Source organism: Kutzneria chonburiensis, from assembly GCF_028622115.1.
GTDB lineage: Bacteria > Actinomycetota > Actinomycetes > Mycobacteriales > Pseudonocardiaceae > Kutzneria > Kutzneria chonburiensis.
Window position 1 is genome coordinate 3,537,629 of sequence record NZ_CP097263.1, and the last position, 57,671, is coordinate 3,595,299.

48 protein-coding genes (2 of these 48 running past the window's edge) are annotated in these 57,671 nt (G+C 70.5%); 29 read left to right on the forward strand and 19 right to left on the reverse strand.

All coding sequences use genetic code 11. The features are described 5' to 3' along the window. On the forward strand, positions 1-112 hold the 3' portion of the coding sequence (locus tag M3Q35_RS15800; protein WP_273942537.1) for a winged helix-turn-helix transcriptional regulator. Its footprint begins 350 nt before the window's first position; the window shows 112 of its 462 coding nt (coding positions 351-462); the start codon falls outside the window, past its left edge; the stop codon is at positions 110-112. On the opposite strand, the gene M3Q35_RS15805 is transcribed toward M3Q35_RS15800, so the two are convergent. After that, entirely contained in the window at positions 92-3,481 is a 3,390-nt protein-coding gene (locus M3Q35_RS15805) for an ATP-binding protein (RefSeq protein ID WP_273942538.1), read from the reverse strand. The genes M3Q35_RS15800 and M3Q35_RS15805 overlap by 21 nt on opposite strands. Positions 3,482-3,577: 96 nt before the next feature. Here M3Q35_RS15805 and M3Q35_RS15810 point away from each other — a divergent pair, with 96 nt between their 5' ends. The 5 genes from M3Q35_RS15810 (at position 3,578) to M3Q35_RS15830 (ending at position 9,498) form a co-directional block, all read left to right on the forward strand. Beyond that, positions 3,578-4,195, forward strand: coding sequence for a DUF7019 family protein (locus tag M3Q35_RS15810; RefSeq protein ID WP_273942539.1), 618 nt, complete (start codon positions 3,578-3,580; stop codon positions 4,193-4,195). After that, positions 4,195-4,881 (forward strand): serine/threonine-protein kinase, encoded by a 687-nt coding sequence (locus M3Q35_RS15815; RefSeq protein WP_273942540.1) that lies wholly within the window; start codon positions 4,195-4,197, stop codon positions 4,879-4,881. Before M3Q35_RS15810 ends, M3Q35_RS15815 begins: the two co-directional genes overlap by 1 nt. Then, positions 4,827-7,565 (forward strand): WD40 repeat domain-containing protein, encoded by a 2,739-nt coding sequence (locus M3Q35_RS15820; RefSeq protein ID WP_273944360.1) that lies wholly within the window; start codon positions 4,827-4,829, stop codon positions 7,563-7,565. The genes M3Q35_RS15815 and M3Q35_RS15820 overlap by 55 nt, the downstream gene beginning before the upstream one ends. A gap of 29 nt (positions 7,566-7,594) precedes the next feature. Next, the gene (locus M3Q35_RS15825; RefSeq protein WP_273942541.1) at positions 7,595-8,626 is read left to right on the forward strand and encodes a protein kinase domain-containing protein; all 1,032 of its coding nucleotides are present in this window, start codon (positions 7,595-7,597) and stop codon (positions 8,624-8,626) included. A 158-nt stretch (positions 8,627-8,784) separates the two neighbouring features. After that, a complete protein-coding gene (locus M3Q35_RS15830) occupies positions 8,785-9,498 on the forward strand; it encodes an SDR family oxidoreductase (RefSeq protein WP_273942542.1) in 714 nt (237 codons plus the stop codon). On the opposite strand, the gene M3Q35_RS15835 is transcribed toward M3Q35_RS15830, so the two are convergent. Beyond that, positions 9,479-9,934, reverse strand: coding sequence for a winged helix-turn-helix transcriptional regulator (locus M3Q35_RS15835; RefSeq protein ID WP_273942544.1), 456 nt, complete (start codon positions 9,932-9,934; stop codon positions 9,479-9,481). The two genes, M3Q35_RS15830 and M3Q35_RS15835, sit on opposite strands and share 20 nt — an antisense overlap. Positions 9,935-10,137: 203 nt before the next feature. Here M3Q35_RS15835 and M3Q35_RS15840 point away from each other — a divergent pair, with 203 nt between their 5' ends. Both M3Q35_RS15840 and M3Q35_RS15845 read left to right on the forward strand, forming a co-directional pair. Then, complete coding sequence (locus M3Q35_RS15840; protein ID WP_273942545.1) at positions 10,138-11,682, forward strand: APC family permease; 1,545 nt, start codon at positions 10,138-10,140, stop codon at positions 11,680-11,682. A 53-nt stretch (positions 11,683-11,735) separates the two neighbouring features. Continuing rightward, entirely contained in the window at positions 11,736-12,497 is a 762-nt protein-coding gene (locus M3Q35_RS15845) for an alpha/beta fold hydrolase (RefSeq protein WP_273942546.1), read from the forward strand. 39 nt (positions 12,498-12,536) lie between these two features. Here the strand turns inward: M3Q35_RS15845 and M3Q35_RS15850 are convergent, their stop codons facing one another. Then, positions 12,537-14,060 (reverse strand): tachylectin-related carbohydrate-binding protein, encoded by a 1,524-nt coding sequence (locus M3Q35_RS15850; protein ID WP_273942548.1) that lies wholly within the window; start codon positions 14,058-14,060, stop codon positions 12,537-12,539. Next, positions 14,057-14,557 carry a hypothetical protein gene (locus M3Q35_RS15855; protein WP_273942549.1) on the reverse strand — a complete coding sequence of 167 codons (501 nt, stop codon included), beginning with the start codon at positions 14,555-14,557 and terminating at the stop codon, positions 14,057-14,059. The genes M3Q35_RS15850 and M3Q35_RS15855 overlap by 4 nt, the downstream gene beginning before the upstream one ends. 265 nt (positions 14,558-14,822) lie before the next feature. Between M3Q35_RS15855 and M3Q35_RS15860 the strand changes: the two genes are divergently transcribed. Together M3Q35_RS15860 and M3Q35_RS15865 are read left to right on the forward strand one after the other, a co-directional pair. Then, positions 14,823-18,533: an ALF repeat-containing protein gene (locus tag M3Q35_RS15860; protein WP_273942550.1), complete on the forward strand. Its 3,711-nt coding sequence runs from the start codon at positions 14,823-14,825 to the stop codon at positions 18,531-18,533. A gap of 92 nt (positions 18,534-18,625) precedes the next feature. Then, positions 18,626-19,288: a class I SAM-dependent methyltransferase gene (locus M3Q35_RS15865; protein WP_273942551.1), complete on the forward strand. Its 663-nt coding sequence runs from the start codon at positions 18,626-18,628 to the stop codon at positions 19,286-19,288. Here the strand turns inward: M3Q35_RS15865 and M3Q35_RS15870 are convergent. Next, a complete protein-coding gene (locus M3Q35_RS15870; RefSeq protein WP_273942552.1) occupies positions 19,215-20,198 on the reverse strand; it encodes a G1 family glutamic endopeptidase in 984 nt (327 codons plus the stop codon). The two genes, M3Q35_RS15865 and M3Q35_RS15870, sit on opposite strands and share 74 nt — an antisense overlap. A 90-nt stretch (positions 20,199-20,288) precedes the next feature. Here M3Q35_RS15870 and M3Q35_RS15875 point away from each other — a divergent pair, with 90 nt between their 5' ends. Beyond that, a complete protein-coding gene (locus M3Q35_RS15875; protein WP_273942553.1) occupies positions 20,289-23,177 on the forward strand; it encodes an AfsR/SARP family transcriptional regulator in 2,889 nt (962 codons plus the stop codon). On the opposite strand, the gene M3Q35_RS15880 is transcribed toward M3Q35_RS15875, so the two are convergent. Next, positions 23,128-23,541 (reverse strand): hypothetical protein, encoded by a 414-nt coding sequence (locus tag M3Q35_RS15880; RefSeq protein WP_273942554.1) that lies wholly within the window; start codon positions 23,539-23,541, stop codon positions 23,128-23,130. The genes M3Q35_RS15875 and M3Q35_RS15880 overlap by 50 nt on opposite strands. A 454-nt stretch (positions 23,542-23,995) precedes the next feature. Between M3Q35_RS15880 and M3Q35_RS15885 the strand changes: the two genes are divergently transcribed. The 5 genes from M3Q35_RS15885 to car all read left to right on the forward strand — a co-directional run bounded on the left by M3Q35_RS15885 (position 23,996) and on the right by car (position 31,068). Further along, a complete protein-coding gene (locus M3Q35_RS15885; RefSeq protein ID WP_273942555.1) occupies positions 23,996-24,703 on the forward strand; it encodes a helix-turn-helix transcriptional regulator in 708 nt (235 codons plus the stop codon). Positions 24,704-24,730: 27 nt separating this feature from the next. Next, the gene (locus tag M3Q35_RS15890) at positions 24,731-25,321 is read left to right on the forward strand and encodes a hypothetical protein (RefSeq protein ID WP_273942556.1); all 591 of its coding nucleotides are present in this window, start codon (positions 24,731-24,733) and stop codon (positions 25,319-25,321) included. Then, positions 25,318-26,601 carry an MAB_1171c family putative transporter gene (locus tag M3Q35_RS15895; RefSeq protein WP_273942558.1) on the forward strand — a complete coding sequence of 428 codons (1,284 nt, stop codon included), beginning with the start codon at positions 25,318-25,320 and terminating at the stop codon, positions 26,599-26,601. The genes M3Q35_RS15890 and M3Q35_RS15895 overlap by 4 nt, the downstream gene beginning before the upstream one ends. After that, positions 26,598-27,545, forward strand: coding sequence for an NAD-dependent epimerase/dehydratase family protein (locus tag M3Q35_RS15900; RefSeq protein ID WP_273942559.1), 948 nt, complete (start codon positions 26,598-26,600; stop codon positions 27,543-27,545). The genes M3Q35_RS15895 and M3Q35_RS15900 overlap by 4 nt, the downstream gene beginning before the upstream one ends. A 100-nt stretch (positions 27,546-27,645) precedes the next feature. Next, on the forward strand, positions 27,646-31,068 hold the full coding sequence (car, locus tag M3Q35_RS15905; protein ID WP_273942560.1) for a carboxylic acid reductase: 3,423 nt from the start codon (positions 27,646-27,648) through the stop codon (positions 31,066-31,068). Positions 31,069-31,128: 60 nt separating this feature from the next. Here car and M3Q35_RS15910 read toward each other — a convergent pair whose 3' ends face one another. After that, the gene (locus tag M3Q35_RS15910) at positions 31,129-31,557 is read right to left on the reverse strand and encodes a cupin domain-containing protein (RefSeq protein ID WP_273942561.1); all 429 of its coding nucleotides are present in this window, start codon (positions 31,555-31,557) and stop codon (positions 31,129-31,131) included. Positions 31,558-31,780: 223 nt separating this feature from the next. Here M3Q35_RS15910 and M3Q35_RS15915 point away from each other — a divergent pair, with 223 nt between their 5' ends. The 6 genes from M3Q35_RS15915 (at position 31,781) to M3Q35_RS15940 (ending at position 39,674) form a co-directional block, all read left to right on the forward strand. After that, entirely contained in the window at positions 31,781-32,533 is a 753-nt protein-coding gene (locus M3Q35_RS15915) for a FadR/GntR family transcriptional regulator (protein ID WP_273942563.1), read from the forward strand. A 76-nt stretch (positions 32,534-32,609) separates the two neighbouring features. Next, on the forward strand, positions 32,610-33,707 hold the full coding sequence (locus M3Q35_RS15920; RefSeq protein WP_273942564.1) for an enolase C-terminal domain-like protein: 1,098 nt from the start codon (positions 32,610-32,612) through the stop codon (positions 33,705-33,707). A 31-nt stretch (positions 33,708-33,738) separates the two neighbouring features. After that, on the forward strand, positions 33,739-35,097 hold the full coding sequence (locus tag M3Q35_RS15925; RefSeq protein ID WP_273942565.1) for an ABC transporter substrate-binding protein: 1,359 nt from the start codon (positions 33,739-33,741) through the stop codon (positions 35,095-35,097). Next, positions 35,094-36,020, forward strand: coding sequence for a carbohydrate ABC transporter permease (locus M3Q35_RS15930; RefSeq protein WP_273942566.1), 927 nt, complete (start codon positions 35,094-35,096; stop codon positions 36,018-36,020). The genes M3Q35_RS15925 and M3Q35_RS15930 overlap by 4 nt, the downstream gene beginning before the upstream one ends. Beyond that, positions 36,017-36,883 (forward strand): carbohydrate ABC transporter permease, encoded by an 867-nt coding sequence (locus M3Q35_RS15935; protein ID WP_273942567.1) that lies wholly within the window; start codon positions 36,017-36,019, stop codon positions 36,881-36,883. The genes M3Q35_RS15930 and M3Q35_RS15935 overlap by 4 nt, the downstream gene beginning before the upstream one ends. 28 nt (positions 36,884-36,911) lie before the next feature. After that, entirely contained in the window at positions 36,912-39,674 is a 2,763-nt protein-coding gene (locus M3Q35_RS15940) for a discoidin domain-containing protein (RefSeq protein ID WP_273942568.1), read from the forward strand. Between the two features lie 92 nt (positions 39,675-39,766). Here M3Q35_RS15940 and M3Q35_RS15945 read toward each other — a convergent pair whose 3' ends face one another. After that, positions 39,767-39,919: a fascin domain-containing protein gene (locus M3Q35_RS15945; protein WP_273942569.1), complete on the reverse strand. Its 153-nt coding sequence runs from the start codon at positions 39,917-39,919 to the stop codon at positions 39,767-39,769. 107 nt (positions 39,920-40,026) lie between these two features. Beyond that, positions 40,027-40,575, reverse strand: a complete 549-nt coding sequence (locus tag M3Q35_RS15950) for a TetR/AcrR family transcriptional regulator (RefSeq protein ID WP_273942570.1) — start codon at positions 40,573-40,575, stop codon at positions 40,027-40,029. Positions 40,576-40,630: 55 nt separating this feature from the next. Between M3Q35_RS15950 and M3Q35_RS15955 the strand changes: the two genes are divergently transcribed. Both M3Q35_RS15955 and M3Q35_RS15960 read left to right on the forward strand, forming a co-directional pair. Then, positions 40,631-41,407, forward strand: a complete 777-nt coding sequence (locus M3Q35_RS15955; RefSeq protein ID WP_273942571.1) for an SDR family NAD(P)-dependent oxidoreductase — start codon at positions 40,631-40,633, stop codon at positions 41,405-41,407. Between the two features lie 13 nt (positions 41,408-41,420). After that, on the forward strand, positions 41,421-42,428 hold the full coding sequence (locus tag M3Q35_RS15960; RefSeq protein WP_273942572.1) for a helix-turn-helix transcriptional regulator: 1,008 nt from the start codon (positions 41,421-41,423) through the stop codon (positions 42,426-42,428). Here the strand turns inward: M3Q35_RS15960 and M3Q35_RS15965 are convergent. Both M3Q35_RS15965 and M3Q35_RS15970 read right to left on the reverse strand, forming a co-directional pair. Beyond that, positions 42,407-42,820 (reverse strand): beta propeller repeat protein, encoded by a 414-nt coding sequence (locus tag M3Q35_RS15965; protein ID WP_273942573.1) that lies wholly within the window; start codon positions 42,818-42,820, stop codon positions 42,407-42,409. The two genes, M3Q35_RS15960 and M3Q35_RS15965, sit on opposite strands and share 22 nt — an antisense overlap. Then, positions 42,817-44,334: a WD40/YVTN/BNR-like repeat-containing protein gene (locus M3Q35_RS15970; protein ID WP_273942574.1), complete on the reverse strand. Its 1,518-nt coding sequence runs from the start codon at positions 44,332-44,334 to the stop codon at positions 42,817-42,819. The genes M3Q35_RS15965 and M3Q35_RS15970 overlap by 4 nt, the downstream gene beginning before the upstream one ends. Positions 44,335-44,382: 48 nt before the next feature. Between M3Q35_RS15970 and M3Q35_RS15975 the strand changes: the two genes are divergently transcribed. The 4 genes from M3Q35_RS15975 to M3Q35_RS15990 all read left to right on the forward strand — a co-directional run bounded on the left by M3Q35_RS15975 (position 44,383) and on the right by M3Q35_RS15990 (position 47,384). Then, complete coding sequence (locus M3Q35_RS15975; protein WP_273942575.1) at positions 44,383-45,120, forward strand: IclR family transcriptional regulator; 738 nt, start codon at positions 44,383-44,385, stop codon at positions 45,118-45,120. Positions 45,121-45,124: 4 nt separating this feature from the next. Next, positions 45,125-45,688: a cadmium resistance transporter gene (locus M3Q35_RS15980; protein ID WP_273942576.1), complete on the forward strand. Its 564-nt coding sequence runs from the start codon at positions 45,125-45,127 to the stop codon at positions 45,686-45,688. A 100-nt stretch (positions 45,689-45,788) separates the two neighbouring features. Continuing rightward, positions 45,789-46,370, forward strand: coding sequence for a hypothetical protein (locus M3Q35_RS15985; RefSeq protein WP_273942577.1), 582 nt, complete (start codon positions 45,789-45,791; stop codon positions 46,368-46,370). 30 nt (positions 46,371-46,400) lie between these two features. After that, positions 46,401-47,384, forward strand: a complete 984-nt coding sequence (locus tag M3Q35_RS15990) for an amidohydrolase family protein (protein WP_273942578.1) — start codon at positions 46,401-46,403, stop codon at positions 47,382-47,384. On the opposite strand, the gene M3Q35_RS15995 is transcribed toward M3Q35_RS15990, so the two are convergent. After that, the gene (locus M3Q35_RS15995; protein ID WP_273942579.1) at positions 47,335-48,738 is read right to left on the reverse strand and encodes an FAD-dependent oxidoreductase; all 1,404 of its coding nucleotides are present in this window, start codon (positions 48,736-48,738) and stop codon (positions 47,335-47,337) included. The two genes, M3Q35_RS15990 and M3Q35_RS15995, sit on opposite strands and share 50 nt — an antisense overlap. Before the next feature lie 123 nt (positions 48,739-48,861). Between M3Q35_RS15995 and M3Q35_RS16000 the strand changes: the two genes are divergently transcribed. Beyond that, positions 48,862-49,263 (forward strand): MmcQ/YjbR family DNA-binding protein, encoded by a 402-nt coding sequence (locus M3Q35_RS16000; protein ID WP_273942580.1) that lies wholly within the window; start codon positions 48,862-48,864, stop codon positions 49,261-49,263. A gap of 144 nt (positions 49,264-49,407) precedes the next feature. On the opposite strand, the gene M3Q35_RS16005 is transcribed toward M3Q35_RS16000, so the two are convergent. The 7 genes from M3Q35_RS16005 to M3Q35_RS16035 form a co-directional block, all read right to left on the reverse strand. After that, positions 49,408-50,061, reverse strand: a complete 654-nt coding sequence (locus M3Q35_RS16005) for a response regulator transcription factor (protein ID WP_273942581.1) — start codon at positions 50,059-50,061, stop codon at positions 49,408-49,410. After that, on the reverse strand, positions 50,049-51,137 hold the full coding sequence (locus M3Q35_RS16010; RefSeq protein WP_273942583.1) for a hypothetical protein: 1,089 nt from the start codon (positions 51,135-51,137) through the stop codon (positions 50,049-50,051). The genes M3Q35_RS16005 and M3Q35_RS16010 overlap by 13 nt, the downstream gene beginning before the upstream one ends. Further along, complete coding sequence (locus tag M3Q35_RS16015) at positions 51,130-52,257, reverse strand: sensor histidine kinase (protein WP_273942584.1); 1,128 nt, start codon at positions 52,255-52,257, stop codon at positions 51,130-51,132. Before M3Q35_RS16015 ends, M3Q35_RS16010 begins: the two co-directional genes overlap by 8 nt. Before the next feature lie 156 nt (positions 52,258-52,413). Then, positions 52,414-54,591 carry an RNA polymerase recycling motor ATPase HelR gene (gene helR / locus M3Q35_RS16020; RefSeq protein WP_273942585.1) on the reverse strand — a complete coding sequence of 726 codons (2,178 nt, stop codon included), beginning with the start codon at positions 54,589-54,591 and terminating at the stop codon, positions 52,414-52,416. A 91-nt stretch (positions 54,592-54,682) separates the two neighbouring features. Then, entirely contained in the window at positions 54,683-55,852 is a 1,170-nt protein-coding gene (locus M3Q35_RS16025) for a glycosyltransferase (RefSeq protein ID WP_273942586.1), read from the reverse strand. 112 nt (positions 55,853-55,964) lie between these two features. Beyond that, complete coding sequence (locus M3Q35_RS16030) at positions 55,965-56,771, reverse strand: alpha/beta fold hydrolase (RefSeq protein ID WP_273942587.1); 807 nt, start codon at positions 56,769-56,771, stop codon at positions 55,965-55,967. A 60-nt stretch (positions 56,772-56,831) separates the two neighbouring features. Further along, positions 56,832-57,671, reverse strand: partial view of an MFS transporter gene (locus M3Q35_RS16035; protein WP_273942588.1) — the 3' portion only. Its footprint extends 438 nt past the window's final position; the window shows 840 of its 1,278 coding nt (coding positions 439-1,278); the start codon falls outside the window, past its right edge — the gene reads right to left on this strand; it ends in the stop codon at positions 56,832-56,834.

The window sequence follows — 57,671 nt, forward strand, 5'->3', positions numbered from 1 at the left end:
CGGCCCGGTCGAGTTCGTGGCCGACGAGACCGAGGCCGAGGTCCGCGTGGATGTCCGTACGGACCAAGGTGATCGGGTCGGGCTGGACGGCCTACGGCTGCGCCGCCGCTGACCGGGCCCGCGCCCGCTGGATGTCCCATCGGGCGCCGAATTCCGAGTACACCTCGACTGCCTCGGCCAACGTCACGGCGGCGTCGGAATGCCCGCGGGTCGCGTGCAACACGGCCAGATCCTCCAGCGCCGCACCGAGTTCCACGGCCCGGCCGATCCGCCGGTAGTGCTCGACGGCCTCCAGCGCGAACGACGGATCCCCGGTGACCATGGCCTGGCAGCGCAACGCGGCGGTGTAGGCCCGGGCCGGGGTCTGCTCACGGGCGGCCTCGTCCTGGCATTGTTCCAAAGCCTCACGCGCGACCGCGGTATCCCCCACCTGCAAGGCCAATCGGGCGAGGTCGGGCAACCACTGATGCCGCAACGTCATCTGCGAGTAGTCGGCCCGCAGATTGGGCTTCAGCAGCGACGCGGCCTCGTCCAGCCGGCCGTCCCGTTCGGCCGCAACCGCTTGCGCGGCAACGAGGAAGTCACAGTTCTCCCGCTCGGCCGGGCTGGCCACCGGCAGCTCGGCGGCGGTCAGCAGATGGGCGTCCGCGGCGTCGTCGTTCCCGCGCCGCAACGCGATCAGCGCCGCGACACCGTGCAGCAGGAGCAGCGTGACGGTGCTCTCCCGCAGGCCGTAGAAGGTCATCTCCGGGCTGTCCTGCACGACGGCGTCCAGCTCGGCCAGCGCCTCGTCCCACCGCCCGGTCCAGTAGTGGTGCACGGCGGCCGGCAGGTGCAGCTCGGTCGGCACGGCGTGCTGGCGGCCGAGTTCCCGCGCGAACCGGATCGTGCCGTCGATCTCGCTCAGCCGGTCCAGGTTCTGCAACGTGAAGAGGCGGTTGTCCAACAGGCTCAGCCGCATGCCGACCAGTTCCGGCACGTCGGCCACCACGGTGATGGCCTCGTCCACGACCTCGATCGCCGCCGCGTGCTCACGCCGTACCGAGTGCACGACCCACAGCTCCTGCAACCCGTGCGCGGTGGCGAAGGCATCGTGGCATTCCTGCCCAAGCTTGACACCCCGCCGGGCGCTGACCGCGCACGCCGTCAGGTCCTGGTTGCCGGTGCGCTCGCCGATGGCGGTGAGGACCTCGTGCCGGGCCTTCCAGAAGTCCGGGATGTCCGGCCGCTCAAGGGATCCACGCAGCATCTCCACGGCGGCCGCGCCCTGCCCGCGTCGGCACAGGATGTGCGCGAGAATGGACCGCATCTCCGACAGCCGCTCGACGTCGCGAGTACGGCCGATCACGTACCGCACCTCGGATTCCGGCACGCCGCCGAGGGCGAACGACAGCCGGGCCAGCTCGGCGGTCAGCACCTCGCGGGCCAACGCCGTCAGCGTCGGCATGGCCAGGGCGCGGCCGATGAGCTCCATGGTGATCTGCGGGGCCAGCAGGCCGAGCCGGGAGGCGTTGTCCTGCAACCACGTCACAACCCACGCCTCGACCGCGCCGGGTACGGCCAGCAGCTGCTCGGCCACCTGCTCCAGCGGCGCGCCAGCCTTGGCCAGCGCCTGCGCGGCGTGGTTGTGCAGGGCCAGTCGGACAGCGCTGGGCGTGCCCTCGTACAGCGCCTGCCGGATCAGGCCGTGCCGGAACGCGAGGTACTCCCCCGTCGCCACCACCACGTTGCCGGCGATCGCCTCTTCCAGCAGGGTGATCAGCGTCGGCACCGGCCGGTCGCTGACCACGGACAGGTCGCTGACGGTGAACTGGCCGCCCAGCAGCGAGGCCCACTGGAGGACCTCCCGCACGGTGGGCGACAGGAAGCTCAGCCGCCGGGTCAAGACGGCCACCAGCGAACTCGGCGCGTCGGCGGCGGTGCCGTGCTGGATCTCCGCGCTGCCGTCGGCCACGGTGATGGCATTCTCACGGGACAACGCGTCCAGGAGTTCCCTGACGTACAAAGGGTTTCCGCCGGCCCGGGCGGTCAAGGTGCGCAGCTCCGGACCCGGCGGCGCACCCACCGACTGCCTAACGATGTCGACGACATCGTTGGCGCTCAACGGTTCCAGGTCGACGACGAACCCGCCTTCGGCGGCCAGCCGCACCTGCGCGACCTGTGGCCGGCGCGGCAGCGTCCGGGCACTGGCCACCAGCAGCAGCGGCAGCCGGGTCGTGGCCCGGGAAAGCCGGTGCCACACCAGCAAACTGGCTTCGTCAGCCCATTGCACGTCATCCAGCACGAGCAGCAGCGGTGCGTCCTCGCAGAGCGTCTCCACGAAGGACAGCAGCCGGTCGACCGCCGCCGCGATCGGGTCGCTGCCCGGTAACAAGCCATTGGCCGGGCCGTGCAGGCTCTCGGCCAGCTCGACCCGGCGCGGATCGACGGAACGCCCGTCCACCTCAAGGCAGTCGAGCACGGCCCGCAGCGGAAAGCGTTGTCCCAGCTCGTCGGCCACCGCCCAGCCGAGCTGGCAGCCGGCCTGCTCGGCCCCGGCCAGGCCGGCCGCGAGCAGCGAGGACTTGCCGATGCCGGGCTCGCCCTCCAACCAGACGACGCCGCCACGGCCGGTCACCAGGTCGGCCAGCATGGCCTGCATGCGGGCGACTTCGCGGGCCCGGCTGACGAAGCCTTCGGGCACGCGGGCGTGATGGCCGGCTCGCGCCGACACCACCGGCTTGACCTCGCCCGTCTGTAACTGCTGGAACAACGTGGCCAGCGGCGGGCTCGGCTCGATGCCGAGCTCGTCCAGCAGCAGGGTTTCGGCCTCGCGGTAGACGTCCAGCGCCTCGTCGCGGCGGCCGGCCCGGTGCAGCGCGGTCATCAGCAGCGCCCGCAGGCTTTCCCGCAGCGGATAGGTCCGGACCAGGTCGGTCAGCTCGCCGATCACGTTGCCGGCCTGGCCCAGGCCGAGCATGGCCTCGGCCCGCTGTTCCTGAGTGGCCAGTCGCAGCTCGGCCAAGCTGGCCCGGCAGCGCTGCGCGAACGGTCCAGGGATGCCACCGAAGGCCTCGCCGTGCCCCAGCGCCAGCGCGGCGTCCAGGGCTCGCAGCGCCGGGCCCGGCGATCCGGACGCGAGCAAAGCGGCCGCGTGCTGCCGAAGTTCCTCGAAATCGGTCAGGTCCACGTGCACATGCAGCACGTAGCCGGCGCCGGAAGACTCCAGGAGTTGACTGGGGGCGCGGTTGGGCCGCCCCGGCTCCAGGGCGCGGCGCAGGTCCGAGATGTACGTGTAGAGGCTGCCTTCGGCGCTGGCCGGTGAATCCTCGCCCCAGACGCCGTCGATCAGCTCGCTGCGGGACACCACCTTGCCCACACTCGCCGCCAGCATGGCGAAAACCGCCCGCTGCCGCGGCGGTCCCAGCGGGATCTCGCCGCGATCGGACCAGGCGCGGACCGCGCCGAGCAGTTCCACCTTCACCGAGGGCGCTGTCCCCACGACCGGGAGCATACCGACCGGGCGAAAGCCCCGTGATCCGCCCGGCGCGCCTTGTAGCCTGAGCCGAGCGGAGTAATCCAGACAGAAGGGGGCCGTGTGTCGCTGCGGTACTACTACTACATCAGCGATGCCAAGGTGGACATGCTGCTGCCGCAGGTCGATCCGGGCTTCGCGGCCAAGCGCACCACCGAGTTCGGCATCGGCCTGAATCCGCTCAGCGGCAAGCGCAAGCGGGAGACCACCCCGGATCGTGTCGTCCGGCTGGAGCGCGTCATCCAGCACATCGACGACTTCTGCGACGTGGGCACGATCGACGAGCCCGGCCAGTACTTCCGGGGCCGGCTGGCCATGCGCGTGCAGCAGGCGCCCGGCTTCGTCTACTTCGCCGGCGCCACCGGGGACACGGTGGTCGGCCTCGGCGGGTCCAGTGGTCACATCATCGGCGGGGCCAAGCCGAAGGAGGACGACGGCACCGCGCGGTCGATGTTGCCGGGCATGGTCCAGGGCCTGACCGCGATCTCCGACGACGAAGCCCCGGACGGCGCGCTCGAGCTGGCGTATCTGGCGCAGCGCAACGCCCGCGGCGACGAGCAGGAGGTGGAGTTCATCGCCAAGCGGCTGCGGCACGGGCCGAGCCCGTATCCGGAGCTGGACGGCGGCCGGTCGGTGAATGTGCTGGTCGGGAGCCCGCTGTTCGTCGCACTGGCCGACTGATGACCTGGCAGCCGGGCGAGACCGTGCTGGGCCTGTACGAGGTCAAGGACGTCCGCAGCGGCGGCATGGGCGTGGTGCACCGGGTGCGGCACCTCGGCTGGCAGGTGGACCTGGCGGTGAAGACGCCCCGTCCGGAGAAGGTCACCACGGCCGAGGATCGCCGGCACTTCGAGCGTGAGGCCGGCACGTGGGTGAACCTCGGCCTGCACCCGCACACCGTGAACTGTGTCTACGTGCGCACGATCGACGCCGCGCCACGGGTGTTCGCCGAGTGGGTGGACGGCGGCAGCGTCGCCGACGCGGTGGCGCGCGGCGGTCTGACACCGGCCCGGATTCTGGACCTTGCAGTCCAGATCGCCTGGGGATTGGCGCACGCGCACGCGGCCGGCCTGGTGCACCAGGATGTCAAGCCGGCCAACGTGATGCTCGATCCGGACGGCACCGCCAAGGTCACCGATTTCGGTCTGGCCAAGGCGATACAGCCCGCGGAGGACGCGCCGGCCGGCGTCAGTTTCGGCGGCATGACACGGCCGTACCGCTCCCCGAGCAGGCCGACGCCGTGGCCGGCCAGGCCGGGGTGCGCATCACGGCGGCGTCGGACGTGTGGTCATGGGGCGTCACGGTGCTGGAGATGTTCGCCGGCGGATGGACGACCCCCTACGGGGAGGCGGCCGACGCGGCGCTGACCATGCTGCTGGAGGAGGGACTGCGCCTGCCATCGGCAGTGAGTCTGTTGCTACGGGCCTGTTTCGCCGACGATCCCGCGCGGCGGCCGACCGCACTCGACGTCGCCGCGCACTTGATCGACATCTACCCGGAGGTCGCCGGCGCGGCCTATCCGCGGTCGCAGCCCAAGGCGGCTCGACTGCTGGCCGACGGTCTGTCCAACCAGGCCCTCTCCATGCTCGACCTCGGCCGGGTCGACGAGGCGGAGGAGCTGTTCCGGGGCGCGATCACCGCCGATCCGTACCATCTGCCGGCGGTCTACAACCGTGGCCTGCACAAGTGGCGGACCGGCGTCGCCATGGGTGAGGAAGTTGTGTCCGATGTGGAGGCTGCGTGGGCGGCCGATCCGTCCGACAGCCTCGGGTCCTTGCTGCTGGGCCTCGTTCAGTTGGAACGGCACGAGGACGAGTGGGCCGGCACGCTGCTACTGAAGGCCGATCAGTCCTCAGTGGACGTCCAGGCAGCGTTGGCAGTACTGGAAAAGCGCCCGCCTCGCGTGCAGATCGACCTGAAGCGCCCGGATGTCACGGCCATCGCGCTCAGCGCGGACGGTTCTCAGGTGCTGTTCGGCGACAAGGCCGGTCAGCTGGTGCTGTGGACGCCAGCCAAGGGCACCGGTTGGCGGGCACAGCGCACCCTGACCCGTCGCGGTGACCCCGTCACCGCCGCCGCGCTGAGCGCAGACGCGACGGTCGGCGTTGTCCTCCGTGGTCAAGCGGTCGAGCTGTGGGACTTGCGGCGGGGGCGGCAGCGACGGGGCCCGCACGCGATGTGCGCGATCGCGGTGAGCGCTGACGGCCGTTTCTATGCCACAGGCGATGTTCCCGGCACGGTATCGGTGTGGTCGGCCGAGAATGACCTGCTCATCGCCGGAGTGGCTCCGGGCTTGGGGAAGGTCGGCGCGGTCGCGTTGAGCCCGGACGGCAGCCGGGTCCTTGCCGCCTTCCTCGACAGCGACGACAGCAGTGTCCGGGCCTGGGACGTGGCCACCCGCTCCCTCACGACCGTGCTGACCGGCCGGCGACCGGAGCTGCCGCGCGGCTGGCCCAATTCGTCCAATGTGGACTTCGCTGCGCTGAGCGCGGACGCCGGCCACGCCGTGGTGGCCTGGTGGCGGGGACCGCTCGTGACGTGGGACGCGCAGCGGGATGTCGTGCTGGGCGAGGTGCCGGACCGGCACTCCGACATCAACACCGTGGTGCTCGCCGGCACGACCATGGTGAGCAACGACGTCCGGCCGGTCCGGGTCTGGGACGCGCCGACCGGCCGCTGCCTCGGCACGCTCAGCCGCGGCCCGGACGGCACGACCGGCCCCGCGGCGATCTCGGCCGACGCGCGGATCGCCGCGTTCTGGACCATAGAGTCCATCTCGATCCGGTCCGTGCCGACCGCCGACTACCGAGCGCCCTGGTGTTACGCCCGTCCCCGGGCGGTCGAGGACCTGATCAGCACGGACGACACGTTCCGAGGCCGGATGGACCGGGTGCGGGAGCTCACCGAGCGGGAACGGTTCGCCGAGGCCGCCGCGGTGTTGCGGTCCGTTCAGGAGGGGCCCGACTTCGCCCGCAACCAGGACGTCCGGGAGGCGTGGGCCGCGCTCGGACCCCATGGCAGCAGGGCGAAACTGCTCGGCGGCTGGCCCGTGTTCACGTTCGAGGGCAAGGTCGAGCTGATCGAGCCGCCGGTCGTGGCGCTGCGCTCGGACGGCCGCTACATGGCGACCTGCCGGCGCTCGGGCGAGGTCGACCTGTGGGACTTCCCGAACTCGGAGCGGCTGCTGACGTTCGCGCCCGGCGAGGGTGGTTGGGCCGAGGAGGTCCGCTTCGCGGCCGACGGCATGATGCTGCTGGTCCGAAGCTTCCCCGGACTGATCCGCCAGCTCGACCTGTCCGACGGCAGCCGGCGGATCTACCCCGACGACAACGGTGTGCTCACCGCGTTCGCCGTCACCCCGTCCGGCCACCGGATCCTCATCGGCGACGAGCACGGCACGCTGCGCCAGCGGGAACTACCGTCGGGCCGGCTGCTGCGCGAGCTCGCCGCCGACGGCCTGGTCGATGCGGTGGCGATGAGCCGGGACGGCCGGCGCCTGGCGGCCGTGGCCATGGGCCTGCACGTGTGGGGCGACCAGCCGGCGCCGACGTTCGTGGTCCCGTTCCAGGCCGGCTACGCGGCGCCGCTGTTCAGTCCGGACGGCAACACCGTGTTCGCCTCGCTCACGGAGTCGACCGCGGCGTGGGACGTGGCGACCGGGACACTCAAATACCAGGTGCACGGCGTCAGTTCGCCGGTCGAACGGCGACTCGCGCTGAGCGGTGACGGCCGATTCGGTGCGACACCGGCACGACACGGTCTGGCGGTGTGGTCGACCGACACCGGCGAGGTGGTGCGGACACTGCGGATGACCAGTGCGATCAAGGCGCATGCGCTCAGCGCCGACGGCACGTTCGCGGTCACCGCCGACGCGGACCGTCGTCTCCAGGTCTGGGATCTGCGCACCGGCGACTGCCTGCGGACGATGGCGTCGCATGAGCACGACATCATCGACCTGATGCTGGGCGACGACGGCCGGTGGCTGCTGACGACCGACTCCGGCACGAACGTCTGCGGCTGGGAACTCGTGTGGGAGTACGACATCCCATGATGCGACTGTCCTATGCGGACCATTCACTGGTGATCACCAGCCCGTGCGTGATCGGCCGGGGGTCGGAGTGCGACTTCCGGATCGCCGGCGATCCCAAGGTGTCGCGGCGGCACTGCGTGATCGACGGCGTGACCGTGCACGACCTGGGCAGCCGCAATGGCACGATCGTCAACGGGGAAGCCACCACCACCGCCGAACTGCACGACGGCGACGAGCTGCTGATCGGCGACACCACGGTGCTCGTCACCATGTTTCCCCATGTGGTCAGGGAATTGGGGCGCGGCGCGCAGGGCGTGGTCGAGCTGGTCGAACAGGCGCCGGGCGACTTCGTCGCCGTGAAGACCCTCGACGACGCCGTGGACCCCGAGACCCGCGCCGACTTCCAGCGTGAGCTGGACTGCACGAAGGCATTGCGGCACAAGCACATCGTCGAGTACCGCGGCAGCGATTCCGTCAACGGCGTGCCCCGGATCCGTTACGAGTACTGCGCCGGCGGCACCGTCACCGGCCCGCTGCCGATCGACCGGGCGGTTTCCCTGACCCTGCAAGCCCTCGACGCCCTTGCCTATGCCCACACCGCCGACATCCCCGTCCGCCTGGCCGACGGCAGCACCGCCGTCGGGCACGGTCTTGTGCACCGGGATCTCAAGCCGCAGAACCTGTTGCTCACCGCCGACGGCCGCCTCAAGATCGCCGACTTCGGCCTGGCCAAGGCCTTCGACCAGGCCGGCCTGTCCGGCCGTACCCGCACCGGGGCGATGGGCGGCACCGTCGCCTTCATGCCCCGGCGGCAGGTCCTCGACTTCAAGTACGCCCGGCCGGCGGTCGACGTCTGGGCCATCACCGCCTGCCTGTACTGGATGATCACCGGCCAGCCCCCGCGCGACTTCCCGCCCGAGGTCAACCCGGTCACCGTCGTCCTACGCCGGCCGCCCCTCCCCATCCGCGACCGGCTCCCCACCGTGCCGGCGGCACTGGCCGAGGTCATCGACGCCGTCCTGACCGACACGATCGAACCGACCGCCGCCGACCTCGCGGCGGCGCTGATGGGAGCACAGTGATCTGGCCACACCGCCGGCCCAACCCGGACCGACGGCGCGTCCAACCGAACTGAGCACACCTTCCACGCCAACCCGACCCCTCTCACCCCAGCTGACTTTACTTTTGAAACTCACGTCCGGTAGCGTTCGCCGCATCGCACCCCACCTGGGAGGACACGATGAAGATCACCGGATCGACGGCGCTGGTCACCGGGGCCAACCGCGGCATCGGCCTGGCCATCGCGCGGGCACTGCTGGCAGCGGGGGCGGCGAAGGTCTATGCCGGGGCGCGTGACCCGAAATCGGTCACCGATGACCGGCTCACGGCGGTGAAACTGGATGTGACCAGCGAGGACGACATCGCGGCGGCGGCCGAGCTTGCGTCCGATGTGGACATCGTGGTCAACAACGCCGGTGTGAGCGGCCCGGAGGCACAGCTGCTGACGGGCTCGCTGGACGTGGCCCGAGCGGTGATGGAGACGAACGTGTTCGGGCCCTGGCGGATCACCCGCGCGTTCGCCCCGATTCTGGCGGCCAACGGCGGCGGGGCGCTGGTCAACGTGCTGTCGGCCGGCTCATGGGCGGCGATGAGCGCGGCGCCGGCCTACACGGCGTCCAAGGCGGCCGAGTGGTCGCTGACCAACGCGTTCCGGCTGGGCCTGGCCAAGCAGGGGACGCTGGTCGTCGGCGTGCACTCCGGCTTCGTCGACACGGACCTGAGCTCGAAGGTCCGGGCCACCAAGATCAGCGCGGAGGACCTGGCCGACCAGGTCGTGCGGGCGCTGGCCGAAGACCGCGCCGAGGTGCTGGCCGACGACTTCACGGTCGCCACCCGCCGCGCACTGGCCGACGGTGTCGAGGCGATGCAGGCGATCACCCCGTTCGCCGGCTGACCGGGCCCAGGATGTCCACATCGGACGGTGCAACCTCGCGGCCGTCGGCCGTCACGAAGCCCACGTGCAGAGCCTCCCCGGTGGCCCGCGACCGGCGCGCGACCGACGGCCCGGCCGGCCGCGGCCGGTGCCGGTCGCCCCACTGCTGGAAGGCGCCGAGAATGGGCAGCAGATCACGGCCGGCATCGGTCAGGTGATAGCTCTGCCGGTGCCGGCTGCCGGCCTCCTGATAGCTGCGCAGCCGCAGCACCCCGGCCTCGACCAGCGTCTTCAGCCGCGTGCTGAGCAGGTTCGGGGCCACCCCGAGCGCACCCTGGATCTCGGCGAACCGGTGCTGCCCGAGGAAGATCTGCCGCAGGATGAGCAGCGACCACCGCTCGCCCAGCACCTGAAGGCTGCGCTCGATGGAGCAGCTCGGGAAGTCCTCCTCCGCCACCGGCCCTCCTCCTGCTGACTTCACATCCTGTATTCAGGATGGCAAACCGCCGCCTCCCGACGCAACCGCGCTTTTGGCCACATCCCCCGTCGGCTGATCGCCACGACGGCCGCCGGTCCCGTATCTTTCCTCCTCGGCCCGGAGTGCGATCGGTCGTGAATCCGGAACGCTGTGCCCTGCCCCACCACCGTCCCGGAGGAGAAATGACCGAGGTCGTCGCGCACGCCGTCCCCCCTTCCACCGAGAGCAAGGGATTGCGCGCCGGCACGCTGAGCATGGTGTCGTCGGTGGTCATCGGGACCGCCTCGACCGCGCCGGCCTACTCCATCGCGGCCACGCTGGGCCTGCTGGTGATCGCCGGCACCGGCTTCCAGGCGGCGTCGTTCGTGCTGTTCGCGTTCGTGCCGGTGATGTTCGTCGCGCTCGCGTTCCGTGAGCTGAACTCGGCCGAGCCGGACTGCGGCACCAACTTCACGTGGGCCACCCGCGCGTTCGGCAGCAAGGTCGGCTGGATGTCCGGCTGGGTGGTGACGATCGCCCAGCTGCTGGCCATGACCAGCCAGTCGGCCATCTCGGGCAAGTACACGCTGCTGCTGTTCGGCGCGGACGGCCTGGCCGACAACAAGTACGCCACGATGGCCGTCGGGCTGGCGTGGCTGGTCCTGCTGTGCTGGATCTGCTACCGCGGCATCGAGGTCTCGGCCAGGCTCCAGTGGGTGCTGCTGGCGGTCGAGCTGACGGTGCTGGTGATCTTCTCCGTGGTCGCGCTGTACCAGGTGTTCAACGGCACGGCCGGCCCGCAGGCGTCGACGCCGTCGCTGAGCTGGCTGCTGCCGACCGGCATCGGCGCGGGCGCGCTCATCGCCGCCACGCTGCCGGCCGTGTTCCTGTACTGGGGCTGGGACAGCTCGGTCTCGGTGAACGAGGAGTCGGCCGACCCGCGGCGCGGGCCGGGCAAGGCCGCTGTGCTGTCGACGGTGTTGCTGGTACTCAACTACGTGATCGTCACGATCGCCGCGCTGGCCTTCGCCGGCATCGGCCAGACCGGCATCGGCCTCGGCAACCCCGCCAACTCCGACGATGTGCTGGCCGGCCTGGGCGCCGCGGTGTTCGGCGACGGCTCGTTCGGCAAGATCATGGGGGTTCTGCTGGTCGTCTCGGTGCTGACCAGCGCGGCCGCCAGCAGCCAGGCCACGATCATGCCGTGCGCCCGCACCACGCTGTCGATGGCCTCGCACGGCGCGCTGCCCGAGGTGTTCGCCAAGGTGCACCCGCGGTACCTCACGCCGACCGTGTCCACCTGGGCCTTCGGCATCGTGTCCTTCGCCCTGTACGTGCTGTTGTCGCTGCTCAGCGACAACGTGCTGGCCGACTCGGTGAGCGCGGTCGGGCTGTGCATCGGCGTCGAGTACGCGATGACCGCGCTGGCCTGCGTGTGGATCTTCCGCAAGACCCTGCTCGGCAGCGTCCGCAACTTCTTCCTGCGCGGGGTGCTGCCGCTGATCGGCGGGCTGTTCTTCGCGATGGTGCTGGTGTTGGCGGTGATCTACTACGCGCAGCCGGACAGCGGTGAGACGACGATCTTCGGCGTCGGCGGTGTTGCGGTGATCGGCGTGCTGGCCATCGCCATCGGCGTGCCGCTGATGGCCGTGGTCTACCGGGGCTGCCGCGCGTTCTTCACGGGGCGCAGCCTGCCCCGCGGCTCCGTGCCGGCCGACGGCGACTCGATCGTCGCCAACGGCGCCTGAAACGTGCCCTCGACGACCGTGACTTCGGCGGCCGGCGTGACGCAGGATGCGGTATGAGCATCGAACTCGCGTATCGGGGCAGCGCCGGCACCGATCGCACGGTCGTGTTGGTGCACGGCAATTCGTCCTCCTCGGCGGTCTGGCAGGGCTTGCTCGGCGGTCCGTTCGGGCAGCGATTCCGTTGCCTCGCCTTGGATCTACCCGGCCACGGCGCGTCGCCGCGGGGCACCGACTACTCGGTGCCCGGGCACGCGTCGGCGGTGGCGGCGTTCCTGTCGTCGGTGCAGGCCGAGGACGCCGTGCTGGTCGGCTGGAGCCTGGGCGGGCACGTCGCGCTCGAGGCGGCGGCCCAGCTGCCCCAGGTCCCGGGCCTGGTGCTGTTCGGCACGCCGCCGGTCGCTACCGCCGACGACCTGGCCCGGGGATTCCTGCCCAATCCGGCGATGGGCGTGGGATTCCAGGGCGAGGTGAGCACCGACGACGCCCTCCGGTACGGGACCGCGATGCTGTCGCCCGGCTCGTCGGTGTCGCCGGAGGTGTTCGTGTCGGAGATCCTCGCCACCGACCCCGGTGCCCGCGCCGGTCTCGGGGCCAGCATCGCCGAAGGTCGAACCGTCGACGAGCTCGCACTGGTCAAGGCCTTCGGACGGCCGCTGCTCGTGCTGCACGGCGGCGAGGACCAGTTGGTGTCACTGGACTACCTGCGTTCAATCGGATTGAACGTCGATGTTGTGCCCGGCGTCGGGCACGCCATCCCGGTCGAGGCGCCGGAGCTGCTCGGGCAGCGGCTGACGGCGTTCATCGACAGCTTGTGACGGAAGCGGGGTGCCGCCGTCGCGGCACCCCGCCCTGGCTCACCTCGGTGCGATCGTGCAGGCGGACGGGTCCGCGGACACGTGGATCTCGGTGTTCCATCCGGTGCCGACGACCTTGCCGAAACCGTCCGGCGCCCCGGCCGCCCAGGTGGCGGTGTTGTCGTCGTGGCGGTACCAGCGCAGCACCGGCCCGGACGAGTCGGAGTGACCGCGCCCGTACAGGATGTCCGCGCCCGGCGAGAAGATCTCGCTGAACACCTCCCAGCCCGCGCCCGCGGCCTCGTCCCGCTCCAGCCAACGGCCGGTGCCGAACGAGTACTCGAACCGGGTCAGCACACCGGACGGCGTGCGGGCGTACAGCACACCGTCACCGGCCGCGGTGATCGAGTTGAACCGACCCCAGCCGGTGTCCAGCACCTGCCCGACACCGTTCTCCCACGAGTTCGTGGTCTCGTTCCAGACGAACACGCGAAGCTCGCCGGCGGCGTTGATCTCGTAGATCCGGCCCTGCGAGTCCACGGTGACCTTGTTGGCGTTCTCCGGCGCCAAGAACGGCTGCCAGCCGCTGCCGACTTGGTTGCCGCCGCTCCAGTTGTGCCCGTCCCAGACCCAGCGCTTGAGATCGCCGTCGTGGTACGGATCGGAGCCACCGAGGGCGCGGTGGATGTCCCAGACCACGCCGTGCGGGCCGGCCAGCATGCGCCCGAACCAGCCGTTGCCGATCGGGTTCTGCGGCTGCACCCAGGAGAACGTACCGCCGGTCGGGTCGTTGTGCTGGTACAGCCACAGGTTTCCGTCGGAACGGGCCGACCACACCAGCACCGGCCGGCAGGTCACCGACGACGGCGCGGTCTGCTGACCGATCCTAGTGGCCAGATCGTCCGTACGGGCCCCGACCGTGCCCTGACGGGTCTCGGTCGAGCCAAGGCAACCGTGCTGCCACGACGAGGTCGTGATCCCGACCAGCTCGGTTTTTCCGTTGCCCTCACGGAAAACCGGTCCACCGGCGTCGCCCTTGCACGCGTCCGCCCCGTTCACGCCGGTCAGCGTCAGCGACGCGGCATCCGTCGAGGCGACGGAGAACGTGGTGGTGCGCAACACGTTCGGCACCCACTCGGTCTCCGTGCGGCCGTATCCCGTCAGCCGCACCGTGTCGCCGGCCGCCGCGGGCGTGGTGGCCAAGGCGATCGGCGCGACGCCGGCGACCGCCCGGTCCAGCTTGGCCAGCATGGCGTTGCGACCGTTGGACGGCACCAACTTCGCCACCTGCGCGACGGTGCCGGACGTCCCGGACAGATCCGTCCGTCCAATCACGACAGTGGCCGGCGCCGTCGGCGCGCCGCCTTGCGCGTTCTCCGGGAAGCAGCTGGCGGCGGTGAGCACCCATGCCGGGGCCACCAACACGCCGCTGCACGCACGGTCGGCCATGCTCACCTTGGCGGTAAACGCATACGTGCCAAAGGAAACCGGCGCACTGGCGGTGAGGGCCGATGCCGGCGTCGCGGTGATGGCCATGCCGGTGGCGACGACCGCCAGCGCGCCGACGACCGCGCTCCGCCTCACGAGGATGCCTTGAGCTCGAGCAAGGTCGCGGAGTCCGTGCCGGCGCCGACGCCGATGCCCGTCCAGCCGTTCTTGGCCACGGACACCGTGCTGCTCTGGCCGTCGACCGTCACGGTCGCCTGCACGGCGTGGTTGTCGCCCTTGACCTGATAGGCGTCCACGAGCTCCAGCTTGAGGTAGCCGGTCGGCCCGCTGACCTGGAAGCAGTAGTGGCCGGGATCGGAGCCGTGGTCGTTGCTGTTGAACGAGTGCACCTCGATGAGGCCGGCCACGTTGACGCAGTTGACCAGCATGAGGTGGCCGTCCCCGCTGATCAGCTTGATGCCCCGGTCGGCGAGGATCTTGGCCGCGCCCGGGTAGCTGAAGTCCTCGACGGCCGACGGCATCCCGCTGTCGTCCTGTGCCGTCTGTCTGTCCGCCATGCTCGCTCCGACGGACAGCGCCGCCACCGTGCCGACGACGGCCGTGGTGAGCAGTGCTCGGGTGATGACTCGCATGATCGCTGATCCACTCCTGTTCGATCCTGTCGAGGCAGCACGCGACAGCACAAGGTGGATCCCCCGGCCGACGCTCGCCCCCCTCATTCGCCGACGGAGCTCAAGCTAGGTGGGCGACCGAGGCAAAGTCAAGAACTCCCCAAGGGCACCCCGGTGCGCTAGCATCCGCCGCCGGGGGTAGCGATCGACTTCGGCTGTCACCATGTCCGCGATCTGTTGCCACGCCTCATATTCTGCCGCGTTCCGACGGAGGACACGAGCATCCATGAGACAGTTGACCAGAGCGATCGGCACCATAGTTGCCGCTTCGCTGGCATTCGGCGCAGCCGTGGTTCCCTCGGCCACCGCCGACACCCCGCCTACCGGTGAGCGCCAGAAACTGCTGGCGCTGATCACCGACGGCGGGCCGGTGATCGCGAGCGCCGCCGAGGCCGCGCTGTGCGGCAGCGACGACGACGTGCACACGTTCATCAGCACCCGCCTGCCGTTCATGCAGGAGACGCAGGACCGCGTCACGGTGCAGCAGATGATCAACAGCGGCGGGCCGGCCACCCAGCAGGCCGCGAACACCGCGTTGAGCGGCAACATTGGTGCCGTACGAGGCTTTCTGACCACGGGCTGGCAGCAGCCGTGGAAGGATGACATCCGCATCCGGATCAGCCGGTTGCAGTCGGCCGCGACCGGGCCGGTGGTCAGGCAGGCGGCCACTACCGCCCTCAACGGCTCGGTCGACGACCAAATGGCGTTCCTGGGCAGCGGCTGGCAGCAAGCCCAGGACAACGACGACCGGATCGCCGTGCAGCTGTTGGTCAACAACGGTGGCACAGCGGTGAAGCTGGCCGGCAACCAGGCGCTGTCGACCAACATCGAGAACGTACGGCAGTTCCTGCGCAACGGTTTCCAGGTCGCGCAACAACGTGACGAGGAAACCGCGACTGTCTCGCAACTGGCCACGCTGGCCCAGACTGCCGAGGGCAGGTCGGCATCTTTCAACCAGGCGGCGCAGGAAGCGGCCGCGCAGGCCGTCGCCGCCGCGGCGGCGGCCAAGGCGGCCGCGGCAACAGCGGCCGACGAAACCAAGAAGGCACAAGGATCTGCGGCCCAGGCGGCGGACGCCGCTTCGCGAGCGGCCAGCGCCGCCACGCGCGCCGCGCAAGCCGCGCAGACGGCCATCCGCTCGGCGCAGGCGGCAACCAACGCCGCCCGCGAGGCGTCAAACGCAGCCAGCCAGGCCGCGTGGGCGGCGTCCAAGGCGGGCGAGGCGGCGGCAAATGCCCGCAACGCCGCCGCGGCGGCAGCCACCGACAAGGGCAAGGCCGAGGACGCTCGCAACGCCGCGCAGGCCGCACGTGACGCCGCACGCGGCGCGCGGTCGGTCGCGGAGGCGATCGACCAGGCCGTCGCCGCGTCCCGACAGGTCGCCATCGCTGCGCAGGCCGCGGCGTCCGCCGCCGGCGACTCCGCCGACGCGGCCGCGGCTTCGCGGGAAGCCGGCGGCTGGGCGGCGAAGGCCGGCGCGAGCTCGGCTCAGGCCGCCGCGGCGGCCGATCGGGCCCAGCGCAACGCCGACGAGGCCAAGCGGGCCGCCGGCACCGCGATGGCGCTGGCCAACGAGGCCGCCAATGACGCTGCACAGGCCCGTCAATTCGCACTGGACGCCGCTACCCATGCCGATGCCGCAGCGGCGGCGGCCGATGACGCCGCCAAGCACGCGGGCGAAGCCGCCGGCGCGGCGGATCGTGCCGACGCCGCGGCCCGGGAAGCCGACACCGAGGCCACGGCGGCGCAGAATGCCGCGGACCAGGCCAAGAAGACGGCCGACCTGGCCCGCCGGGCCGACGCCGAGCGGTTGGCCGAGCAGCAGTCCCAGGCCATGCGTGACGCCGCCGACGCCAAGCAGCAGGAGCAGGACCGGGTCACCGCGGCCGTGTGGCAGGTGGGCAAGCCCGAGCAGTTCGACCAGCAGACCCAGGCTCTGCTCACTGAGGCCGGCAACCCGGCGACCGCGCCCGCTGTCGCCGCCTCCGACGGCCGCCGCGCCGCTGCCCGGCTTTGGCACAGCGCCGGTCCGCAGGTTCGGCTCGCCGCCAAGGCGGCGCTCGGTGGCGCGGACGCCGATGTCGCGACGTTCGTACGGAGCGGGCTGGCCGCCGCCGTCGAGCGCGACGACCGGTACAGCCTGTCCGTCGCCGCCGGCGCTTCCCTGGTGCCGGCGCAGCGCGCCGCCGCCCACGCCGTCGAGACCGGCACCCACGACCAGGTCAACCAGTTCCTGGTGACGCGGGCGTACCAGGGCAAGATCGACGACGACCGGATCGCGGTGCAGCGGATCCTCAACAACGGCGGCCCGATCACCCGGGCGGCCGCCAACCGGGCGCTGTCCGGCACCCCCGATGACGTGCAGCAATTCCTTGCCACCGGCCGTTTCCGGGCCGCCGAGGACGACGACCGGGCCGCGGCGCAGGTGATCCTGAACAACGGCGGGGCCGAGGTGAAGGCGGCCGCGAACGCCGCGTTGTCCGGCCCGTGGTCGTACGTGCGGCAGTTCTTGCAGGTCGGCCAGTACCAGGCCCAGCTGCGGGATGCCGACGCCGCTCAGCACGTCGCCGAGATCAACGGCTACCTGGCCAACGCCACCCAGGCCGCGGCCAACGCCAAGCAGAACGCGGCGTTGGCCCACCAGGCCGCCGCCACCGCGCGCAACGCCGCTGACGAGGCGGCGTACTGGGCCGACCAGGCCAAGCAGTCCGCCGCAGCGGCCGGCAAGGCCGCCGCTGACGCCAAGAAGTCGGCCGACGACGCCAGCCAGTCGGCGGCCGACGCGGCAACATCCGCGTACCAGGCCAAAAACGCCGCCGCCGCGGCGCAGGGCAGCGCCAACGCCGCCAAGAACTCGGCCGCGGCCGCCGCTCAGTCGGCCGCCCAGGCCAACGAGTTCGCGGCCCAGGCCCAGGCCGCCGCCGCGCAGGCCCTGCTGGATTCCCTGGCCGCCGGCCAGGCCTCCGCCGACGCCAGTGCGGCGGCCGCCGAGGCGTGGAACATCGTTTCGCAGAAGAAGGCCCAGGACACCGCGCGCAAGGCGGTCACCGATGTGCGCAGCGAGGTCCAGAAGCTGCGCGACGCCGCCGCGGCCGTGGTCAAGGACCACCCCGAGATGCAGGCCCTGATCGACGCGGCCGACCAGCTGCTGCACATGATCGACCAGATCGCCCAGGGCACCCTCGACTTCGTCCGCGACCACGCCGGCGAGCTGCTGTCGCTGATCCAGCACCTGATCGAGATCGGCGGCGGGCTCGGCCTCACCCTGGTCGGTTTGGCCGACGTGGCCGGCGGTGTCGCGACGTGCGGCGAGCTGATCACCGCCGGCGCCGAGGGCGGCGCCACGGTCGGCCTCGCCTTCGACGGCGTCGGAGCCATCCCCGGCGGCGTGCTCGGCGGCCTCGCCGGCCTGGTCGGCTGCGCCTTCGGCGGTCCCGGCGAGCAGGTCGTCACCGGCGCCGGCCTCACCGCGACCGGCCTGATGATGGCCATGGACGGCCTCAACGGCGCCGCCGACAACCTCGAGAACATGGCCAAGCACCCGGGCTTCCTCGAGGGCGCGTCGGAGCAGAAGGTCTACAACAGCCCGACCGCGAGCGGGCGGGTGGAGATCACCGACTTCGACAAGATCGAGAGCGGTGTGCTGTGGGAGGAGAAGAGCGCGGTCAGCGTGCGCAACCCGATGACCGGGGCCAATGACCCGGCCGGCTGGGTCAGGGACCAGGTGGCGGCCAAGTTCGACAAGTACCTCGACGCTCGCGCCAACGGCTACCTGGCCGACGGCCGCAAGATCGCGGACGCGTACAAGGACGCGCCGATCGGACTGCGAATGACCACGCCCGGCGTAGCGCCGGAGCTGCGGCAGGCCATCGAGGACGGCGTCGACGCCTATCGGAAGGCGCATCCCGGCCTGGACGTGCGAGTGGAGTTCAGATAGCCGGCAACGGGTGGCCGCCGTTCGGCGGCCACCCTTTGCTGTTTCGGCAAATAACGTTGCCGGCGTTACCGCTGGTCGGGCAGGTTCGAGGCATGCGGACCATGGACCAGCAGTACTGGGACGATCTCTACGGCAGCCGGGAACAGCTGTTCAGCGGCAACCCGAACGGCGTGCTCGTCACGGAGGTCACGGACCTCGCGCCGGGGCAGGCGCTGGACGTCGGCTGTGGGGAGGGAGCGGACGCCCGGTGGCTGGCCGGGAAGGGCTGGCAGGTGACGGCCGTGGACATCTCGCAAACGGCGATCGACCGGGCGGCGAGCGGGCCGAGCATTGGCATCGCCTGGACCCGGGCCGATCTGGCGGTCGCGCCGCCGCCGGCGAACTCGTTCGACCTGGTGTCGGTGCAGTACTTCCCGCTGGCCAAGGCGAATCCCCGGCAGCTGCACAACATTCTCGCGGCGGTGGCCCCGGCCGGCACGGTGCTCGTGGTCGGCCACTCCCCCGACGAGCTGCCGGAACAGTTCGACCGCAACGACTTCTACTGGCCGGCGGAGATCGCCGAGCTGTTGGACGACACATGGACGGTGCTGGTGAACGAGACGCGCCCGCGCACGGTGCCGGCCCCGGAGGGAACGGGCCACGTGAACGACACCGTGCTGCGGGCGGTGAAACGTCAGGACATCACGGACAGGCCGGCTGGCCCGGATGGCCGCAGGGCGGACCCTGCTGGAACGGCTGGTAGTAGCCGTCGGTGAACCCGCCGCCGTCGGCACTGAGCGCGCCGGGGATGGCGACGGTCTGGTAAGAGCCGAAGGCGTACTGCTGCATGCTGATCGGCTGCGCCCCACCGGCCCGGATGGACGAACAGGAACCACCCTGCACGTAGGCCAAGGCCCAGCAGCTGTTGGAGAACGTCACGGTGTGGAAGTCGGCCAGCGGCAGAATGCCGCCGGAATAAGGGGCTTCCACGATCCATTCGGCCGTCGTCCCGGGCGGTGACGACGTCAGCGGCACGCTCACGCAGGTGCCGATGGTGAAGTTGCAGACCCCGGCCTGGGCGCCGCTGGCCGTGTACAGGCCGACGCCGCCGACGAAATCGCCGGGATGCACGGGCAGGTTGTTGATCCGCCGCTCGCTGCCGGTGTCGCCGATGCCGCCGACGATCTCGTACCACGCGTAGTAGGTCGTGGCGCCGTTCGGGGCGACGTCCTGCGTGGTGCCGGCCTGGATCAGCGCCCCGTTGCCGGCGTTGAAGCCGCCGCCGATGCCGGCCCACGTCGACGAGTAGTAGCCGGTGGTGGAGTAGCCGGGCACCGGCGCGGTCACGGTCGGCACGGTCCAGCCGCCCTGCGCGTAGTTGGCGTGCTGCGTGACCTGGTAGCCGGACCAGTTGTTGGACAACAGGTTGTTCACCCTGGGCGCGCCGTCGTGCCGGATCCCGGTCGCGGTGCAGCTCAGGGTGGTGAGCCAGGTGACGTGCCGGCTCAGCGCCTCGGCGAACAGGCCGCCGGACGCGGCGGTCGGCACGACCGCGCCGCGGGCGCTGGTGCAGCCGTCGGCACCGGCGCCCAGAACCGTTGTGGCCGGCGCGGCGGTCGCCGGGACCGCCCCGGCGACCAGGCAGCCGGCGATCGCCAGCGCGGCCAGCCATCGTGATCTTCGCATCTGTCCACCTCTCGGTCACGGCAAGGCATTCCCGCCGGGGCGTATGATTTGCCGCCACCGCACACAGCGGCGCACATCGGCAGGGGTGCGATGGAACTGGGCGTGCTGGGTCCGCTGCGGATCCACGGCACGGCGGCACCGAGCCGCCGCATGACCGGCCTGGTGCTCGGTGTCCTGGCCCTTAGGCCGAACACCGCAGTGCCCGTCGGCCGCCTCACCGACTGGCTGTGGCGCGGCCGTCCGCCCGCCTCGGCGTCGTCCAATCTGCGCACGCACGTCGCCGAGCTGCGCGGCCTGATCCGCACGGCCGACGGCGAAGGCCCGAGCATCGAGGCCAGGCAAGGCCGCTATACCTTGCGGGTCACGCCTGATCAGCTCGACGCCCTGCGCTTCGACGTGCTGTTCGAGGAGGGTCGCCGCGAGCTCGCGGCGGGGCGGCCGGAGGTGGCCGCTGGGCGTCTGGAGCTGGCCGTCGGCCTCTGGCGCGGGCCGGTCCTGGACGGTCTGACCGTGCCGGACGACCTGCGGCACGACGTGGAACGCCTTGCCGCACATCGGATCGAGGCCATCGAGGACTGGATCGAGGCCCGGCTGGCCCTCGGCCGGCACGCCGGTCTCGCGGCCGAGCTCGACGGCCTGGTAACGCAGTACCCGTTACGTGAGCGGCTGTGGGGCCAGCTGATGACCAGCCTGTACGTCGGCGGCCGGCAGGCCGAGGCGCTCGGGGCCTACCGGCGGCTGCATGCGTTGCTGGACAAGGAACTCGGCGTCCAGCCGGGTCCGGCGATCCGCGACCTGCACCAGCGGATGCTGCGCGGCGACCCACTCAGCGGCCCGGCGGTCCGGCTCCGAACCCGACCCCAGCAGCTGCCCCGGGACCCCTTGATCTTCGTCGGCCGCGACGCGGAACTCCGAGCGCTGTCAACCGAACCGGTGTCGGCGATCAGCGGCACGGCCGGCGTCGGCAAGACCGCGCTGGCGTTGCGCTGGGCCCATCAGGCGGCATCGAGCTTCCCCGACGGCTGCCTGTACGCGGATCTGCGCGGCTTCGGGCCGCAGCCGGCGCAGGACCCGGTCGCCGTGCTGGACGGCTTCCTGCGCAGCCTCGGCGTCGAGGAGCGCCCGCGCGAGCTGGACGAACTGGCCGCCCGCTACCGCACCGAGTTGGCCGACCGACGGCTGCTTGTGTTGCTGGACAATGCCGAATCGGCCGAGCAGGTCCGTCCGCTGCTGCCGGGCGACTCCGCCAGCCGGGTGGTCGTGACGAGCCGCGACTCGTTGGCCGGCCTGGTGGCCCGGGAGGGCGCGCGCCGGCTGGACCTCGATCTGCTGCCGATGGACACCGCGATCGCCTTGCTACGCCGTCTGATCGGCGCGCGCGTCGATGCCGAGCCGACTGCTGCCCGTGAGCTGGCCGAGCAGTGCGCCCGCCTCCCGTTGGCCCTACGCGTCGCCGCCGAGCTGGCCGTGTCCCGTCGCGGTCCGCTGTCCGACCTCGTCGCCGAACTCGGTCTGGAGACCCGGAAACTCGACCTGTTGGCCGCCGGCGGCGATCCGATGACCGCGGTGCGGGCGGTGTTCTCCTGGTCGTACCGGCAGCTGCCCACGCCCGTCGCCGATGCGTTCCGGTTGCTGGGCCTGCATCCCGGTCGGGACTTCGACGCCTACGCCGCGGCCGCGCTGACCGGCGACGCCGACACGCTGGCCGCGTTGGTCGGCGGGCACCTGCTCGAGGAGCAGGACGGCCGCTACCGCATGCACGACCTGCTCCGCACCTACGCCCGCGAGCTGGTCACGCCGTCGGAGAGCGACGAGGCCACCACGCGGCTGATCGACCACTACGTCTACGCGGCCTCGCTGGCCATGGACGTCGCCGTCGAGTACGAGAAGGACCGCCGTCCCAAGGTCTCCCCGACCACGCACGCGCCAACTTTCGCCGACATCGACGAGGCCAACGCGTGGCTGGATGCCGAGCGGGCCAACCTGATCGCCGTCGCCCCGGTCGCCTCGGCCCGCCAGGTCGGGCAGCTTTCCGCCATCCTGCACCGCTATCTCGACAACGGCGCGTACTACCACGAGGCCCAGCTGCTGCACGCCTGCGCGGCCCGCAGCGCCGAACCCGAGGCCAGGGCCGCTATCCTGTGCAATCTCGGCGTGATCTTCTGGCGGCTCGACCGGCCGCGCGAGGCGCTCGACCGCTACCTCCAGGCCCTGGACACCGGTGATCGCAGCGTGGCCGTCCGGGCACTGAACAACATCGGGCTGGTCGACGAGCACCTCGGCAACTACGAGCAGGCGTTGGGCCGATTCGCCGAGGCCGCCCGCGTCGCCGACGAGGTCGGCGACCGCCCCGGCCGGGCGCGAGCCCTCGACAACCTCGGCAACGTCACCGAGTACCTGGGCCGCTACGAGGAAGCTTTGCGGCACAAGGAAGACGCCCTGGCCATCGCCCGCGAGATCGGCGATGTCGTCGGGGAGGCCAGTACCCTCAACAACATCGGCAACGTGCACGAACGGACCGCCGACCACCACGCCGCCCTGGCCCACTACCGGCAGGCCCTGGAGATCGGCCGCCGCATCGGGCATGCCGAGATCGAGGGGCACGCCCTCGACAACGTCGGCTCCGCGTACCGCAACATCGGCGACCACGCCAAGGCCGTCGACCACCACCGCCGCGCCATCGACCTGGCCCGCGAGACCGACAACAACTACCTGCTGGCCCGTGCCCTCAACAACTTCGGCGAAACCCTGCGCCAGCAGGGCTCTCCCGCCCAGGCGGCCGACGCCCACCGCGAGGCATTGGACATCGCCGTCACGTTGCGGGAACTCCTCGTGCAGGCCCGCGCCCACGACGGCATCGCGCATTCGGCGCGCACCAGCGCCGAAGCCCGCGAGCACTGGCGGCAGGCGTTGGCGATCTACCGCCAGCTCAACGCACCGGAGGCCACGGCTGTGGCTGCCTGCCTCGCAGATTCCTGATCAGCAGCAACAGACCGCCCAGACCGACCAGCACGATCCCGCCCACACCCAGCGCGATCATGAGCTTCGTCTTGATCTGGCGGTCGATCAGGCAGTCGCTCTCGATGGTGGTGAGCACGATCTCCTTCATCCCGGGCGGGTCGACGGACTCGATCATGTCCCCCACCGCGGGTTGCGCGATGAACGACCGGTCGCTCCCCGGCCCTTTGATCAGATCGAGCCCGGGAATGTCGGAACTCCATCGCCGGTCGGCGATCGCCAGTCCCAGCACCACACCCGTACCGTCCACAGTGGCCTGAACCTGGCCGTCACGAGACGTCTCGGTCAACCGCGCACCGGCCAGCGCCTGGCCCGCCTCGACCAACCGGGCCCGTAACCGCGACGTGTGGGCACACGCACGGTGAGCGTGACCGAATCGGAAAACGGCCCGCCCGCGCCGGGGAAACGATGCGCGAGCGGGCCGAACGGAGATCGTGAGCGATCCGGCTCCGGGGCTGGGGAACCCGTCGAGCCGGACGGCGCCGGCGAACGGAGGCGAGTGACCCGCCCCCTCCCCCTACGGGCCGCCGACACGGCCTCACGACCGTCCAGGTGCCCCAGCATTCCATCAACTCCAACTCATAACACCGTTACGAAGAGCGGTATCACTCGAACAGAGCAGCGGTTTCGGTCGACGTGACTACGACCGTGACCGGCCGATATTCCCAGCTCACCGCCGGTGAACCTATTCGATTGAGGTCGAAATGTTGCCGGTTGCAACCTCCAGCTGGTTTCACCAGACGTATCGTCAGGAACGGCACCTCAGTTACCCTCGCCACATGGGGACACCAGGCGTGCCGGGGCCGCTGGCGGCGAAGATCCAGGCGCTGTTCGCCCGGCAGCTGCGCCCCGTCTCCGATCACCAGCACGCCCGTGACGTGGCCGCCACCGGCAACCCGCACGCCCCGCGCCGCCGCACCGAGTACAGCCACAGCGCGGTGGCCCGGGCCATCGGCTCGACCGACACGTACGTCACGCAGCTGCGCTCCGGCCAGCGCGACAACCCGAACCTGAAGCTCATCCAGAAGTTGGCCGACTTCTTCGGCGTGGACGTCACGTACCTGGTCAAGGACGCCATCCCGGTCGGCGACCTGCCGCTGTACGTGAGACAGCCGTCCGTGCAGGAGCGGGTGAACAACCTGTTCGACAAGGTCCGGCCGAACGGGCCGGCCGCGCCGCCGTACACCGACGACGCGGTGGCCGCGGCGATCGGCGTCGACGTCGCCCAGCTGCGCCGGGTCCGCGACGGCTCCGAGGATGATCCGGGGCTCAAGCTGCTCCAGGCGCTGGCCGAGCACTTCGGCGTGCCCGCCGCCTACCTCACCGACACCGACGCCAAGCTGATCGCGAGCGTGTCCGAGCAGCTCGACCTGCTCGCCGACCTGATGCCGATGGCCGCCCGCCAGCTCGGCGACACGTCATCGCTGAGCGTGCTGGCCGCGGTGCTGCGCCACGTCCGCGAGCGCGACGCCGAGCACGAGGTCTGACCGAGCACCATCCTTGGGGGTATTCCGTTGCGTCTCACGTCGTGGTTGCGCCGAGGCCACCGGCACCGGCAGGTCACGCGGGCCGTCCGGGACCTGATGGCGGCGGTGCCGGTCGGCACCGACCTGGAGGAGTTCGTCCGGCGGCTGGCCGCGTCCCGCGGCCGTCCGGTGAGCCTGGTGCCGTTCTCCGAGGTGGTGCCGGACGTGGCAGCGCCGTTCTCCGGCCTGTGGGTCAAGGCCCCCAGACTCGACTGCATCGTGTACGACGACACCGCGCCGCAGGCCACCCAGCGCCACGCCGTCTTCCACGAGGTGGCGCACATGGTGCTCGGCCATCTGTCCACAGAGGACCTTGACGGCCTGCAACTGCGGCTGATGTCCGCGCTGCTGCCCGATCTACAGCCGCAGGTCATCCAGCGGACCGTGCGGGCCGGGCTGTGCCGGTCCGGTTGCGGCTACGTCGACGAGCAGGAGGACGCGGCCGAGCGGTTCGCCACCGAGCTGGCGCTGCGGGTGTCGCGGGCCCATCTGATCCACCCGATCCCGCCGCCGGATCCCGAGGATCTCGCGGTGATCGCCCGTTTCATGTCCACCCTCGGCCCGCGCAAGCGCTCGTGAACCTGGCCGCGGCCGTGCCGATCGGCGCGGCGACGTCGCTGGTCGCCGTGATCACCGTGCTGCACCGGCTGGCCCAAGGCGGTCGCGCGCCCCAGTTGCGGGCGTTGGGCCTCGGCGCGCTATTCGCCTTCGCCGCCTCGGCCGTGCGCATGCCGCAGATCTCGCCGTGGCTGGTCATCGGCGACGCCAACGTGACCTGGCCGGCGCACATCGTCACCGGCATCCTGTGCCAGTACTTCATGCTCTGCTTCGTCTACTTCACGCTCGACGAGCCGGAGGTGTCAGCGCGGCAGATGTCGCGGCACCTCAAGGGTGTCCTGCTCTCATGCACCGTCTTCATCGGGCTGTTCGCGCTGGCCCCGCACGCACGGGACTTCGATTTCGGGCCACAGGGCCGGTTCATGACCGGCGGTCCGGCCGACTCGCCGGCGGGGCCGCTGGCGTGGCTGCTGCTGGCCTGTTATCTGGTGTACCCGTTGCAGGAGCTGGTGCGGGTCAACCTGCGCTGGGCCCGCAAGGCCGCGTCGGTCCGGTGGCTGTCGATCACGCTGTGGATCTACTCGCTGGGCGCGCTGATCTCCATGATCACCGACGTGCACGTGGCCGGCTACCAGATCGCCCTGCTCAGCGGGGTCGTGCCGCCGTGGGCGCAGGCGCAGGTGGAGAGCTGGCCGATCGCCGTCGCCGGCACGTGCACCATGCTCGGCCTGTCGGCCACCGGCCTGTACTCCGTGCTGACGTCCAGCCCATACCTGCAACCGGTGCGGAATATGTTGCACAGCATGCGGTTGTGGTGGCAGTACTACCGCACCTACGTCGCTCTCTATCCACTGTGGTCGGAGCTGTGGCGGACGCTGCCGGCCGAAGCACTCGACCCGTCCCGTTCCCGACTGGCCGACCTCTTCCGCTTGCGGGCCAAGCACAATCTCTACCGCCGCACGATCGAGCTGACTGACTTCCAGCAGTCGCTGCGCCGCTTCACGCCGCCACAAACCTACGCCGACGCCGAATCCGCCGGCCGCGCAAGGGGATTGACCGGCGACGTGCTGGACGCCGCGGTCGACGCCGCCGGCCTCGCGGTCGGCCGGGCCGCCTACCTGGCCAACCGGCCCCGGCGGATCGCGCCGCCAGTGCCGCCGGCCAGTCGCACGGAGGACGGCACGGCGGCGCAGGAGGCGCGGCGCTGGCTGCTCATCTCCGACCTGTACTTCCACTCCCCCGTCGTCGCGGAAGTCCTGGCCGCGCCGGCACGTGTGCTCGAGCGAGGAGACGTTTCTTGAAGGTCCTGCTGGTTGGCGGCACCGGGTTCGTCGGCCACCACATCGTCCACAAGCTTCTCCGGCAAGGCCACGAGGTGTCCGTGCTGGGCCGCACCCCGTCGGAACATCTGCCCGCCGCGGCCGTCTTCCACACCGGCGACGTCAACCGCCTCACCGACGACGAGCTGACCGACCTGTTGGCCGGTCACGACGGCGTGGTGCACGCGGCGACGGCCGCGGTCTACTCGCCGCTGAACATCGACACGGCCGCGTACTACCGGGCCAGCAACGTCGAACCGGTCGTGCGGCTGCTGGCGGCGGCCCGGCGTGCCGGCTGCGACCGGTCGGTGCTGCTCGGCAGCTTCTACGCGACCATGCACCGCCAACACCCCGAATCCCGTCTGCCGGACGGAAGTCCGTACGTGCAGAGCCGGCTGGAACAGACGTCGTGGGCCCGTCAGGCGGCTGGCGACAAGATGTCGTTGGCCGTGCTGGAGCTGCCGTACGTGCTCGGCTACACGCCCGGCCGCCCGTCGGCGTTCGCCCCGCAGCTGGAGCAATTGGCCCAGGGCAAGGGAATCGTGGTCCACCCGGGCGAGGTCGCGGTGGCGGCGGTGTCCGAGGTGGCCGACGCCGCCGTGGCCGCCCTGGACAAGCGTGCGGACGGCGAATTCCCCATTGCCACGGCCAATGTCAGCTGGCACCGGCTGCTGCACGGCTTCGCCGTGGCCGGCGGCCATGCCCTGCAACGGGTCTGGCGGCTACGCCGGTGGGAGACCCAGCTGGTCATCCGCTATCGCCTGCTGCGGACCCGTAAGGATGGCATCGTGCTCGGATTCAATCCGGCCATGATGGCTCGGCTGCACGCCGACGGCATGTGCGTGGACACCGAGGTGGCGGTGCAGGCGCTGGGCATCGCGCACGCCGACCTCAATCAGGCGATCCGGGACACCGCCCGCAACTGAGCTGCGCATGTTACCGCACGTAACGGCCCGACCACCATGAGTCGGTGGTCACAGTTGCGCCGTGTGGACGAGTTGTTACCCACAGGTAGATAGTTCATTTATGCAACCAACTGGGGAAGAAGACACGCTGCGCACGTATGCCGACAAGGACCGACTGACCGAGTTGCTGGCCGCCGACCCCGCGCTGCGGGCCGCGATGCCCGATCCGGCCGCCGCGGCGGTGATCAGGGACGCGAGCACCCCACTACACCGTCAGATCGAAGCCGTGCTGACGACCTACGCGGACCGTCCGGCGCTGGCCGACCGCGCCACCGAGCCGGTGCTGGATGCCGCGACCGGCCGCACCACACGACGTCTGCTGCCGCGCTACGACACCATCACCTACGGCGAGGTGCGGGACCGGGTCGCGGCGATCGCCGCCGACTGGCGCGAGCACGGGCTCAAGCCGGGCGACATCGTCTGCACACTGGGTTTCACCAGCGGCGACTACACCGTGGTCGACCTGGCCTGCGTGCACAGCGGCGCGGTGGCGGTGCCGTTGCAGAACTCCGCGACCGCCGGGCACCTCGCGCCGATCGTCGCCGAGGCCGAGCCGGTACTCGTCGCGACCAGCATCGAGCTGGTCGACGTGGCCATCGAGGCCACCGCCGGGCTGGCCTCGCTGCGCCGCGTGATCGTGTTCGACTACCACCCCGATGTCGACGACCAGCGTGAGAAATTCCAAGCGGCCCAACGACGTCTGGCCGAGAGCGACCGCCCTGTCGTGCTCGACCCACTGGCCGGCGTGATCGCCAACGGTCGTGCGCTGCCGGCCCGGCCGGCCCACGAATGGGAGTCCGACGAGCTGGCCCTGCTGGTCTACACCTCGGGCAGCACCGGCGCGCCCAAGGGCGCGATGTACCCGGCGCGGCTGGTCAGCGGCCTGTGGCGGGGCTGGTTTCCCGAGGAGGGCGGACATCCGGCCATCGGCCTGAGCTACATGCCGATGAGCCACGTCGCCGGCCGGGCCATGTTGATCAAGTCGCTGTCCAACGGCGGTATCACGCATTTCACCGCGCGCAGCGACCTTTCCACGCTGTTCGACGACATCGAGCTGGCCCGCCCGTCCGAGCTGATGCTCGCGCCACGGGTATGCGAGATGCTGTACCAGCGGCACCGCGACGAGGATTTCGCCAAGCTGCGTAAGACTTTCCTCGGCGGTCGCATGGTGTGGGCCGCGACCGGCTCCGCGCCGCTGTCGGCCGACACCGCCGCGTTCATCACCGCCTGCCTCGGCTTCCCGCTCATCGACGCCTTCGGCTCCACCGAAGCCGGCGCGATCATGGTCGACGGTGTGGTGCCGCGGCCACCGGTGATCGACTACCGGCTGGACGACGTGCCGGAGCTGGGCTATTTCCGTACCGACACCCCGTATCCGCGTGGCGAGCTGCACCTCAGGACGTCGACGATCATTCCGGGTTATTACAAGCGGCCCGAGCTCAACGCCGAGTTCTTCACCGAGGACGGGTACTACCGCAGCGGCGACATCATGGCCGAGACGGCGCCCGGGCACCTGATGTACGTGGACCGCCGCAAGAACGTGCTCAAGCTGTCCCAGGGCGAGTTCGTCGCGGTGTCCAAATTGGACGCACTGTACGCGGCGAGCCCGTTGGTGCGCCAGATCTACGTGTACGGCAGCAGCGAGCGGTCCTATCTGCTGGCCGTGGTCGTGCCGGCCGACGGCGCGTCACACGCCGACATTGCCGCGTCGTTGCAGCAGATCGCTCGCGAGACCGGGCTCAACTCGTACGAGATCCCCCGCGACTTCATCATCGAGACCGAGCCCTTCAGCACCGAAAACGGCCTGCTGTCGGATATCCGCAAGCTGATGCGGCCGCGACTCAAAGACCGGTACGGCGATCGCCTCGAACAGCTGTACGCCACGTTGGCCGAGCGGGAGACCGGCGAGCTGGAGCAGCTGCGGCAGGGCGGACGTCAGCAGCCGGTGCTGCCCGCTGTGCTGCGGGCCGCGCAGGCCATGCTCGGCAGCTCCGCCGGCGTGCCGTCGGCCGACGCTCACTTCACCGACCTCGGCGGCGATTCGCTGTCCGCGCTCACGTATTCCACCCTGCTCAAGGAGATCTTCCAGGTCGACGTGCCGGTCGGCGTCGTGATCAGCGCCGCCAACACCTTGCGCCGGCTGGCCGAGATCATCGCCGCCGAGGTGGAATCCGGCTCTTCCCGGCCGACCTTCGCCACCGTGCACAGCGGCTCGCCGGCCCGTGCCGCCGATCTGAAGCTGGCCGAGTTCATCGACGCCGAGACGTTGGCCGCCGCCGCTGCACTGCCGGCGTTCAATGGTCCTATTAGGACGGTTTTGCTCACCGGGGCCAATGGCTACCTCGGCCGGTTCCTGTGCCTGGAGTGGTTGGAGCGGCTGTCTTCCGTCGGCGGCAAGCTCATCTGCATCGTCCGCGGCCGTGACACCGCCGCTGCCGCCGCACGCCTCGAGGACGCCTTCGACAGCGGCGATCCCGAGTTGCTCCAGCGCTTCCGCTCGTTGGCCGCCTCGCACCTGGAGGTCTTGGCCGGCGACATCGGCGAGCCCGACCTCGGCCTGGATTCCGCGACCTGGCAGCGTTTGGCCGACACCGTCGACCACATCTCGCACCCCGCCGCGCTCGTCAACCACGTGCTGCCGTACGACCAGCTGTTCGGGCCCAACGTTGTGGGCACCGCCGAGCTCATCCGCCTGGCCCTCACCACCCGCTTGAAGCCCATCACCTATCTGTCCACCGTCGCCGTCGTCTTCGACGACACCGCCAGCGGCGACGAGGACGCCGACATCCGCGTCACCAGTCCCGTCCGCACCTTGGATTCCGGCTACGCCAGCGGTTACGCCACCAGCAAGTGGGCCGGCGAGGTCCTCCTCCGCGAGGCCTTCGACCTCTGCTCCCTGCCCGTTTCCGTCTTCCGCTCCGACATGATCCTGGCCCACTCGCGCTACCGGGGCCAGCTCAACGTCCCCGACGTCTTCACCCGCCTGCTGCTCAGCCTCATCGCCACCGGCATCGCCCCGTCTTCCTTCTACCGCCCCGATTCCGGTCCCGCCCACTACGACGGTCTGCCCGCCGACTTCACCGCCGAGGCCATCGCCACCATCGGCACCGAGACCCTCGCCGGCTACCGGACCTTCAACGTCCTCAACCCCCACGCCGACGGCATCTCCTTGGACGTCATCGTCGACTGGCTCATTGCCGCCGGCCACCCCATCACCCGTATCGAGGACTACGACACCTGGTTCACCCGCCTCGAGCAGGCCCTCCGCGCCCTCCCCGAGCGCCAGCGCCAGCACTCCCTCCTCCCCCTCCTCCACGCCTACGCCGCACCTTCCGAGGCCGTCAACGGCGCCGGGATCCCCGCCACCCGCTTCCAGGCCGCCGTCCAGGCCGCCAAGATCGGCCCCGACAAGGACATCCCCCACATCACCGCCGACCTCATCCGTAAGTACGCCACCGACCTGGCGTCCCTCGGCCTGATCTGACCCCGAACGAGGAATGTCCCGGCCCGGCAGCTGCCGGGCCGGGACATTCCTCGTTCGGAACTAGTTGAAGGGGCAGCCGGGGTTGGGGGCGTCGATCGCCACGGGCTGGCCGACGGGGGCCTCGTAGAGGACTTCCAGCACAACTGGAGTGGTGCCGAGGTTGCGTCCGATGTGGACGTAGCCGTCGCCGGGCTGTTCCTGGATGAAGTCGCCGGGCCGGTAGATGCCGTCCAGGGAGCAGTCGGACTTGTTGTGGGTCAACACGCCCTGCTTGACCCAGGCCTTGACGGGACCGGGGTGGTAGTGCCAGCCGGTGGCGCCGCCGGGCTGGATGGTGATCTCCTTGAACACGTAGTCGGTGTCGCCGGCCACCTGGTCGAAGACGGTGACGGCGGAGATGCCATGGCCGGGAGTGGCCTGCGCGGTCGCGGGTAGCAGCGCGGCCGACAGGCCGAGGGCGACGGCGGTGGCCAGCAGGGCTCTGCGCATGGGAAAGGGCTCCTTGCTCGCAAACGGTCCTGATCGACCGCCAGTGAAGCAAGGCGCCACCCGGCCTGAGCACCGAAAACCCGGAACTCTGCCCTTCTGGGCGGAGGGTGAACCGGCGGTCACGCTCCGGATTAATCATACTCATTCCCGGCAGACCTTGCGTCTGGCCGGCGATCGTTCATACTCATCGGCAATGAGTCGGCTTCATGACGAGGGAGTGCCGGTGGGGGACAGCGCGGAACGGCAGGACGACAACCAGGGCGAGCGGTACCGGCCGGGATATGAGCTGGTGGCCGAGCGGCTGCTCCAGCACATCGCGGAGCAGAACCTGCGCCCGGGCGACCGGCTGCCGACCGAACAGGGCCTGGCCGAACTGCTGGGCACGACCCGCAACCAGATGCGTGAGGCGGTGAAGGTGCTGGCGGCGATCGGACGCCTCAACGTCCGACGCGGCGCGGGGATCTTCGTGGCGGCGTCCGACAAGACGGCGGCCGACGAGGAGCTGGCCCACTTCCAGCCGACGGACATGGCCCACGTGTCGATGCTGCTGGACTTCCGCCGGCTGGTCGAGACGGAGACGGCCCGCCGCGCGGCCTCGCTGGCCACGCCCATCCAGGTGCGCAAGCTCCGCGAGACCGCGGCGGAATCGCTGCGCACGGGGGCGGCGATGGACGTGCAGGGTTTTGCCGAGGCGGACAAGCACTTCCACGACGCGGTGGCCATCGCCGCCGACAACATCTTCCTCCAGGCCAACGTGGTCAACGTGCGGCGCTTCGCCGCGCAGACCGACACCCTGCTGTTCCACGGCGACGTGCCGGGCTCGCTGGAGGTCGCCGGCCGCCAGCACCTGGCCATCGCCGAGGCCATCGCCGACGGCGACCCGGACCGGGCGGTGCAGCTGATGGCCGCCCACATCGACACCACCCAGCGCCAGTTCGAACGCAAGATCCGCAACCGGATGTTCAAGCTCGACTGACGCCACAACTCCAGCACCACGCCGCGGACCCGGCGTGGCGATGCCCCTGCCCGCGACACTCCACACTGGACGGACCTTGAAGATCACGCACGTCGAGTCGCACCGGATCCACGTCCCGGCAACCGATCCGCCGTTCCACTGGCGCGACGGCCTGGCCGGCAGCCCGGCCAAGGGCGAGGGCGCGGTGCTGCGCATCGGCACGGACGCCGGCGTCGAAGGCGTCGCGGTGTTCGCCCGCCCGGGGGCGGCCGTGCTGCTGGACGACCTCGTGGACCGGCTGTTCCGGGACGAGCTGGTCGGCCAGGATCCGTTGCGCCGCGAGTGGATCTGGCACCGGATGTGGGAGCTGGACCGGATCCACGAGCTCCCGCTGCCCACCCTGGGGCTGGTGGACATCGCGCTCTGGGACCTCGCCGGCCGCCTCTACGGCCAACCCGTGTGGCAGGTGCTCGGCGGCTACCGCGACGCGATCCCGGCCTACGCCTCAACGTCCACTTTCGACAGTACCGAGGAATTCCTCGACGTCGCCGACCAATGCCTCAAACTGGGCTATCGCGGCATCAAGCTGCACGCCTGGGGCGACGCCCGGCGCGACGCCGCGCTGTGCCTCGCGCTGAGGGAGCATGTGGGCCCCGAGGTACCGTTGATGTACGACGGCTCGGCCGGCTTCGACCTGCCCGACGCCGTGTACCTGGGACAGGCGCTGAGCGAGGCCGACTACCTCTGGTACGAGGAGCCGATGCGCGAATTCAGTGTCACGGCGTACAAACAGCTCGCCACGCAGGTCCGGGTGCCGCTACTGGTGGCCGAGACCTCGGACGGCGCGCACATGAACTCCGGCGACTTCATCGCCGCCGGGGCCGCCACGTTCGGTGTCCGCACCGGCACCACGTTGCGCGGCGGAATCACCGGGGCCATGCGCACCGCGCACCTGGCCGACGCCTACCGGCTGCGCGCGGAGGTGCACGGCTCGGACATCCCGAACCACCACCTGTGCATGGCCATCTCGAACACCACGTACTACGAGTCGCTGGTGACGTCGACGTCCGTCCGGCGGGAACGCCACGTGGACGCCGAGGGGCTCGTCCACGCCCCGACCTCGCCCGGCATCGCCCTCCCCGCCGAATTCGGCTACGGCGCCACCCTGTCGCCGTACGTGGAGCGCGCCGCCTGATCGTTTTCCACCCCGCCCCGAAGGACCGACAATGACGTCACACCAGCGCCGCCTCGTCCACGCGCTCACGGCCGTGCTCGCCATCGGCGTGCTCGCCGCCGCCTGCGCCAGCGCGGATCCCAACGCCGCCACCGAAACCACGGCGGCCAGCTTCACGCCCCAGCCCCAGGACGCCACCGCGAAGATCACCGTCTGGGCCGACTCGACCCGGCTGCCCTCGGTGCAGGCCTACCAGAAGGCCAATCCGACCGTGCCGATGGACGTCGTCACCTACGACGGATCCGCTGACGGCTCAACGTATCTGCAGACCAAGGTGCAGCTGTTCGACCGGACCGGCAGCGGCTGGCCGGACGTGGTGTTCGCGTCGCCGACCGACGTCACCTGGGCCTCACAGCCGACCGGCCCGAGCGCGCAAGCGTTCGCGGCCCCGGTCGACGAGGGCCTGGTGCCGGCCGACACGCTGAAGAACTTCGCCACCGGATCCCTTGCGCCGTGCCAGTTCGACGGCCACACCTACTGCCTGCGCAACGACATCGCCCAGGTCGTGCTGTGGTACAACAAGTCCCTGCTGGACCAGTTCGGCTACCAGGTGCCCACGACCTGGGAGGAGTACCAGGCGCTGGGCGAGAAGGTGGCCAAGGAGCACCCCGGCTACCTGGTCGGCGCGATCGGCGACACCAACTCGCACGAGTCCTACTTCTGGTCGGCGCAGTGCCCGGCCCAGCAGCTGACCGACGCCAAGACACTGCGGTCCAACCTCCAGGACCCGCACTGCACCAAGATGGCCTGGCTGCTCGACGACCTGGTCAAGGCCGGATCCGTGTCCAAGCAAGGCTTCTTCGGACAGGGCTTCGCCAAGGACAACGCCGGCAAGGTGCTGATGGCCTACGGCCCGTCCTGGTACGGCAAGTACCTGTTCGACTCGGCGTTCAAGACGCCGGCCGGGCAGCTGGCCGCCGCGGCCCCGCTGAAGTGGCAGGGCGAGTCGAAGACGTACACCGGCAATGTCGGCGGTGGCGTGTGGATGATCTCCTCGCACAGCAGGAACCTCAAGGCCGCCACGGCGTTGGCGTCCTGGCTGACCACGTCGGACGACAACCTCAAGGGCGCGCCGACCTACCCGGCCTACTCCCCCGGCGCCAAGGCGTGGCTGGCCAACCCGGCCAACAAGGACTACTTCGCCACCGACGTGTCCGGTGTGTTCCAGCAGGCCGCCGACGAGGTCTGGACCGGGTGGGGCAACACGAAGTTCAGCGACGCCACGGCGTGGTCCAGTGTCGTGCTGCCGGCGGTGACCGCGGGCAGGACGCTGACCGAGACGCTTCCGCTGTGGCAGAACGAGATCGCCAGCGAGGCCAAGTCCGTCGGCTACACGGTGACCACGCAGTGACCACTGTGGACACTCCACTGGTCGCCCCGGCTCGCCGCGCCACCGCGCGGCGGGTCCGGGCCGCCGGGATCTCCGGGCCGCTGTTCGTCAGCGGATATGTGGTGCTGCTGCTGGCCTTCGGCGTGCTGCCCACCCTGTACGCGGTGTACCTGGCGTTCACCAACGTGCGCGGGCAGTTCACCGGGCTGAACCAGTTCGTCCGGGTGCTCCAGGACTACCGGTTCTGGCCGGCGTTCGGCAACATCCTGGTGTACCTGGTGTTCTGGCTGCTGCTCATCGTGATCCTCACGGTCGGCGTGGCGGTGGTGCTGCGCAGCCGCATGCCGGCCCCGCTGTCCGCGGCGCTGCGGTTCCTGTACTACATCCCGGGCGCGCTGGCCGGTGTGGCCAGCGTGCTGGTGTGGCTGTTCATGCTGGACCCGTCGGTGAGCCCGGTCGGCTGGCTGCTGAAGTCGTTGGGCCTCAACACCTTCGCCGAGGTGCTCGCCCCCGGCCAGCTGTCGCTGATCTTCGCGCTGATCGCGTTCTGGACCGGGGCCGGCGGCTGGATCGTGGTGATGTACGGGGCGCTGAACAACATTCCACAGGAGGTGCTGGAGGCGGCCCGGATGGACGGCGCCGGCCCGTGGCGGCTGGCCCTGCACATCCAGATCCCGATGATCCGCAAGTGGATTGTGTACATGGTGATCCTGGCCTTCGCCGCCGGCACGCAGCTGTTCGTGGAGCCGCAGCTGTTGCAGACGGCCTCGCTGGGCCGGGTCAGCCCGACCTGGTCGCCCAACCAGCTGGCCTACTCCTACGCGTTCCAGCACGGCGACTTCAACGGGGCCGCCGCGATCTCCCTGGTGCTGCTGGTGATCGGCCTGCTCGGGGCCGGACTGCTGGTGACAAGGTCGGGCCTGTTCAAGGTGGATGAGCAATGAGACGCGTTCTCGGCGTGACCGTCGTGACGGTGATCCTGCTGGTGCTGCTGGCTTTCTTCGTGCTGCCGGCGCTGTGGCTGGTGCTGGCGCCGACGAAGACGGCCGGGCAGCTGGCCGGCGAGTCGCCGTTGTCGTTCGGATCGCTGGCCAACATCGGCCTGGCCTGGCAGCATCTGACCAGTTTCGAGGACGGCGTGCTGTTCGTGTGGCTGCGCAACTCGGCGGTGTACGCGGTCGGCGCGCTGATCGTCACGCTGGTCACCAGCATTCCGGCCGGCTATGCCTTGGCGCTGACCAGGTTCCGGGGACGCAAGCTGCTGCTCACGGTCACCCTGATCGTCATGATCATGCCGTCGGCCGCGCTGGTGCTGCCGGTGTTCCTCGAGCTCAACCTGGTGCACCTGATCGGCACCGCGTGGTCGATCATCCTGCCGTTCTCGTTCTACCCGTTCGGCGTGTACCTGGTGTACATCTACTTCGCCACCAGCCTGCCGCGCGAGCTGCTGTCGGCGGCCCGGCTGGACGGGGCGTCGGAGTGGCAGATCTTCACCCGGATCGCGCTGCCGCTGGCCACGCCGGTGGTCGGGCTGGTGGCGTTCTTCAGCTTCGTCGGCAACTGGAACAACTTCTTCCTGCCCTACCTGGTGCTGCCCAGCAGCGACGCGTTCCCGATCCAGGTCGGGCTCAACCAGCTGCTGTCGTCGACGCCGTCGTTCAATCCGGTCGCCGGCGCCGGCCTGAACATCACCAGCCCCGAGCTGGCACTGGCCATCATCGTCGCGGTGCTGCCGGTGCTCGTGCTGTTCCTGTTCTCCCAGCGCACCCTCGTGTCGGGGATGCTCGCCGGGGCCACCAAGGAGTAACCGTTTCAACGATGTCTCGGGAGTGTCCATGCACCATCGTTTCACGGGCGCGGCGTTAGCCGTGCTGTTGGCGGCCGGCACGGTCGTCGTGTCCACTTCGGACGCCGCAGCCGCGGCCGGCACCACGTTCTACGCGGCGCCGGACGGCCACGGCTCGGTGTGCAGCCAGCAGAATCCCTGCGATCTGCGCACCGCCCAGGGCAAGGTCCGCAACGCCACCGCGTCGATGTCGTCCGACATCACGGTGGTCCTGGCCAACGGCACCTACCGGCTGGACAAGACGTTCAGCCTGGACGCGGCGGCCGGCGACTCGGCGACCGGCGGCCACACCGTCAGCTACCAGGCCGCGCCCGGCGCGCACCCGGTGCTCAGCGGCGGCCAGCAGGTCAACGGCTGGAAGCAGGGCGCAGGCGGCGTCTGGTCGGCCAACGTCCCGGCCGGCACCGACACCCGGCAGCTGTACGTGGACGGCGTGCGGGCCACTCGGGCCTCCGGGCAGAACCCGACCGGCTTCAGCCGGACCTCGACCGGCTACACCACCTCCAACACCACGATCGAGGGCTGGCACAACCCGTCCGACGTCGAGTTCGTGTACGAGGTCAGCTGGACCGAGGTGCGCTGCGGCGTGGCCTCGGTGTCCGGCAACACCATCACCATGAAGCAGCCGTGCTTCGACAACTCGACCAAGAAGCCGTACGGCGTCAACATCGACCAACCGTCCTACGTGGAGAACGCGCGGGAGCTGCTGGACAACCCGGGCGAGTTCTACCTGGACAAGCCGTCGCACACGCTGTACTACATGCCGCGTGAGGGCCAGGACCTGCGCAGCGCCGACGTCGAGATCCCGCGCCTCCAGACGATCGTCCATGGCACCGGCACGGCGTCGAACCCGTTGCGCGGCTTGAGCTTCAAGGGAATCACCGTGCAGTACGGCGGCTGGACGGAGTCCAGCGGGCCGGACGGCTTCTCCGAGGTGCAGGCCAACATGCGGCTCACCGGCCCGGACGCCTGGGACCGGCAGGGCTCGTGCAACCGGTTCTCCCAGACCAATCCCGGCACCTGCCCGTACGGCAACTGGACCATGACCCCGGGCAACGTGGTCTTCGACCACACCGAGGGCCTTTCGTTGCAGGGCAACACCTTCCAGCACCTGGGCGCGGCCGGCCTGCAACTGGGCCAGTACGTGCACGACTCGTCGGTCACCGGCAACACCTTCACCGACATCTCGGCCAACGGCATCGAGATCGGCAACGGCGCCGACGCCAATCCCGCTGACCTCGCCGTGATCCCGGCCGACAACACGATCGCCGACAACTGGGTGCACCACGTGGCCGTCGAGTACACCGGCGGCGTCGGCATCTTCCAGGGCTACGCGCGGTACGACACCATCAGCCACAACCAGGTCAACGACGTGCCCTACAGCGGCATCAGCTCGAACTGGGGCTGGGGCTGGAACCCGAACACGAAGTCGGCCGGCAACAAGATCGTCAACAACCTGATCTTCGACCACCTGCAGCTGCACATCGACGGCGGCGGCATCTACGTGGTCGGCGAGGAGGGCCAGTCCATCCAGACCGGCCTGCTCATCGACGGCAATGTGGTGCGCAACGGGGCGGGCTTCGGGCACTCGATCTACACCGACGGCGGCAGCCACTACATCACCGAGACCAACAACGCCGAGTTCGGCAACGACACCAACTCGTTCGGCGGCAGCAAGGAAGCCAACAACCCGTACGGGGACTTCGTCTTCACCGACAACTACTACGAGCACACCACGCCCGACTGGCCGGCCGGTGACCCGACCAACCTGACCCTGGCCAACAACCACCAGGTCTCCTACGACGGCACCGGCGTGCCGGCGTCGCTCATCGCCAACGCCGGCCTTGAGCCGCAGTACAGGTCGCTCACCGCGGCCCCGGCCGGCGTCTCGCCGAAGAACCTGGCCGCCGGCAAGCCCGTGCAGGCCCAGTTCCTCGACGGCAGCACCGCCCAGCTCCAGCCCGAGTCGCAGCTCTCCTATGCCACGGACGGCAATCCCGCCACGTACATCCAGGCCAGCGGGCAGTTCCGGTGGCAACTCGTGGTCGACCTCCAGCAGACGCAGTCCCTCGGCTACGTCACGGTCGGCATGCCGCAGCCGCACTTCGCCACCGACTTCCACGTCGACGCCTCCACCGACGGCGCCGCGTGGACGACGGTCGGCACCGTGCACGGCAGCGGCTGGGGCTCCGTCCCGGTCGACTTCGCCACCCCGGTGACCGCCCGCTACCTGCGCGTCGTCGCCGACAAGCCGGACGACTGGGGCCAGCGCGGCGACCAGATGGCCATCAGCGAGATCGGGGCCTACGCCGCCTGCGCCACGCCCGACAACCTGGCAGCCCATCGCCCGGCCCAGGCGTACTTCATCGACGGAACGCAGGCCCTGATGCAGCCCAACTCCACGCCCGCCCTCGGCACCGACGGCGACGTGAACACCTGGACCCAGGCCACGCAGCGCTACCGCTGGTCGTACCAGGTCGATCTCCAGCAGGCGAAGTCGTTCAACGTGGTCGCGCTGACGATGCCGGCCGACAAGTTCGCCACCCGGTTCCACATCGACGTCTCGGCCGACGGTTCCACCTTCTACACCGTCGCCCGCCGGGTCGACGCGGCCGGCGGCGTCACCGGCGTGCAGCTCGACCAGACAGTCAACGCCCGCTACGTCAAGGTCGTCGCCGACCGCCCCGACGACGGCGGGCAGACCGGCGGCCAGATGGCGGTCAGCGAACTCGCCGTCTACGCCGGCAAATAACCCCGAACCCCCGCGAGTCCCGCTTACCGTCACACCGAAATGCCGAATCCGTTTCGTGCTTTCGGTGTGACGCTGGGCGGGACTCGCGGGGGTCAGGGGACCAGGCCGAAACCGCGGTCGACCAGGGTGAACAGGAAGTCGTCCTCCGGGTCGCCGGTGGGGGTGAGCGCGCCGAGGAAGTCGCGGTGTCGAATGTAGTGATCGGGAAAGTTGTGCGAGCGAAATTTCCAGGTCGGCGAGGTCACGGCCGACAAGTCGCGCGCCGATGGGCGTGTCGTTAGCCACCCGATCGGGCTTCCACCCAGACGGGGGCAGGGTGGCGCGTGCCGAATGCACAATGGTTTTCCGGCATTCAGGTGAGCAGGATGCGGAAGAGCCGTTCGAGTGTGTCGACGAGGACGGCGTCGTCGGCCTCGTTCAGGGCCGTGCTGCCGATGACCGTGCGCATCAGCCAGAAGCCGTTGATCAACGCCAGGGCGATCGCAACGTCGGGGCGGGCGGCGCCGGAGACCTCGAGGGCGTGTTTCTCGACGTGCTTCTCGATGCCGGCGCGCAGGATCTCGGCGGCGCGAGGGTTGGCAGCGGAGCGTAGGACCAGCAGGAACGGGTCGAGGGTGTCGGCCTCGGGGGCGGTGCGGCGGACGAGGGCGGCGGCGATGTCGTGGGCCAGGGTGCGCGGGTCGCTGCCCAGCACGGTCCGCTCGGTGACGGAGACGTCCACGACCTCGGCGAACAGCCCCTCCTTGGAGCCGAAGTAGCGGTTGACCAGCATCGCCGTGACGCCGGCGGCGGCAGCGATCTCCCGCACGCCGACGCCGTCGTACCCCGCGCGGGTGAAGGCCTCGACCCCCGCGCGCAGGATCGCCTCCCGCGTCGCCGCCGCATCCCGTCGATGAACCATGTCTACGAGTGTAGACTAAGCTCAAGTCTACAGGCGTATACATCGTGGAGTGATCATGGATTTGCAGGTGAAGGGCCGTCGTGCGCTGATCACGGGGTCGAGCTCGGGCCTGGGCGAGGCGATCGCCCGGCTGCTGGCCGCCGAGGGCGCGGACGTAGTGGTGCACGGTCGCGACGTGACCCGCACCGAGGCCGTCGCCAAGGACATCGGGGCCGTGGCGGCCATCGGGGATCTGGCGACCGACGCCGGTGCGGACGCCGTCGCCACGGCGGCCGGCGAGATCGACATCCTGGTCAACAACGCCGGGGCGTACGACACCGTCGGCTGGCCCGAGTCGAGCGCCGAGCTGTGGCAGCGCACGTACAACGTCAATGTGGTGAGCGGCATCCGCATGATCCACCGGCTGGTCCCGGGCATGCGGGACCGCGGCTGGGGCCGCGTCGTGCAGATCGGCGGCGGGCTGGCCATGCAGCCGATGGCCATGCAGCCGCACTACAACGCCACCCTCGCCGCCCGGCACAATCTCGCCGTCTCACTGGCCCGCGAGTTGGCCGGCACCGGCGTGACGTCGAATGTCGTTGCGCCAGGCGCAATCCTGGCCGACGCGACGCGCGACCTCTTGATCGGACTGGCCCCGAGCCACGACTGGGGCACCGAATGGCCCGAGATCGAGGCCAATGCCGTGAAGTCGTTCGTGCCCAACGACATCGGCCGCTTCGGCCGGCCGGACGAGATCGCCGGCGCGGTGGCCTACCTGTGCAGTCCGTACGCCGATTACGTCAGCGGCGCGACACTGCGCGTGGACGGCGGCGCGATCCGGTCCGTGGCGTGATTATCCTGGCCGGGTGTTGGAGGCGTTGGGCCTGACCGCGGCCGAGGAACGGGTGTACCGAGCGGTCGTGGTGGGGCACCGGGCCGTGCCGTCGGAGCTCGCCGCCCAGCTGGACGTAACGGCTCAGACGTTAGATCCCCTGCTCCAGGCCTTGATCGACAAAGGCTTGGTGAGCCGCGTCGGCGGCCGGTACGTGCCAGCCCCGCCCGATGTCGCCCTCGGCCCGCTGCTGGTGCACGGCCAGGCCGAGCTGGAACGGGCCCGCGCCGCCGTCGGACAACTGGCCGAGCAGTACCGCAAAGGCGTGCGGCGGCGGGATTCCACGCAGCTGGTGGAAGTCGTCACCGGCGCCGAGGCGATCCGCCAGCAGGCACTGCAACTCCAGCGCGAGGCCCGCACCGAGATGTTGTGGTTCTGCCGCATCAACCCCATCGCCATGACCTCCACCGAGAACGAGGAGGAGTTCCGGGCGTTGGCCCGCGGCGTGCGCTACCAGGTGGTGTACGAGACCGCCATGCTCGAGGAACCCGGCGCCCTCAAGGGTTTGGCCAGCGGCATCCAGGCCGGCGAGCAGGCCAGGACCGTGCCCACGGTGCCGGTCCGGCTCGCCATCGCCGACCGTCAGGTGGCACTCTGCCCGCTCGGCGACGAGGCCGACGGCGAGCCCACCGCCGCCCTCGTCCAGGGCACCAGCCTGCTCACCGCGCTCATCGCCCTGTTCGAGACCTATTGGCACCGCGCCACTCCCGTGCAGATCGACGGCAACGGCGGCCCGCTCACCGCCGACGAGGTACGGCTCCTGTCGCTGCTCATCGGCGGCGTCAGCGACAAGTCCATCGCCACCCAGCTCCAGGTCAGTCAGCGCACCGTGCAGCGCCGGGTGCAGGACCTCATGCGTCGGGCCGATGTCCGCAACCGGATGCAGCTGTCGTGGCAGGTGGGCAAGCTCGGTTGGCTGGACAACGCCGCCGGGCCCGTGGCCGGCCCGGCGGCAGGCAGTCAGCTCAGCGGCAGCCGGTAGACACCGCTGCTGCCCGTGCCGACAAACAACCAGTCACGCGTCGCCAACAACGAGCGGACGTCGCGGTCGGGCAGGCCGGGCATCGTGGTCCAGTGCTTGCCGTCGCCGCGGAGCAGGCTGGTGCGCGAGCCGAGGTAGAGCGAACCGTCGGCAGCATAGGTGGCGGCGTCGTAGTCGGCGGCGGGGGTGTTGGGCACGGGGGCGAAGGTCCGGCCGCCGTCGATGCTGAGCTGAACCAGGTTCTCCCCCACCGCAACGACTTCCGAGCCCCGCACGGCGACGTTCTTCACGTTGCCGTCGAGGACCTTGGTCGCGGTCACGCCGGCATCGGTGCTGTGGAACAGGCCGTTGGGCGTGGAGATCCACACCTCGTCGCCGCGGCCGGCGGTCACCGCCCATGCTCCCTCGGCGCCGTAATACGCGTGCGGCGATAGGGTCTTACCGCCGTCGGTGCTGGTGTAGAGGCTGGCGCCGGTGAGGTAGGTGGCGATGTAGAGCTTGTCGGGATCACGGGAATCGACGGCCATCGACCGCGACGAACCCGGCACCACGTCGGCCGACTGCCGCCAGGTGGATCCGTTGTCGTGCGAGCGTTCCAGCCAGATGCACGCGTCGGGGCAGAAGCCGATGCGTACCCGGGCAACGTCCTTGCCCGGCAACGCGGCCACCCCGCCGATGACGTTGCCGATGGTCGCCGGGGCCTGGCCGGTCCAACCCCAATCCTGGTAGCCCGTCGGGGTTTCGCAGTCATCGACGACGTCGATCGGTAGCTGTCCACGGACGTGCCGGCGATCAGCGACGAGCCGGAGATCGCCAGTGCGCCGACGCTCACGGCCGGCACGCCGATGCGGCGGAACCGTGCCGAGTCGGTGGTGGTGTAGATGCCGGCGGCGGCGCTGATCACCAGCTCGTTCGGACGATCCGGGAAGCTGCCGAGGTCGGAGTACAGGTCCAGGGCCGGCAACGCCTTGGGCTGGGGCGTCCAGTGCCGGCCATTGTCGTGGCTGACCCAGGTGTTCTTGCGCGCGTTCGGGCCTGGCGACGGCTCCAACGTCTGCGCCTGGATGTCGCCGCCGGGCGTGATGCCGAGGTAGCTCACCCAGTCGGTGCCCCACGGACCGGTCATCGCCCGCCAACTCCGGCCGCCGTCGATGGAGATCACCGCGCTGCCGTCACGTTCCTGCGACGCCACCACGAGCGGCCCGTGCGCGGCGAGGTGCTCGACGAAGATGTCGCCGGGCACCGGGAGTTTGACCGTGCCCTTGTACACGGCGCTGTCCGTGGCCACGAACAGCGCGTCGCCGTCGACCACGAGCCGCTTCGCGCCGGCCGGCGAGCCCTTCACCAACGTCCAGTGCGTGCCACGGTCCTGGCTCTCGAACACGCCCGACGCCCCGGCGGCGTAGACCTTGCGCCCCAGCACGGCGACGTCGTAGATGTCGGCCGAGTCGTCGAAGACCTGATGGAACGACCGGGCGCCGTCGGTGCTGCGGTAGACATATCCCTTGCCGCCGCCCAAAACGCTGGCCGCCACGTAGACCACGTTGGCGTCACGGGGATCGGCGGCCAGGTGACTGCCGCTCACACCGTCGGCGAACGGAGTCGGCGGGGCCCAGGTGATGCCGTGATCGTCGCTGCGGAACACCGCCCGCGCGCCGTCCGGCAGGACATAGAGTCTGGACGGCGCCGCCGGCGTGAAGGCCAGGTAGCCGCCGCTGGCGTTCGGCCCCATCGACAACCACTGTGCTGATGAACTTTGGGGACCCGGCGCCGCGTTGGCCGGCACGGCCAAGGCCACGGTGAGCCCCATCGCGAGCACTGCTCGTCGCAGGAAACGGTGCATCAGCCCAGGATTGGCCAGCGGCCGGGGTTTGTCACCGGCCGGGGCCTGTCCGAACCACGACACGTCGCAACTCCGCCACCGCCGGCACCGGCCCGCCTATAGTTACGCCGCGTGGCACCGAAATCCGGCGAGGACGACCGCCAGGGCATCCAGTCCGTCGAGATCGCGATGACCGTGCTCGGCGCGATCGAGCGCGGACGCGGGCCGATGAGCCTGTCCCAGATCGCCGCCGGCGCCGACATGGCGACCAGCAAGGCCCACCGCTACCTGGTCAGCCTCAGCCGCGCCGGGCTGGTGGCCCAGGCCCGCAGCTCCGGCCTGTACGACCTCGGGCCGGCCGCACGGCGGCTGGGCGTCGAGTCGCTGCGCCGGATGGACGAGGTCGGGCTGGCCTCCGAGTACCTGCCCGAACTGCGCGACCGCACCTCGCACGCCGTCAACCTCGCGGTGTGGGGCGATCACGGGCCGGTGCTCGTGCGCTGGGAGTACGGCGTGCATCCGCTGCCGATCACCATCCGCATCGGCGCCACCATGCCCCTGACCACGTCGTCGGTCGGTCTGGTCTTCCTCGCGCACCTGCCGTCCGCGCTGACCGCTCCCCTGCTCACGCCCGGTTTCGACGCCGCGACGGCCAGGCGGACGGTGCTGGACAACGGCTTCGCCCACACCAGCGAGGCCATGATCCCCGGCGTGACGTCGCTGGCCGCGGTCGTGCTGACGGCCTCGCTGCCGCTGGCCGTGGCGCTGGCCCTGCCGTCGCGGACCGACGCCGATGAGCTCAAGGCGATCACCGCCGACCTGGTGGAGACGACCAGGCGCATGTCGGCCGAACTCGGCGGCGGGCACTAGCCGGATGGACCTGGTCCTGGCGGCCGTCGGCATGTTCGCGGTCACCAACATCGACGACATGCTGGTGCTGGCGGTGTTCTTCGGCCTGGCCGCGGGCAGCCGGCGGGCCGCGCTGCACATCGTGCTCGGCCAGTACCTCGGGTTCGGCGCGATCCTGGCCGTGTCGGTCCTGGGCGCGCTCGGCGCCGGACTGCTGCCGGCGCAACTCATCCCCTACCTCGGGCTGCTGCCGCTGCTGCTGGGCCTGCGCGCCGCCTGGAAGATCGTCCGCCCCGACGACGACGCCCCGGCGTTCAACAAGGTCGGGTTCGCGCAGGTCGCGGCGGTGACCTGCGCCAACGGCGGCGACAACATCGGCGTCTACGTGCCGGTCTTCGCCGTGGCCGGGATCGGCGGCATGACCGGCTACATCGTGGTGTTCCTGGTCGGCGTCGCCGTGTGGTGCGCCGCCGGCCGGTTCCTGGCCGGCCGTCCCCTGGTGGCGAAGGCGCTGTCCCGCTGGGGCCACCTGATCCTGCCGGTCGTGCTGATCGGCCTCGGCCTGGTCATCCTCGCCGGCGCGCTCTGACATCTCACCCACAGCAATCGGCCCACAGGTCTCGACAGCGGCATTCACTACTCGTAAGCTCGCTCCACATTAGTGAATCCCAACGGCGGGAGGAACGGTCATGTCCACGAGCGTCGTCGAGGTGCACGCCGACCCGTTACCGGAGATCCGGGCGGACCGGGTGTGGTTCCGCTGGTGCGCCCGGCATCCGGTGGCATCGGTGCTGGTCGTCGGCTTCGTCGCCACCCAGATGGCGACCACGCTGGGCTACTTCATGCCGGCGATCGGGCTGCCGGAACTGCCGTGGCCGCTGCACAACGGCATCGTCGCCGCGCCGAACACGCCCGAGGGCACGGCCGCCTCGTACGCGGTCGGGCAGTTCATGCACTACCTCGACGGCATCGCCTTCACCATGGTGTTCGCCTTCCTGGCCCACCCGCGGCTGCCGTTCCGCGACACCGAGGCCGGCAACTTCCTGAAGGCGCAGCTGTTCTGCACGATCCTGGCGCTGATCGCGATCACGCTGCTGGTGCCGTTCGTGTACGCGCCGGGCAAGGGTTTCGGCCTCTTCTCGTTCGGCCACGGCTGGCAGTTCCCGTTCGCGGTGTGGCTGTGGCACCTCATCTTCGGCGCGCACATCGCCGCCCTCTACAACCCCGGCCGGGTCCGGCGCCAGGCCATCGCCGACCGGGTTTCCGGCTGAACCGTTGACGCGCTAAAGAGGAGAAGAACCGTGCTGGGGAAGATCGCGCTCGAAGAGCACTTCGCGACCGAGGAGACCATCGGCGACTCACAGCCGTACGCGCCGGCGGCGTCCTGGCCGGAGCTGCGGTCCCGGCTGCTGGACATCGTCGACCGGCGGGTGCGGGAGATGGACGCCAACGGCGTCGAACTGATGCTGCTATCGCTCAACTCCCCGGCCGTGCAGGCGATTCCCCACGCGGCCAAGGCGGTCGACCTGGCCCGCCGGGCCAACGACTTCCTGGCCGAGGAGATCGCCAAGCGGCCGGACCGGTTCCGCGGCTTCGCGGCGCTGCCCATGCAGCATCCCGAGGCGGCGGCCGAGGAGCTGCGGCGGGCGGTGGTCGAGCTCGGTTTCGTCGGCGCGCTGGTGAACGGCTTCTCCGAGCTCGACGAGAACGGCACGACCAGCCATTACGACACCGAGGACCACCGCCCGTTCTGGGCCGAGGTCGAGCGGCTGGAGGTGCCGTTCTACCTGCACCCACGCAACCCGCTGCGGCAGGACGCCCGGGTGTACGGGGACCACGACTGGCTGCTCGGCCCGGCCTGGGCGTTCGGCCACGAGACGGCCGTGCATGCCTTGCGGCTCATCGGATCCGGCCTGTTCGACGCCCATCCGGGCGTGCGGATCGTGCTCGGGCACCTCGGCGAGAACCTGCCGTACGGCTTGTGGCGCCTGGACAACCACAACGCCTGGCACGGGCAGCGGGCCTCGGGCTACCGGGCGCGGCGGCCGGTGGCCGACTACATCCTGCGCAACTTCCTGATCACCACCTCCGGCAACTTCACCACGCAGGCCCTGTTGTCGGCCATCATGTCCCTCGGCTCGGACCGGATCCTGTTCTCCACCGACTGGCCGTTCGAGAACGTCGACCATGCCGCGCACTGGTTCGACGCCGCGTCGATCAGCGAGACCGACCGGCTCAAGATCGGCCGAACCAACGCCCTGCGCGAGTTCCGGCTCGGCGGTTGAGCAGGATCGCCCTGATGCGCACACTCGGCCTTGTCAGCGCGCGGGGATGCCGGAGCAGGAAGGTGACCTCGTCGAACAGCCGGTTCAGGTCGTGGTCGTGCGCGGTGGCCATCGCGACCTGGTTGCTCAGCCACTGGCGGATCCGGTAGAAGCGCGGATACGGCCCGGTGACGTGCGGCAGCTGGAGGTCGGCCGCGGTGGACAGCGACCAGGCGGCGTCGACGAAAACCTTCTGCCGGGCGAAGAATCCCCGTGCCGGCCGGGTCAGGTCCGGACGTGAGCGCAGGAAGTCCGACAGGCAGGAGGCGTGCAGGATGCCGGCGGCCATGCCCTGCCCGTAGATGGGATTGAAGGACGCGACGGCGTCGCCGACGGCGATGAGCCGTGCGGGCAGGCGCTTGAGCCGGACGTAGTCCCGGCGGCGGCTGTCGGGATGCCGGTAGGTCCGCACGTCCTCGACGACGTCGCCCGAGACGGCATGGGTGTACTCGGGCGTGAGGTCGTCGCGGCAGACGCGGATCAGGTCGTCGATGGTCTGCCCGGGCCGGTGGTCGGCGTAGCCGGCGACGAGCACGAGCCAGCGGTCGCCCTCGATCTGGCTGACCGATGCGCCGGCGTTGGTGGACGACACCTGCGGCGTGTAACCGTTGAGCACGAACGTGTAGTCGGGTTCGTCGGTACGGCGGAAGACGGCACTGGCGTAGTTGAGGTCCACGGTCATCCGCTGCATCGGCGGCCGCTGCCAGCCGGCTTTCTCCAGCCAGTCGCCGAGCCGGCTGGAGCGGCCCATGGCGTCGACGACGAAGTCCGCCCGCTCCACGGTCTCGGCGCCGTCGGCCTCGACCCGGACGCCGGTGGCGGCGTCGCCGGTGAACTCGACGCCGGTCGCCCGTCCGACGATGGCTTTCACGTTGGGCAGGGCCAGCACGTGATGTCGGATCCGGGCCTCGATGAAGGGCCGGCTGGCGCTGAGCATTGTTTCCTGAGCATCGCTCGCCCGGGGGAAGTCGTCGATGTAGCGGCGCAGCCCGGTCGGCAGCAGCCGCCGCCCGCCGGCGGCGACGGCTGCGTCGGTGAAGCCGGGGAACCAGCGCTCCAGCTGGATGAGGCCGCTGGGCAGCAGCGCGTGCACCTGGCTGCCCTGCGGCACCCCGGGCCGCGGCGCGGTGCTCGTGCCCGGGTCGTCCCGCTCGACGATGATCACTTCGTCGGCGTGGTCGGCCAGCACGCGGGCCGCCGTCAGCCCGGCCACACTGCCGCCCAGCACCACCGCCCGGGCGAACAGGACGGGCGTGTCGGTCGGCGGCCGTGGATCGCTGAGCCGCGCGAACACCGCGGCGGTCGAAGTCGACATGATGTTGTCCCCCAACGAATGCGACTCTGGAACCCTTCACCTTACGCACCGCACGCGCTCCATCACCGGCAGTTGCCCACAAGGGCAGCCGAACTGTCGGACCCGCTCCGTAGACTTGCCCGCATGCCAACCAGCAGCGCCGTGTTCCACCGCATCCTGGACGCGCTCGACGAGGTCGCGAGCTCCCCGGCGCACGACTGGACGTCGTTCAGCGTGCGCGGCAAGCGGTTCGGCTACTACTGGCCGCGGACCGAGACCGTCGGCCTCAAGCAGACGATCACCGAGCAGCAGGCCCTGGTGTCCGAGCGGCCGGACGTGTTCGAGGAGCAGTTCACCTCGGGCGGCTTCGGCTGGGTCGTGGTCTACCTGGACGGCGTGGAGCCCGACGAGCTGGCCGAGCTGGTGTACGAGGCGTGGCGGCTGAGCGCGCCCGATGAGCTGGCCGACGGCCTGCCGTTCACCAAGGTGGCCAAGGCCTGTCTCCCGCGCGTCACGGCCCGCAAGCGGGCCAAGGCCTCCCGCTGACGCCCGCCCACACCGACCGGCCCAGACTGCCAGCTTCACCGGCTACACTCTGGATTCGGGGGCCCTCCCCCACCCCCACCCCGCTGACCAGCCTTTTCGCTCAGCAGCGCGGATCCCCATGCCACTACCGTCGCGATGGTGGCTTCAGCCGGTGAGATCCTCCATCGCGATCAGCCCGTCCTGGATCGCCCGCTCCACCAGCGCCGCCTTGGTCCGTGCCGGCCGGCCGGTGTTGGCGTACTTGATCCGCACCCGGTCGATGTAGGTCTCCACGGTCTTGATCGACACCCCGAGTTTGCCGGCGACCAGGCGTTTGGAGTCGGACTCGAACCACGCGACCAGCGTCTCCATCTCCCGCTCGGACAGCTGCGGCCGGCTGGGGCGGCGGTCGGTGCTCATCACGCCGCCCAGCGACGGCGAGGTGTAGGGCAGGTCGGCGGCGGCGGCCCGGATGGCCGGGATCAGGTGGTCGGGCCCCTCGGCCTTGGTGAGATAGGTGAACACGCCCAGGTCGAGGCAGGTGAGCACGGTGTCGCGGTCGGAGCGCCCGGAGTAGACGATCACCTGCCGGCCGGCGTCGACCAGCCGCTCCAGCTCACGGAACGCGGGCGGCCCGTTGAGCTGGAGGTCGAAGATCACCACCTGGGCCGACGCGCCGGGCTCGGTCCAGGCCCGGGCGATCCGGCCCTCGGCGTCGATCAGCTCGACCGGCGGCAGGGCGGCGGCGCACCACGCCCGCACGCCGGCGGCGATCGCCGGATGATCGTCGACGATCACGGCGGTGATCAGCTCTGCCACGTCGCTTTCACCCACAGGCGGTCCTCGTCCTCGACGGTGGTGATCGTGACAGCGCCGTCGGCCAGTGGGAAAGTGCCCGCCGCACCACCATCGGCGACCACGCTGACCGAAACACCCGAATCCGTGCCCAGAACCGTAACGCGCGCCCAGTTCCGTGCAGTGCTCAGTACCCGCACCGGCGCCTCGGTCAGCCCCCGCCGCACCTCGCGCGGCAGGCCGGGCCAACTGCCCTGGGTCGCCAGGTCGACCAGCACCCCTCGCCGCTCGGCGATGTCCACGCAGGCCTTGACCTCGTGCAGCAGTCGGTCGTCGACGTCGTCCCCTTCGGCGAACAGCCGCCGCATGCGGGCGGCGGCGATGGCGCAGTCGCGCCGGGTCTGGTCGTCGGCCGGGTCGTAGCTGCCGTCGGCCAGTCCGGTGAGCAGCGGCCGGACCTCGGCCTCCAGTTCCTGTGTACGCCGTTGCCGGTCCTCGTGCACCCGCGTCGCGATCGCCTCGGTCGCCCGTACCTCCGCCTCGGCCGCGGCCGCACGAGCAGCGGTCCGCGCGGCGTAGCGGACCATCCAGGTCGAGGCGCCGGCGGTGACCTGGAACGCGCCGATCGTCACGATGTCCGTGCCGACGTTGATCAGCACCAGCGGCGCCAGCTCGCCGCCCAGCGCGAGGTGCACGAAATTGGTCGCGAAGTGTGCCGCCAGCACACCCAGCAGCACGCCGAGGTGCTGGTCGAACAGCAGCACCACGGCGACCCAGCCGACACCGTCGATCGGCCAGTTCGCATATCCCGGCACTTCGATCACCGGAATCAGGGCGTTGACCAGCACCGACACCGCCAGCGTCAGGCCGAGCGCCGGCCACCGCCAGCGACCCCACGACCGGCCGCGCACGATCAGCACGCCTTCGACGGCCAGCAGCCCGATCAACGTGAGATAGCCGGCGACGACCGGCCAGGCGACCAGGTACACGTCCAGGTGGGTGATCAGCGCCGGCAGGTCCAACGCGGCCAGGTCGGCGGTGGCGACGATGAGGATGGCGATCCTGAGCCGTCCTCGCAGCCGGGCCATGGTCTCAATCACGGTCCCACTCCAGCCGCACGGTGGTGCCCTCGCCCGGCGCGGAGGTGATCGCGGCCCGGCCGCCGGCCGCGGCCAGCCGGTCGACGATGGAGTTGGCCACGCCGCGACGACGTTCTGGCACGCTCTCGGGCCGGAATCCCTTGCCACGATCGCTGATCACCACCGATTCGGCGGTGATGATCACCACAGCCGACGTCTCCCCCGAGTGCCGGGCGACGTTGTTCAGCGCCTCCCGCAACGCCCCGCGCACCGCCGTCGCCACCTCCGGTCGCAACGCCAGGACGTCCGGCGCGGTCAGGTCGACGGCGACCCGGCTGGCGTGGATCACCTCCAACAATGCCGGCAGCGCATCCCCTTCGGCCACCGAGGTTTCGCCGGCCAGCGCCAAAAGATCACGTCGTGCCTGCTCACGGACCCACTGCCGGCTCGACCCGACCTCGCCCAGCCCCACCATCAGCAACGTCGTCGCCGCGGTGTCGTGCAGCATCGCGGCGTGCGCGCGTTCGTCGGCCCGGACGGCTTCCGCCACCGCCGCCTCGCGTTTCGCCGCCTGCGCCCGGTCTTCCTGCGCGTCGGCCGCCCGTGCCGCCTGCACGAGCAACGTGTTGAGAACACGGGACAACACCGCCTGCACGGGCGTCCAGGCCCCGATCGCCGCCGCCCCGATCCACAGCTCCGGCGCCGTCCACCACGCCCCGACCAGGAACGCCGCCGTCGCCACCAGCGCCGACACGATGCCCGACACCGGCCTGGTGTGCCACTGGTGGAACACGACGGCGACCGACACGAGGGTGATCACCCAGCCCTGGCCGTTGCCGACCGACAGCGGCGGCACCGTCCACGGCTGGAGCAGGCTGACGACGCTGAGCACCGCGACGTCGGCCCACGCCAATCCGGGTGGCGGGTCTCGCCACAGCAGCCTCGCGTAGAGCACACTCCAGGCGGAGACGGTGATGACGATCACCGTCGTGCGCAGCTCGTGGCCGGCCGGCGCCGACATGACGCCCAGCAGGCCCCCGACCAGGGCGACCACCAGCCGCGCCACCGCCAGGATGCGCAGCGCGGCGCGCGTCAGCTGCCCCTCGACCGATCCCCATGTGGGGTGTTCACCCGACACCATTTGCACGGAGTATGGCGCATCGTTGATGCCGGACGGGGAACCGCTTGCGGGGGACACCGGGGCGAGGAGCTGTCCGCGGGGAGCAATATCGAAGAGGGGAAGATGGGCTCGGCGAATCTGTGCGCCGAGCCCGTCTGACTCCCCTCCCTCCTGGCCCTACCTTTCAGTGAGACCAGCGAGCGCCGTCGGCAGCGGCCCCTGGTGCAGCACCCCCAGTCGCTGCGTGGCCCGGGTCAGCGCCACGTACAGCTCGGCCGCCCCACGCGGCCCGTCGGCCAGGATCTTGTCCGGATCCACCACCAGCACCGCGTCGAACTCCAGGCCCTTGGTCTCCGACGCCGGCACCGTGCCCGGCGTGCCGGGCGGCCCGATCACGACGCTCGTGCCCTCACGGCCGGCCTCCGCACGCACGAACTCCTCGATCGCGTCGGGAAGTTCGTCCGCAGTGACCTTGCGCGACCATGGCGCCACGCCGGAAGCGCGAACCGAGTCCGGCGGCTGCGTGCCGGGGGCGAACTCGGCCAGCACCGACGCCGCCACCGCCATGATCTCGGCCGGCGTGCGGTAGTTGACGGTCAGCGACCGGTAGATCCAGCGGTCGGCCGCGTACGGCGCCAGCATCTCCTGCCACGACCGCGCCCCGTACACCGAGCGGCGCTGCGCGAGATCGCCGACGATGGTGAAGGACCGGTTGGGGCAGCGCCGCATCAGCACCCGCCAGTCCATTTCGGACAGTTCCTGGGCCTCGTCGACCACCACGTGCCGGTAGGTCCAGTCGCGGTCGGCGGCGGCCCGCTCGGCCAGGTCGCGGGTGTCCACCTCGTCCTGGCGCTCGGCCAGCGACATGGCGTTGACGACGTCCTTGGCCAGCAGCGTGAAGTCCTCGGAGATCTCCTCCCGGTCCAGCTCCAGCATGCCCATGACGCCCTCGGCGTACTCGGCCGCCTCGCGGCGCGCCCTGGCCTCGGCCGCCGCGGCGAGCCGGTCGGCGGTCTTGTCCCGGCCGAGCAGGTCGACCAGCTCGTCCAGCAGCGGCACGTCCGACACCGTCCACGCGTCGCCCCTGGCCCGGTACAGCGCCGGGTCCGCGCCGGCCCGGCCGAGCCGCGCCTTGGACTCCAGCAGCGGTCCCAGCAGGGTCTGCGGGGTCAGCAGCGGCCAGAGCTCGTTGATCGCCTCGGTGAACCGGTCGTTCTCGGCGAGCTGCTTGACCAGGTGCGCCCGCTGGCTCTCCCACTCCTCCTTGTCGTTGCGGGTCAGCCAGCCCTTGGTGAGCCGGCCGATGGCCCGCTCGGTCAGCACGTAGGTGATGATGTCGGTGAAGACGTCACGGGCCTCGTTGTGCGGCAGGTCGCTGGCCCGCGCCTCCTCGACGGCCCACTCCGCGACCGACGCGTCGATGCGCAGCGTGAGGCCGGACAGCTCGATCGGGATCGGCTCGTCGGGCAGCTGCTGCCGGTCGGCGATGGCCGCCTTGAGCACGTCCACGATCGTGCGGGAACCCTTGAGCCGCGCGGCTTCCGGCGTGTCCTCGGCCGTCACGTGCAGGCCCGGCACGTAGTCGCCGGGCGTCATGAAGACCACGTCCGACTCGCCGAGCGAGGGCAGCACCCGGCTGATGTGGTTGAGGAACGCCGGATTGGGGCCGACGACCAGCACGCCGTGCCGCTCCATCCGCTCCCGCTGCGTGTACAGCAGGTAGGCCACGCGGTGCAGCGCCACCACCGTCTTGCCGGTGCCGGGGCCGCCCTCGATCACCAGCACCCCCGGCTGGTCGAGGCGGATGATCTCGTCCTGCTCGGACTGGATGGTCGCGACGATGTCCCGCATGCCCTCGCCGCGCGGGGCGTTGACCGCGGCCAGCAGGGCCGCGTCGCCCTGCGCGTCGTCGCCGGGACGGCCGAGGTCCTCGTCGGTGTACTCGACGATCACCCGGCCGCGGGTGTGGAACTGCCGGCGCCGGCGCATGCCCTCCGGGTTGGCGCCGGTGGCCACGTAGAACGGCCGTGACGCCGGGGCCCGCCAGTCCAGCAGCACCGGCTTGTAGTCGTCCTCCTCGTCGAACAGGCCGATGCGCCCGATGTAGAGGCGCTCGTCCCGCACGGTGTCGAGCCGGCCGAAGCACAGCCCGTTGTCGGCCACGGCCAGGCGCTTGGCCTCGCGGCCCAGCGCCCGCACCTCGTCGTCCCGCTCCAGCGCGGTGCCGCCGGTCCCCAGCAGCGCCGCCTTGTGCCTGGCCTTCACCCGCGCGCGCTCGGCGTCCAGGCGCGCGTAGAGCTCGGCCACGTACTCCCGTTCGGACCGCAATTCGTCCTCGTACCCCTGAGTTGACACAAGCCCCTCACAGTGCCTAAACTGAAACTACAGTCGACGAGTTCCGCACATCCTCATGCGGGCACGTCGATTTTTTATTGTCCCTGTCTTGTCAAGGGGCAAGCATTTTCGCGGCCCGAGCTGCGCCATCGGTCGAAATCGTCGCCGCGACACTCTTGGCTTGGTCGGCGCGATCGAGGGCGATGCCCAGCGCCGCCGACAGGGATTCGGCGGTCGGCACCGGGCCGGCGTGGGCCGCCCCGATCCCCAACTCCGCCACCCGCTGCGCCCAGTAGGGCTGGTCCGCGCCCTGCGGCACGACTACCTGCGGCGCGCCGGACCACGCCGCCGTCACGGTCGTGCCCGCGCCGCCGTGGTGCACCACGGCGGCGCATCGGCGGAACAGCGCCTGGTGGTTGGCCTCGCCCGTGACGAAGCAGTCGTCGCCGACCGACGTCAGATCGGCCCAGCCGCGAGACAGCACCATGCGACGGCCGTGTCGACGGACGGCCTCGACCACCTGCTCAGGATCCGTGTCGTGCATCGGCATGCTGCCGAAACCCACGTAGACCGGCGGCTCACCGGCGTCGAGGAAGGCCAGCAGGTCCGCCGGCAGCGGGCGCTCGTCCGGCAGCAGCCACGCCCCGGTCTGCACGACCCGCAACTCCGCCTCGCGCCACGGGCTGAGCACCGGATCGGCCGCAAGTAACGGTTGAGGCGTTATCACGTAGTCGCGGACGTCGTCGATCGGCGGCAGGCCCTGGCCCCGCCGATCGGCGTTGACGACGTCACGGAACAGCAGATTGATGCTGTCGCGGTCCCAGTCCCACAGCTGCTCGACGTCCGCGTTCTCCGGGAACGGCCGGCCCGGGTAGGCGATCGGCGGGTGATCCGGCGACGGCAGCGTGAGCTGCTGGAACGTCGCGTAGACGTACCGAGCGCCGAGCTCTTCGGCGATCGTCCGCGCCCCGGCGCAGGCCGGCATCACCCCGGTCGCCACCAGCACATCGGCCTCGAGCTTGCCCAGCACCTCACGCTGGCCGGCGATCACCTCCGCCGCCCGGCGCGGCAGGTCGGGCGGCCCCGGCTTCGTGGCCAGCGGCCGCACCGGCGCCCCGAACGGCACCATCCGCACGCCCGCCCCGGTCAGCCGCCGCTCGAACTCCTCATCGGGCGGAAGGCACACCGTCACCTCCGCGCCGCGTTCCCGCAGCCGCACCGCCAATGCCACCAACGGCTCGACGCCACCCCGCGAGTCGAATCCCGTCACCACCACACGCACGTGGCACTCCCCCATTTCCGCAGATCGAGGTGGCGATTCTGCGGCAAACGGGGGTCTTGCGGCAAGACCCCCATGCGCTATATGTTGATAGTGGCGGGGAGCATCCCCGTCTTTATTTTTGCGCGAATTCCAGCAGGTCGGCGTTCAGCCGCTCGACGTGCGTGAGGTACAGCGCGTGCGCGGCGTCGGTGTACACCTTCAGCTCGGCCCCGGCGATCAGCTCGGCGGTCACCCGGCCGCACAGGTCCAGCGGCGCCGAGGCGTCGTGATCACCGTGCACGACCAGCGCCGGCACCGTGATCTTGGCCAGCTCCGGTCGGAAGTCGGCGGCCACGTTCGCCGCCGTGCAGGCGAGTGCCGCGTTCAGGGTGACGCTCATGCAGTCCCGGACCGTCCAATCCTTCGTCGCCTGCGGCAACTCGCAGCCGGGCAGGCCATCGCCGAAGAACGGCGCCGCGTTCTCGTCGATCCAGCCGCCGAAGTCGGTGCGCAGCCGGGCCAAGAGCTGGTCGCTCGCCTCGATCGGGACGCCGTTCGGATTGTCGGGCAGCTGCCGCAGGCACGGCACCGTCGAGCCGACCAGCACGATCTTCGCCACCCGGTCCTCGCCGTGCCGGGTCAGGTAGCGCACGACCTCGCCGCCGCCCATTGAGTGCGCGACCAGCGTGACGTCGGTCAGGTCGAGGTGCTCCAGCAGCCCGGCCAGGTCGTCGGCCAGCGTGTCGAAGTCGTAGCCGGTGCCGGGATCGTCCGAGCGGCCGTGACCGCGCCGGTCGTAGCCGATCGCGCGGAAGCCGTTGTCGGCCAGGTGCTGCATCTGGTACTGCCACATGATGCTGCTCAGCGCCCAGCTGGTCACGAACACCACCGGCCGGCCGGTGCCCCAGTCGCGGTAGAAAAGCCCGTTCACGTAAGGCATCTTGTCCCCCTTGCTCTCGTTGACGAGACCAATCCTGCCGGGGGAGGCGCGGTGTGGCGATTACGTCTCGGGTAACGGATCGCGGCCGATGGCCAGGCCGATGATCGTGACCACCGCCGTGACCGCGACGTACAGGGCCAGCGCCGGCCAACTTCCGGTCCAGGCCAACAAAGCCGTGAACAGCAGCGGGGCCAGCGCGCCGCCGATGACTCCGGCCAGGGTGTAGGCCAGCGAGCTGCCGGTGTAGCGCAGCCGCACCGAGAACTGCTCCGCGACGAAGGCGCCCTGCGGTCCGTACATGGCGGAGTGGATCACCAGCGCGATGATCACGCCGACGAACACCCACAGCACGGATTTCCCCGCCACCGCAGGGAAGAACACCAGCGGCCAGACCGCGGCGGCGATGGCGGCGACCAGGTACACCTTGCGCCGGTTGATGCGGTCGGACAGCGCGCCGAAGGCCGGGATCGCGATGACCTGCAAGGCGGAACCGACCAGCACGGCGGCCATGCCGACCGCCCGGGGCATGCCGAGCTGCTGGATGTAGGTCAGCACGAACACCGTGAACAGCGCATAGTGCACGTCCGGGCAGACGCGGGCGAACACCGCGGCCAGCAGGCCGCGCCACTCGGTCCGGAACAGCTCCGAGACCGGCGCGCTCGGGCGTTCGTCGCGCTCAGCCAGCTCGCGGAAGATCGGCGTCTCCTCAAGGCGCACACGGATCCACAGCCCGAACGCGATCAGCAAGGCGGACAACAGGAACGCGACCCGCCAGCCCCAGGACTGGAACTGCTGCTCGGTCAACGCGATGCCGAGCAACGCCAATACCCCGTTGGCCAACAGGTTTCCGACCGGCGGCCCGACCTGGGCGGCCGAGGCCCAGAACCCGCGTCGCTCCGG

Bases quoted from the DNA above. Each gene is read 5' to 3' on its own strand.
- M3Q35_RS15875 (WP_273942553.1), top strand. From the start codon at position 20,289: ATGGAACTGGGCGTGCTGGGTCCGCTGCGGATCCACGGCACGGCGGCA.
- M3Q35_RS15820 (WP_273944360.1), top strand. From the start codon at position 4,827: ATGTTCGCCGGCGGATGGACGACCCCCTACGGGGAGGCGGCCGACGCG.
- car (WP_273942560.1), top strand. From the start codon at position 27,646: ATGCAACCAACTGGGGAAGAAGACACGCTGCGCACGTATGCCGACAAG.
- M3Q35_RS15865 (WP_273942551.1), top strand. From the start codon at position 18,626: ATGCGGACCATGGACCAGCAGTACTGGGACGATCTCTACGGCAGCCGG.
- M3Q35_RS15830 (WP_273942542.1), top strand. From the start codon at position 8,785: ATGAAGATCACCGGATCGACGGCGCTGGTCACCGGGGCCAACCGCGGC.
- M3Q35_RS15955 (WP_273942571.1), top strand. From the start codon at position 40,631: ATGGATTTGCAGGTGAAGGGCCGTCGTGCGCTGATCACGGGGTCGAGC.
- M3Q35_RS15870 (WP_273942552.1), bottom strand. From the start codon at position 20,198: ATGCGAAGATCACGATGGCTGGCCGCGCTGGCGATCGCCGGCTGCCTG.
- M3Q35_RS15885 (WP_273942555.1), top strand. From the start codon at position 23,996: ATGGGGACACCAGGCGTGCCGGGGCCGCTGGCGGCGAAGATCCAGGCG.
- M3Q35_RS15860 (WP_273942550.1), top strand. From the start codon at position 14,823: ATGAGACAGTTGACCAGAGCGATCGGCACCATAGTTGCCGCTTCGCTG.
- M3Q35_RS15935 (WP_273942567.1), top strand. From the start codon at position 36,017: ATGAGACGCGTTCTCGGCGTGACCGTCGTGACGGTGATCCTGCTGGTG.
- M3Q35_RS15855 (WP_273942549.1), bottom strand. From the start codon at position 14,557: ATGCGAGTCATCACCCGAGCACTGCTCACCACGGCCGTCGTCGGCACG.
- M3Q35_RS15940 (WP_273942568.1), top strand. From the start codon at position 36,912: ATGCACCATCGTTTCACGGGCGCGGCGTTAGCCGTGCTGTTGGCGGCC.
- M3Q35_RS15950 (WP_273942570.1), bottom strand. From the start codon at position 40,575: ATGGTTCATCGACGGGATGCGGCGGCGACGCGGGAGGCGATCCTGCGC.
- M3Q35_RS16030 (WP_273942587.1), bottom strand. From the start codon at position 56,771: ATGCCTTACGTGAACGGGCTTTTCTACCGCGACTGGGGCACCGGCCGG.
- M3Q35_RS15815 (WP_273942540.1), top strand. From the start codon at position 4,195: ATGACCTGGCAGCCGGGCGAGACCGTGCTGGGCCTGTACGAGGTCAAG.
- M3Q35_RS15840 (WP_273942545.1), top strand. From the start codon at position 10,138: ATGACCGAGGTCGTCGCGCACGCCGTCCCCCCTTCCACCGAGAGCAAG.
- M3Q35_RS15925 (WP_273942565.1), top strand. From the start codon at position 33,739: ATGACGTCACACCAGCGCCGCCTCGTCCACGCGCTCACGGCCGTGCTC.
- M3Q35_RS15985 (WP_273942577.1), top strand. From the start codon at position 45,789: ATGTCCACGAGCGTCGTCGAGGTGCACGCCGACCCGTTACCGGAGATC.
- M3Q35_RS15995 (WP_273942579.1), bottom strand. From the start codon at position 48,738: ATGTCGACTTCGACCGCCGCGGTGTTCGCGCGGCTCAGCGATCCACGG.
- M3Q35_RS15845 (WP_273942546.1), top strand. From the start codon at position 11,736: ATGAGCATCGAACTCGCGTATCGGGGCAGCGCCGGCACCGATCGCACG.
- M3Q35_RS15980 (WP_273942576.1), top strand. From the start codon at position 45,125: ATGGACCTGGTCCTGGCGGCCGTCGGCATGTTCGCGGTCACCAACATC.
- M3Q35_RS16015 (WP_273942584.1), bottom strand. From the start codon at position 52,257: ATGGTGTCGGGTGAACACCCCACATGGGGATCGGTCGAGGGGCAGCTG.
- M3Q35_RS15910 (WP_273942561.1), bottom strand. From the start codon at position 31,557: ATGCGCAGAGCCCTGCTGGCCACCGCCGTCGCCCTCGGCCTGTCGGCC.
- M3Q35_RS16000 (WP_273942580.1), top strand. From the start codon at position 48,862: ATGCCAACCAGCAGCGCCGTGTTCCACCGCATCCTGGACGCGCTCGAC.